The following is a 57,671-nucleotide window of genomic DNA, read 5'->3' as shown; positions in this document are numbered from 1 at the left end:
ATTAAATTTTAAAACTTACTATACCACAATCCATTTCAAAAACTTGACCTGAAAGAGACGCAGCCTTATCTGAGAGTAAAAACGTTGCCATGTCCGCTACTTCCTCTGGTTGCAAGTATTTTTTTAGTGGATGGCGCTCATTCATGTTCTCAACTAACCGTTCATTACGCAATAGCTTTGAGGCCAAATCCGTATCTGTTACGGTTGGCGCTATAGCATTAACTCGTATGGTTGGTGCGAGTTCTGCACCTAGTGATTTGGTTAAACCTTCAATTGCCGATTTTGAGGTTGCAACACTTGCATGAAATGGCATACCAAGTTTTGATGCTACAGTACTAAAAAATACCATTGCAGGTTTGTCGCCTTTTTTTAAAGCTGGTAAATACTTTTGAACTGCTTTTACAGCACCAAGAACATTAATTTCAAAATCGTTCTTAAAATCTTCAATGCTTAATCTGTTTATTGGCTTTAAATTTATACTGCCAGGACAGTACACCAAACCATCGGCTTTTTCTATTTCCGGTAATTCATCAGTAGTAATATCACATTTGTGATGCTCAAGATTTTCGTGTGATCGCTCTGGAGCAGTTCGGCTTAGGTTTATTACTTTATTAGAGGTGAGCAAAGACGAGACAATTGCCTTGCCTATGCCTTTGCTTCCTCCAACCACAATTATTGTTTTCATATTTTTAATTACGCTGCTGTTAGCGGACGACCTTTAAGGCGTTTTTCTATTTTCTGTTTTATTACTGTAAGGCGCTTCATTAAATCCATTAATTTGGCGTCTTTTTTTTGTTTATATATTTCATTTACGCCAAGTATAATTTCTTTAGCTTCTCTTGCGGCTAAAATTCTGTCGCTTGTATTTTTGAAAGAAAACTTTCTGTTCTCAAATTCAATTGCTTTTTCTAAAATATCCATAGCTAATTATTTATATAGTTTTGTAATTCTGCAATTTTTTCTGGTGAGTTAAACACGCCACCATAATATGTTGTTACTGTTGCTGAAGTATCATCTTTTACACCTCTTGATGATACGCATAGATGTTTAGCATCAATAATAACTGCAACATCTTCTGTTTCAAGTATGTTCTTTAATTCATTACCAATTTGTTGGGTTAAACGCTCTTGTACCTGAGGACGCTTTGCGTAGTATTGTACAATTCTGTTTAGTTTAGATAATCCAATTACTTTACCCGATGATTTATAAGCCACATGAGCTTTACCAATTATGGGTACAAAGTGATGTTCGCAGTTTGAATAAAAGGTAATGTCCTTTTCGACCAACATTTGGTTGTATTGGTATTTGTTGTCAAACAAAGCCACTTTTGGTTTGTTCTCTGGATCTAATCCTGAGAATATTTCTTCAATATACATTTTCGCAACACGGTCTGGCGTTCCTTTTAATGAATCATCCGTTAGGTCTAAACCTAACACGTCCATTATTTCGGAAAATAATATTGAGATACGTTGTTTCTTTTCATCATTAGACATTTCAAAAGCGTTTGGCTTCATTGGTGTCTCTAAACTTGTAAATAAGTGGTCATCACCTATGTCTTCTGTTGTAAAACCGTTTAGTTGATGTCCGTTTTTTTGGGAAATAGTTTCTGTTTTCATAGAATCTTTTTAATGTGCTGTCTTTAAGTACTCCAAGCTTAAATCAAAGCACGTGTTAACGTTTTGATATAGAGTTATTTGATATTGTTCTTTGACGCGAACATTTAAATCTGCCCTTGTCAAACGTTCTTTTTTTACTGTGTTTTGTTGCACGCCCCTGAACCCGTTCTCGCCACATTCTGAAACTACTTGGTTTCATTTCTCTTCGCATTAGGTCAATGACTTCTTGCTCTTTTAATCCAAATTGAAATGTAATTGCCTCAAAAGGTGTGCGGTCTTCCCAGGCCATTTCAATTATACGGTCTATGTCTCTCGCTTCTAACTTCATAATTGTGATGGCATTGCATACTGCATGTCATACTTTACCTTTTCATCCAAAAGCCTATCAAAAAACTTTTTATTTTCCTTGAATGTTTTGTTATTTCTGAAATGAACAAAACGTCCTTGAGCGTGTAAGCTAGAACCGTTAGTTTTATAAATAACTAACTGATAATAAGGTATAATCCAAGTGAAACTTTTTAATCCTTTTGTTATCCTAACCAGAATACCCTTGGGTCTTAATTCTATACTTCCATAATTAATATCTGAGACCGTATTCATCAGGCTTTGCATGTTAGGACTTACTTCATCAATAATCATTCGTTTGGAGCCTATACCTTTCATTTTCAATTTTTGTACCAAACTAAATGGTTGTCCTACTAGATCTGCTATGATCTGTTTATGGTCCGGGTTATGATGTGTTGTATTCAGTATCATATCTATGTAAATATACACAATGTTTAACCTTTTGGATGAATAGTTAAACAAAATTAACACAGAATTATGATTGTAAGAAAAAGGATACTAGATTGGCCAGTCTACTCGTTTTTTAACATACGGCTTCTGTCTTGTAGAGTATGTCGTTTTAAAATGCGAAAACTTTCTTTTACCACTTCTGGGTCTTCTTTCATGTTCCACAGTATCTCACTTGCACGTTTACGATTTTCCTTTATGTTCACTATTGGCTCAGGATAATCTACGCCAAGTTTAAAGCTGTAAAGTCCTTGTTCTAGCTCAGTCATTAGATAAGGTTCATGTATGAAAGGAGTATCTAAATGTGCTAATTCTGGCACCCATTTTTTAATAAAAACTGCATCAGGATCATGTTTAAGTCCGTTTAATGTAGGATTGTAAATTCTGAGATTATTGATGCCTGTTTCACCGGCTTGCATTTGTAATTGCGGAAAATGAATGCCAGGTTCAAAATCTAAAAACTGCTGTGACAAATGCTCTGACGCATTTTGCCATGGTTGCCATAATATATGGGTAAAGAAGGATACTAGCATTGCACGCATTCTAAAATTTACATACCCAGTTTCAACAAGACATCTCATGCTGGCATCTACCAATGGAAAGCCAGTCTGACCTTCTTTCCATGCTTTTTGGTATTCTTTTGAAATACTCTTTTTAAGTTTGTGATAGCCTTTGTTAACGCTCGCATTTTCCATGGTATGTTCCATCTCAAATTTTTGAATGAAATGCGCCTGCCATCTTAGTCGCGATAGAAAGGCACCAATGTGGCGCTTGTTGTCTGACTGTTGTTTTATATCCTGACCTTTTTGAAAGATCTGTCTAATAGATACATTTCCCCAAGAGATATAAGGTGAAAGCCTGCTACAACTGCTTCGTGATGCTTCAGGCTTTGAAATATTAGACATGTAGTCTTCATGCCTGCTCTCAAAAAATGAATTTGCATATTTCCAGGCCATTGTACTACCACCCTTTTGAAAAGGGGTATTAGTTGGTGTTTCTAAATCGGTTTCCGTCAGAACACTTTCGAACTGAGCTATAGCATCAAAAGACAAAAATTGGTTGGCATTGGGTTGAAAATCTGCCAGTGGTTGTTGCATGTAATTTTCCCAATTTTCAAACCAATTATCTCGGTTTACCAATCCACGTTCTACACCATTATTCTTACTTTCTTTCCATTGAATAAAATTATTTCTACAGTAGCGATTGAATTCTTTATCACGATTGTAGGTTACCAAAATACCTGTTTCGACATGTGAATAAATGGCATCAATTTTATAGATTTCTTGAATTAGATTAAACGTACTCTGTATATCATTTGTAACGGATAATACTTTTGTGTTGTGCTGTTTTAGTTGAGCATTAATATCTCTTAAAGACTCTTTAATGAAGTTAAAATGTCTTTCGCTGTAATGATTGTCATTAAGCAAAATATGCTCAAACACATAGAGTAGAAGCGTAGGTTTACCGTTTTTTAGGGCATTGGCAACTGCTTCATTATCCTGAAGTCTTAAATCGCGCTTAAACCAAACGACATTAATATGTTGTTTATCGATCATTTAAAGTTTTTCAATAAAGTTTTTTGCGTTATTAAAATGATTTTCTAGGGTTTCTTTTTTCATTCTGTCTAAGTTTCCTAAGAGCATACTGAGTCTCGGATTACTCGAGAAGAAATCGCGATGTTTATCCATAAAAGTCCAGAACAGGCCGTCCCAAGTGTTTTGCCAGTCGCCTTTTGAGTAGTTGCTCATCTTCATGATATAATTACTACTGCTTATGTAGGGTTTTGTTGACATTAAACCACCATCTGCGTATAAACTCATGCCATAGACGTTAGGTACCATTACCCAGTCGTAAGCATCTATAAACAGCTCCATAAACCATTTATACACTTCATCAGGATCAAACTCACACAATACCATGAAATTTCCCAGTATCATTAAACGCTCTATATGGTGCGCATAGCCTGTTTTTAGTACCTTTTTTATGACATCGTCAACTGGTTTAATTCCTGTTGTACCATCATAAAACGATGAAGGTATTTTTCTATTGAAATTCCAGAAATTTTTAGTCCGCTCTTCTGTACCTTTTACCTCATATACACCCCGTATAAATTCGCGCCAGCCTAGTATTTGTCTCACAAATCCTTCGGTAGAGTTGATTGGTACATTATTTTCTTTAGCATAAGCAATAGCTTTTTCAATCACTTCTGCTGGATTCAATAAACCAACATTAATGAGTGGTGACAGCAAACTGTGGTTAAGAAAATGTTCTTCTTTTACGATGGCATCTTCGTATGATCCGAAATCGTGAAAGCGCTTTATAAAGAATTGTTGTAGCCACTGTTCGGCCGATTCAAAGTCTATTGGATAATTTACAAAATCATTAAGTGCACCATAATGATCACTAAAATTTGCTCTTACATAGTTTTCTGCTTCTTTATGGTAATCACTTTTATCTGGAAACTGAATGTTTGGTGGTGTTTTGTCTTTGGGGTATTTCTTACGATTATCCGAGTCGTATGTCCATTTTCCACCTTCAGGTTCGTTAGAGAGCATTAAAATACCTCGGTCTTTTCTTTGGTCTTTGTAAAATGAGGTTTGAAAAAATTTTTTCTTAGTTGGTTTAAAAAATGAACTTAAGTCGTCTTTTGTATTTATAAAAAGAGGGTTCTCGTACCATTCAATTTGTATGTTCTGAGCACTTTTGTTGATATGCTTTTGTAACCAATTATCCGTTGGATCAATTATGTGTAGCTTTTCTAAGCCATCCTCAATTAACTTAGGAATCAACTTACGAACATCGCTATTTTCTGAAGTTGCTTCTACATAGTTTATAGTTTTTCCTTTGCCTTGAAGATAATCTACGTAAGCTTTCATCGATGCACGATGGAATGCAATTTTCTGTTTATGGAATTTATAGTGCTTAAAGAATAAAAATTCTTCAACAATATGTATGTCACAATCAATATCAAGAATGGGTGTGTTCTTAAAAAGTTGATGCGGAAATACAATTATATGTTCTTTCTTTTTCATGTTTAAAACAAGCTTGTTTGAAGCCAAAGTTTTCTGAACTTACCATTAGCATCGTAACGATCGGCTTGTAAGTCTACATTAAATTTTCGGTCTCTAGGGTCGTTACCTACACCAGCCACATACATCCAATTACCATAGTTGCTGTGCACATCATAATCGAGTAATAGAGACTCAAAGTACGATGCACCAATGCGCCAGTCGAGTTCTAATTCTTTGGCAAAATAACTTGCAACATTTTGACGACCACGATTGCTCATCCAGCCTGTTTCTTTTAATTCAATCATATTTGCATTGACAAAATCTGAATGGGTTTCGCCATTAATCCAACGATCTATTTGCACTTGACTGGTAAACCATTTGTAATCTTTTTGAAGAATACCTTCGAGTTTAAAGATTTGGTTGCCATGTTTTAAGGATATATACTTAAAGTAATCACGCCAAATAAGCTCAAAAACAAGCCAATAAGTGGATTGATTTTTAAAATATTCTCTTTCAAATTGCTTTACGTTCCAATAAATGGTTCTTGCTGATATGCTACCATTAGCCAACCAAGGTGAGAATTTAGAACTGTAATCTATACCAACAAGTCCGTTTCTTGTCTTTTTATAATACCCGAGTTTTTTAGTGTTGAAGAAGTAATCGTTCAATCGTTTCAGTGCTTCTGTTTGACCTCCTTTAAACGGGAAGGCAGAGCTTGGATGACTTTCAAAATCTTTAAAACCTAGATCTGTGATTGTTGGTATATTGGTGCTATTTTCTACCCTATTATCTATAGGTTGTTGAGCAACCACAGATTCTTCTTTGATATCTATATATTTTTCAAGTTTTTTTCGGAATACTGTAAAGACTTGTGGTGTACTAGCGATTTGGAAATTAATATCTTCTGGATGGAATAAAAACTGATTATAAAATGAACGCCAGTTGATTCCTTCAGTTTTAGATTTCACAGCATTGTCAATCTCAACCTCATCCTTAGTCCATTCTTTTTGAATATAAATGTCTGTTATTTTGTATTTATCACAAATTTGAGGAATGACGTTTTCCGGTATATCGTGGTATACCAAAAGGTCAATGTTCAATTGATCTAATTGCGCCTTTAAATTTTGTATTGTTTCTATTAAAAACTTGGCTCTAAACTTTTCGGTCTTTTTAAATCCGTAGGTATTGACTTCGAATTGACGCGGGTCAAAGCAATATAAGCCAATAACGCTGTCTCCATTTTTACAAGCTTCTGCCAAAACAGTATTATCTTCTGTTCTTAAGTCGTTTCTAAACCAAACCAGGTTATTTATTTCTGTCTTCTGCATTTTTCACTACAATATTTAACGTTTTCCCAGTCTTTTGCCCATTTTTTGCGCCATAGGAACGGGCGCTCGCAAACAGGACATATTTTTTCTGGTAAATGTTCTTTTTTTATTCTTTTGGGCATATTAAAATCAATTTGTCATATCGAACGCATGTGAGATATCTCAATATTTTGAGATTTCTCGTTCCTCATTCTTCGCTCTTTCGTAATGACATACCACTATTCTAATCTACTTATTTTGGTTCTACCAAAGCTTTTATCATTCCTTTAAAGACAAAAGCATGAAAAGGGAGAACCATATACCAGTATAACCTTCCCCAAACACCTTTTGGCCTGAATACGGCACGCTGAAACAATTTATCATTGACAATTTTAAACTCTAGCCACGCTTCTCCAGGTAGCTTCATTTCGGCAAATAACAAAAGCCGTTTTTCATTTTTGTCTGCAAACAGCACGCGCCAGAAATCTAATGGATCACCAGCCTCTAGATAAGTGTCATGCGTTCGACCTCGTCTTAAACCAACACCACCAAACAACTTATCTACATATCCTCTGAGTTTCCATAAGCCGTTAAAACTATACCATCCGTTGCGTCCTCCAATGCTCCAAATCTTGTTAAGAGTAAATTCTTCATCCTTAATTTTTCTAGAGCGTACATCTTTAAAACAGCCGTATTGAGGCAACTCGATATGCTTTGACAATTGGTCTTTAAAACGACCACTGCTTACAGCATCTTTCCAGCTGGATATAACACTGTTCTGCTCAATCCGCTGAAACGCAAGTTCTACAGCAGTTTTGTACGACATTGGTTCAATAGCTATATGTGTGTTTATGTCACTCGGTTTACCGATTACTTCAACCTTCATACTATCTACCAAGGCTTGAGCTAATTGAAAGGATGTCGAAGTAACAAAGTATAGCCAATAAGACGATAGCTTTGGTGTCAATACTGGTAAGGTGTAGATATAGCGCTTTAAACCGCGTACTTCTGCAAACTGTAGAAGCATTTCTTTGTAGGTTAAGACTTCTGGACCGAAAATGTCATACGATTTGTTGTAAAGTGCTTTTTTGCCTAGAGCACCTGTTAAATAGGTGAGTACATCCCTAATTCCTAATGGTTGCGTTTTGGTATTCAACCACTTTGGTGTAACCATGATGGGAAGCTTTTCAACAATATCCCTAATGATTTCAAAAGATGCACTCCCACTGCCTACAATAATTCCTGCTCTAAACGTTGTTAATCCGTATGTATTGGATTTAAGGGTTTCTTCTACCTGTAAACGCGATTTTAAATGTTTTGAAAGGGAATCATCATTGACAATACCACTTAGGTAAATTACTTGTTTACAATTAGTGACTTCAACTAGATTTTTGAAATTAAGAGCACATTGACGCTCTAAGTCCTCAAAATCATCCGCATCTGTTGCCATGGAATGTATGAGGTAATAGGCAGCATCTATGTCTTCAGGTATTTTTGCGTGTTCAGGTTTTAGAAAATCGACTTTGATGAAAGAACAAAGTGGGTGTTCTTCTATTTCATCCGGAATACGATTCATATCACGGACACAACAAATAAGTTCGTGCTTATCCTCTAATAGCTGGAGCGCTAGTCTTTTGGCTATATAGCCTGTTGTGCCTGTAATTAGTATTCGCATTAGTCATTAGGAATTGCAAATTGTGGTTTTGGGCGTTGGTATTCTAGGCGTTTCTTTAATTCTGGAACAGCGTATCCATCAAGTCCGTTAATTGTGGCTATTTTACCTTTTGACAAATTTATAAATCCATCTTTTTCAAGCAGTTCATCTGGAACATAGAGATTTTCAATTTTTCCGATAAGTAAAATGGTATTATTGACCTTAATTGGATATTCTTCTACATAACTCATAGCGATTTGAATAGGGCAACCCTTAACAAAGGGTGCAGAGAAGTTGTCTCTGTACTCTTCTTCTAAAGCCGTTACATCAAATTCTGAGATGGTAGAATGATATTTTGCTGATGTATGATGCGCATCCTCCAAAATTCCGTCATGAATGTGATTAAGGGTATACTTCCCTGTTGATTTAATATTCTCATAGGTGTTCCTTATAACTGATGTGGGTCTAAGGAAAAACGCTAACAAACCAGGATTAGAGCCCAAATGTGTAATAGAACTAAAAACGGCAACATTACTCACACCCTTTTTGTCTTTTGTTCCAATGAGGTTAGCAGACTTGTAGCCAGAACAACTATTAATTAAGTTGATGCGATACAAATGATGCATCTTACTAATATCTTCTAAGCTAAAATGTGCCATCCTACAAATTATGGAAATTATTGATTTTAATATTTTCCGCTTTTAAATCGAACATGAGATTATACAGTCCAAAAAACGTTCTGTTGATGTAAATAAAATGCTTAGAACCTCTATTGCCATTCATGTTACGTAATTCTGTACTTTTAGAATATTTCTGACCCATTTCACCTACTTTATTGAAGAATTCCGGATCCGAAAAATCGAATATTTCATTATGAAAAGGCTGCGTAAATAGGCTTAATAGTTCATAAAACATATCACTAAAAAATTCTACTTCCTCCTTACTATCGTCTTCGCGCAGAATTTCTAATTCGTACATTTTTTGTTTAAAGACTTCTGGATTCTCTAAGCTTTCCCTCTTGGCTAATTCAAAATAAGGTACATAAAATTCATCAGGAATAGCTTTCATACATCCAAAATCCAGAGCTATCAATTCACCTTCCTTTGAAATTAAGAAATTACCAGGATGAGGATCTGCATGTACTTTTTTCAAGTTATGGATTTGGTACATGTAAAAATCCCATAGCGCCTGTCCCAGCTTGTTTGACAAATCTTGATTGTCGTTGTGGGCAACAAACTCCGAAAGATGTTTACCTTCCATAAAATCCATTGTGATGATGCGCTCAGATGAGAATTCTTTGTAATACGTTGGGAACTTAATGTTCGGTATATGCCTGCATGCCTCTACGACGGCCTGGCTTTGCTCAATTTCTAACAAATAATTGGTTTCTTCTGTTAATTTATCCTCAACCTCTTTAAAGTATTTATCAGAATCTTTTCCTTTTATGTTAAACATTTTAATAGCCACAGGTTTAACCAGAGCTAAATCTGATGCGATACTTTCTGCAACTCCAGGATATTGGATTTTCACAGCAAATTTTTTCCCATCCTTTTCTGCAATATGGACTTGTCCTATACTTGCAGCGTTGACTGAAGTTGCATTAAAAGTATCAAATATGGCTTCTGGCTTATTGCCAAAATATTTTATAAATGTTTTTATAACCAATGGAGGAGATAAAGGCGGTACAGAAAATTGAGACAATGAAAATTTTTCCACATATGCTTGTGGTAAAATACTTTTTTCCATACTCAACATTTGCGCTACTTTAAGGGCGCTTCCCTTGAGCTTTTTCAGGCTGTCATAAATGTCCTCTGCGTTATTTTGATTTAAACGCTCTTTGGCTTCCTCTTTTGTAGTAACGATTTTATCACCGTAATATTTGAGGTAATTAACACCTACCTTAGCACCTGTTGTTACTAATTTTGACGCTCGGGATATTTTTGTAATTGGAATACTATCAATAGTTTTCATCTAGTTCATGTGCATTTTTTCCTTGTATAAAAATTTACCGAGGTCTATTAAGCTTTTAATTGGAGATGTATCTATAAGATCAAAACTTGCTCTCACAGATTTTTCTATAAACAAGTCTGTCTTTTCAAAAGAAGGTGAGGTATCATTTATCCAAAATTTCATCGTCAACAATAGTTGCAACCATGCAGTTTCCTTTAATCCTCTTTTTTGTATTCTTTCAAACTGGTCTTGCTTAAAATCGACAGTTTTGATATTCAGATGTTCAATGTAATTTGTAAATCTTTGTTTTAACTTACTTAAAGTTTTAATTGATTTAAGTTGGTCTTTATTTTCTTCAAGCACATGAACAACATAACTTCTGTTTGCTGTTAAAATCTCAAAAAAGGTATAATAAAAACTAAGTAGTTTATTTCTAGGATCAAATGTGAGGTAATCTTCACTCTTTTCTAGTACATCGTGAGCATTATCAAAAAATATTTTGAATACAGCTTGTTCTAATGTTTCAAAAGAACCAAAAAATTCATAAAATTTTTGTTCTTCAAAATTGTTGTGCTTTGCAAAAGCATAGACAGATTTAGGCTGTTCTCCATGAGACAGAACATAATCCATGTAGAAGCTTATAATGTCTGATTCTTTGATTGATTTTTTCTTTGCCATTGTATTTAATTTACAATGTAAAGATACGTAATGTTTAACTATTTATTATAAAGGTTAAACAAAGTTTAACAACATATTATTACTGGTAATATTTTTTTCGAAGCCAAAAAGCAACTCGAACCAATAAAATAAGTGCAGGGACTTCTACTAAAGGTCCAATTACACCTGCAAATGCTTGTCCAGAATTTAAACCAAAAACAGCGATTGCAACAGCAATGGCCAGCTCAAAATTATTGCCGGCTGCAGTGAAAGCAATTGATACGTTTTTATCATATGTTGCACCAACAGATTTGCTCACAAAAAAACCAATTATGAACATAAGGGTAAAATAGACAAGTAATGGTATGGCTATGGTTAATACATCCATAGGGATTTCTACAATTAGTTCACCTTTAAGCGAAAACATCACTACAATGGTGAATAACAAAGCAATTAATGTAAGTGGCGCTATTGATGGTATAAATTTGCTGTTATACCAGTTTTCACCTCTATATTTTACGAGTATTATTCTAGACAAAATCCCCAACAAGAACGGTATACCTAGGTAAATAGCAACACTTTCTGCAATTGTGGCAATAGAAATATCTACAATGGCGCCATCAAATCCAAAATATGGCGGTAATATTGTAATAAATAAGTAGGCATAAAAACTATAAGCAAACACCTGAAAAATACTGTTAAGCGCAACCAGACCAGCACCATATTCACTACTGCCTTCAGCGAGATCATTCCAAACCAATACCATGGCAATACACCTTGCTAGTCCTATAAGTATCAGTCCTACCATATATTCTGGATAGTCTCTGAGAAATATAATAGAAAGAACAAACATTAAAGCAGGTCCAATGATCCAGTTTAAGATCAGTGAAATGGATAAAACCTTTACATCTTTAAATACTTTTGGTAATAAGGTATAATTTACCTTGGCTAGTGGAGGGTACATCATCAAGATCAAACCGATAGCTATAGGAATATTTGTTGTCCCGCTACTGTAAGAATTAATGATCTCAGGAATTGATGGTATAAAATAACCAATGCCGACGCCAAGAGTCATAGCTAAGAAAATCCATAGTGTTAAGTAGCTGTCTAGAAAGCTTAACTTCTTTTTCATAGTGATATCTAGTTACATCCTGATTTTAGAAAATACATATTTCATTTCCGTGGCAATTTGAACGCTACGTTCTTCATAAGTTTCTAATTGATGTATTGTACCATCAGATATTTTTGGATCTTCATAGGTAATGGGTATGCGTTTTTCTGCGCCGGCTATAAAAGGACATCCTTCATCTGCTGAAGAACAGGTCATTATTGCAGCAAATCCATTTTCCGGATTAAATTCAGAATTTAAAGTTTTGGAAAACCCTATGATTGGGTGATAGTTCTCGCCATATTTTATGCTATAAATGGGATTGTTACTTTCTGAGAGCTTTTCAATTTTAAATCCTGAATTAGCCAAGGTTTCCACAACCATTGGAAATAATGCCGTAGTCTCTGTACCTGCGGAATAACAAAACAAATTAGCTGCGCCAAAATATGTACCGATAGTTTGTGCCCAAATTTGTGATAAATGACTTCGTCTAGAGTTATGTGTACAAACAAAATTTAGATTTACCGAAGTCGTTGTATCAACTTTTGACTGTATAAAGCTGATCAATGGTTGTAATACGGCTTTTCTTTCCATAGAAACTGAAGCCGTATCTAAACTGTCTATTTTTTCTTTTAATTTCGCAAATACCATCTATTGATTGAGCTTAAATTTAACAACAATTACCATCTGGTGAGCAACACGGTTCATCAGACAAATCACTTAGTTTAATTTTTTTCTTTTTTGTTTTTTCACCTGGTTTTTCTGCATATACCGTTATACTAAAAATACCAAGGTCACCAGACTTAAACTCATTTATTTCTTGTAAACTTAAATACTTGCTAAGAATGTCATCGGGAATAGTGATGGCCTTTTCTTTTTGAATTTTAATACTAGCGAACCCTGCATCCACTATATGCTGTATGTAATCCGTTTTTTGAATTGCACCAGCAACACAACCAGCATACATTTCTGCATCTTCTCTTAGTGCATCAGGTAGATTGCCAACTAAAACAATGTCTGAAATACTGAAATGGCCACCAGGCTTTAATACTCTAAAAATTTCACTAATTACTTTTTGCTTATCAGGAACGAGATTTAAAACACAATTGCTAACCACTACATCAGCTATATTGGCATTAACAGGCATATTATCTATATCACCTTCTCTAAACTCAACATTGTTATAACCAAGCTTGTCTGCATTGAGTCGAGCTTTCTCGATCATTATTGGTGTAAAATCAATACCAATTACTTTTCCTTCAGCACCAGTTTCGTGTCTTGCAACAAAACAGTCATTACCAGCACCAGAGCCCAGATCGATTACTGTATCACCTTTATTAATATGAGCAAATTGAGTTGGAAGTCCGCATCCTAAGCCTAAATCGGCATCACTCACATAGCCATCTGTATCTGAGTAATCATCCATCATGATATTGTATACTTTATTAGATGGTGTTGTTGCACCGCAGCACGAAGAAGCGTTTTCAACTTTTCCTTGTTTTGCAATTTTTGAATATTTTTCTTTTACGATGGCTTTTAATTCTTGTTCAGTTTTCATGTAAATAATATTTTGTTGGTTAACTTTAACGTTAACAGCAGTTTGTTTTTATGTTTTGGTTAAAAAAAGAAGAAAAGATCTCTTTCATTTCTTCCCATCGTTCCTCATTAATGCAATAACAGACGCTTGTACCTTCAATATTTCCCTTTATTAATCCTAAATTCTTTAATTCTTTTAGGTGTTGAGAGATGGTAGCTTGTGCCAGACCAATTTCATCTACTAAATCACCGCAAATGCAAGAGTTGGACTTAAATAATTGATGCAGAATGGCGACTCTAGCGGGATGAGCAAAGGCTTTTGCTAGTGATGCAATTTCATTTTGAACATCTGTAAATATTTCACTTTTAGTTAAACCCATAATTACTTTAATTTGTATATTGCAATATTACGATAAATAAACTTAAAAGTGATTATTTTATCTATTTATTTACTATAATTACAGATTTTCTTTTAGGGATTTATTAACATTTGAGGCAACGGTTTAATCGTAACTTTACACTACTATATAATTAACCTTAATACGGATTGAAATGAAAAAAATGATTCTAATGATGTTTGCGATAGTAATTGCATTATCATTGAACGCACAGATTGAAACACCTCAACCAAGTCCTTTTACAAAAATTGAACAAAAGGTCGGATTAACTGATGTAACTTTAGAGTATTCACGTCCTAGCATGAAAGGACGTAAAATATTTGGTGATTTAGTGCCATTTGGCAAGGTATGGAGAACAGGGGCTAACAAAAATACGATGATAACTTTTAGCGATGATGTTGTTATCGATGGTACAACTGTAAAAGCAGGTTCATACGCAATATTTGTGACGCCAAATCAAGGCTCTTGGAACGTAATGCTTTACAGTGATACGAATAATTGGGGAACACCTCAAAATTGGGATGATTCTAAAGTTGCAGTAAAAACAACTGTTGAAACGTATGAAATGCCAATGCAAGTAGAGTCTTTGACTATTGGTATTGATGATCTCACGAGTAGCTCTGCTCATATTGGTTTTGTATGGGAAAACACATATGCGGCAGTAAAATTTGAAGTACCTACTGATGCTAAGGTAAGTGCCTCAATTGATAAGGTTATGTCTGGCCCAGGTGCTGGAGATTATTACAGTGCTGCGGTTTATAATTTGACGGAAGGAAAAGATTTAAATAAAGCCAAGGAATGGATGGATAAAGCCATGTCAATGATTGAAACACCAGGATTTTGGCAATTGAGACAGCAGTCATTGTTGTATGCAAAATTAGGAGACAAAAAGAAAGCAATTGAAACTGCGAAAAAGTCTTTGGAAGGTGCAAAACAGGCTGGAAACGAAGATTATATTAAAATGAACAAGGAGTCATTAAAAGAATGGGGAGCAATGTAATAACAGCTTCTTAGCTAATAAAATAAACTAAACGCAACTTTAAAAGTTGCGTTTTTTTTATGCCTTTTTTATTGTTGTGTTCCTAGTGACGACTTGTAATAAATTGGCAATAAATATAACCACAAGGCATCCAATTAAATTCAACCACAAATAGGGTAGATTAATTACACCTTCGTTATCCATAAAATAAAGAATAATGATGATTACTTGTGTTATAAGAGCAGCAGTAAACACAGCTTGACCCTTTACGACCTTGAAAAAGAAGGCCAATAAAAAGATACCTAAAACATTCCCATAAAATATGGATCCAATAATATTTACAAGTTGAATTAGATTTTCCGCGAGGTTTGCAAAACATGCTATGATAATGGCAATAACACCCCAACCTAAGGTAAACCATTTTGTGACCTTGACCATATGGCTTTCCCCTTTGTCCTCTTTTAAATTTCGGCCATATAAATCAATGGAGGTAATTGTAGCCAAAGCATTAATCTCAGATGCAGTTGAGGACATTGCAGCGGACAAGATTACAGCTAATAACAAACCGATTAATCCTGTGGGCAAATGGTTTAGAATAAACCTAATGAACATGTAATCCCTATCATTTGTTAGTGTGTCCTTAGCGGCATCATTGTACATGCTATTTAGGGCTTGCAACTTTTCTTGATAATTCTGGCTTTCTTTGTTTGAAATAGACTCTAATTCTGCATATAATGTTTTATAATTTGAAGCATATTCTGGATCTATAGCGTTTTTGATTAAAAACTTGGATTTAGCACGATTTGATTTTTCTTTCTGATCTAAAATTGCGATTTCTGATTTGATTCGTGATTTATCAGATTGAGCCTTTCCAAACTTTAAGGATAAGTCTTTTTTCTTTTCAAATAAAATGCTTTGTTCCTCTTGAAGTTTTCTATACTCATTACCATAAGGTGATTCTAAAACCAACTGGGTAGATGAGTCAATAAAATTTAATGGAGCTGGATTAAATTGATAGAAAACAAAAACCATGACACCTACCAAGAGAATGAAAAATTGCATTGGCACCTTTAGCAAGCCATTAAATAAAAGCCCCATTTGCATTTCCTTCATAGACTTTCCGGAGAGGTAGCGTTGCACTTGACTTTGGTCTGTGCCAAAATAGGAAAGCATTAAAAATGTACCACCAATTAGCCCTGTCCAAACAGTATATCTATTCTCTAAATCAAACGAAAAATCTAAAACTTCCATCTTTCCGGTTGCGCCAGCAATATCAATGGCTTCTTTGAAAGATACGTCATCAGGGATTAAATCTATTACAACAAATAAAGCTGCAAACATTCCTGCGAAAATGACGAACATTTGTTGTTTTTGGGTTACCGTTACTGCTTTTGTTCCGCCGGATACCGTATAGATAATAACCAATACTCCAATTACTACATTAAGTGTTACGATATTCCATCCTAACAAAACAGAAAGAATAATTGCCGGCGCAAAAATGGTAATACCCGCAGCTAAACCACGCTGGATTAAGAATAAAATGGCAGTTAGGCTTCTTGTTTTAAGATCAAAACGATTTTCTAAAAACTCATAGGCAGTGTACACATTTAATCTATGGTATAGTGGAATAAAAACCATGCAAATGATAACCATTGCAATAGGAAGGCCAAAATAGAATTGAACAAACCCCATTCCATCCGAAAATGCTTGTCCTGTTGTGGATAAAAACGTAATGGCACTGGCTTGTGTAGCCATAACCGAGAGACCAATAGTCCACCACTTGGTAGTATTACCACCTCTAACATAATCCTGAACATTTTTACTGCCTCGAGTTTTCCATGTGCCATATCCTACAATTGTAAGTAAGGTTAAGGCTAAAACTGTCCAATCAATCCAATTTAGAGTCTGATGCATAGTTTAATTGAATGATGCAGTGATGAAGTAGAAAAGTATAATGTAGATAGCATTTGCTACTAAGACTAAAGTGTACATCTTTTTCCATTTCTGTTTAGGCTCAGGACCGTTTAGCATTTTATATTAGTTTTTAAGTTGTTTATTCTTTTCTTTACCTGCAGAGATTAAATTTGCGAATAATCTGTAAGCTCCAGGCACACCAGCAGGGAATTCCCTAAAAAAACTCAAACCTGTATATATGAAGTTGCCTTTACCATAAGATGCTACTAAAAGACTTCCTTTTTTTTCGGTTTCGCCGTCATCATTCATTGAAAGTAGTGGCGTGAATTCTTCTGACCATTCATTTGGAAAGTACAAACCACGTTCTTGCACCCAACCATTAAAATCTTTGGAAGTAATCTGATTTGGAAAATTTAAAATTGGATGATTTGATTCTAAGATTCGTACTTCAGCATTTTCATCGGTTACGCGATCTCTAGAAAGTTTTATATTGTATGGCGCAAGATTCTGAGTTTTTAGGCCTCTGTTTGTGTTATATTGTACAATCATGTTACCACCATTCTCTACATAATCGAATAAAAACTTTTGTTTAAATTCCAGCTCATCAATTATATTGTAGGCTCTTATACCAACAACAATTGCGTCAAAATCTGATAGATTCTCTGTAGAAATTTGTTCTGGTTTAATAAGTGTAACATTATAGCCAATTTGCCTTAAGCTTTCAGATACCACATCTCCTGCACCTTCTATATAGCCGATATTGTTACCACGCTTTTCAATATCTAACCTTACAACCTTACTTTCACTCGGCATTAAAATCGTTTGAAAGGGAATATGAGGATAGTCTATTTCTATTAGTTCACTGGTGTAAAAAACATCCCCTATAATAACCATTGGCCTAATAAGACCTTCACTTTGGTTTTTTGGAGGTACTACCGTAAAAACCACCTTTTGGATATCGCCTTTATTAGCAATTTCTATTTTTTGTTTTTGAGGATATATACTCCAATCATCTGGATGGGCCATTTCTACATAACCTTCAATGCTATTTTTGCCGGCTTTAACAATTACTTCAATATCTTTCTGTTGGTCATCCTCAAAAATGTAAACTTTGTTTGCCAAACTTACAGCTACTGAAGGTATAACTTCAAAGGGTCTGTATAGCTCACCTTTATCTGGCTTTGAATATCTATAAACAACGGGTTTTGTGAAGGAAATCGGCACATTATTTATTAGTAAATTAAAGGTAATTTCAATACCACGTGGGGTTTCAGGTAATCCTATTAATTCCTGATTTTCAACGTTGTACATGCCAATGCCATTCTTTCTATTTAACCAATATGGTGTGGTATATTCTATTTTTGTTGGAATAACAATATCCTCAAGAAAATTAAGTTTTTGATTGCCAGACAAATTAACTCCTTTTGAGATACCGTCTGGTAGTGAAGATATTTGATACGAAACCAATTCAATTTCAGCATTGCTTCTGTTGAGTGCCTCAATTCGAAGTCCTACTACTGAGCTAGGCGAGGCTTGTGGTACCGTTGCAGATCCTTCTAGATATAACCCAGCACAAGCCTCTATGATTTGTTTGATTTCATTGGTCTTTATAGTTTTCCAGTGGTTATCCTCTAAATTTTGAATTAGTTTGTAAGCTTCGGTTAGTTGATCTAGATGAGAAGATGGATTGATGAAATTAAAATTGTCTTCTACCTTTTTTAAGATAGCTCCAATGGCTTTACCTCCTTTTATACGATTCCAAGAGACATCGATACCTGCAAAAACATCGTTGTTTCCTTCTAATGGTTCCCCTTTCAGAAATTCGATATATTCCTGTTGGCTGCCGCGTTGTGAAAGTCTCCCAAAACCTTGACATAAATGCTGGCTACTGGCTAAGGCAGCAACTTCATTATTTGATAATCCCTTTGTCGGATAATATACACCTACATCAAAGTTGAGCATATTTGATTTGTCCGCCTTCTCAAAATTTTCTTGACTGCCGTAGAACCACCACGAAGTATTAAAAAATAAGCGTTTAGGTTGCCATGGTTCGGTATACTCAAATTGGGACGTGTATTTGGTTTTATCGTTGGAGAGATCAAAAGCTTCCATACTAAGCATTGCTGATGCCGTATGATGACCGTGGGTTCTTCCAGGTGTTCTGTGATCAAAACGATTGATAACAATATCTGGTTTAAACGTTCTTATTGCCCAAACGACATCTGCCAATACTTTATCTTTATCCCAAATTTTTAGTGTTTCATCCGGATGTTTTGAATAGCCAAAGTCATTGGCTCTAGTAAACAATTGTTCACCACCATCAACACCTCTTGCGGCCAATAATTCTTGTGTTCTTATAACTCCTAAGAGTTCACGCAGTTCCGGGCCAATTAAATTTTGTCCGCCATCACCACGTGTAAGAGAAAGATATGCAGTCCTTGCCTTAACATGATTAGACATGTACGAAATAAGGCGTGTATTTTCATCATCTGGATGTGCTGCAATGTATAAGACGGAACCAAGGACATTAAGTTTTTGTACAGCATCGTATATCTCTGACGCATTTAGTTTTTTTGGTTGTTGTGCTTGTATTGAAACTATTGTATTTATGGCGAGCCATAGACAAATTGCAAATTGCCTCATGTTTTTACTAGTTAGTTATGTCTCAAAGTTATAAAAGTTAATAGGCGATAGTTGCCATTTTAGATTTATTTAACGGTCATTAGCTTATGTTTCATTCAATCTTTACAATGTTTCAAAGCCACTTTTTGCGCTTAAAGTAATAAAGCATGGCCAGAAAAAGTAAGATCATTATTCCCCATAGGATAAAATAGCTGTATTTATAGTGCAATTCTGGTATATGGTCAAAATTCATTCCGTATATACCAGCGATAAATGTTAACGGAATAAAAATGGTTGCAATGATTGTTAGTACCTTCATTACTTCATTCATTTTATTGCTAATGGTGGTCATATACATGTCCATTAAACTCCAGATCATTTCACGATATATATCTATATTTTCAGATACTTGTATTAAGTGGTCGTAAATATCTCTATAATAGGTGATTGTACGTTTATAAATTAATGGATGATCACCCTTTTCAATACGATTTATAATTTCTCGCAGAGGGAAAATGGCACGTCTAACTTTTAGTATTTCACGTTTTAATTGTTGTACCTCAATATTTATATCTTCTCGGGCATAACCTGTAAACAGTTCGGTTTCCAAATCTTCGATTTTGTTTCCTAGGGTTTCGATAATGCCGAAATAGTTATCTACAACAGCATCTACAAGGGCGTAAAGAAGATAATCTGATTTCATTCCTCTAATACGACCGTTATTTAATCGCAAGCGTTCACGAATAGTTCCAAATACATCACCTTCAGATTCTTGGAATGTGAGCACGTAGTTTTTTCCTAGGACAAAGCTTACCTGCTCTATGACTATGTTTTCTTCCTTGTTATAATATAGCATTTTTAAGACAACAAACAGGTAATCGTCGTATTCGTCAATTTTTGGTCGTTGTGAGGTATTTACAATATCCTCTAAAACTAATGGATGTAAGTTGTATTGCTTGCCAATGTCTTCAATTTTGTCAGTATGTTTTAAGCCATCGACATTTATCCATGTTACCGAATCTGTTTCTTTATAGTTAACAGCGTCTTCAATATTGAGTAAAATAGACTCTTCTATATGTTCTTTCGTATAGTCAAAACATTCGACATGAAAATCCTTATCGGACTTTTTCCCTGTGTAGATTAGTGTGCCGGGAACTTGACCAATATGTTTTTTAGATTCTTGGGTGCGTTTTTTCCTCGTTCGTTTAATCATATTCTATAGAATACTGCTATCGTCTAAGGCATCTTTCTCCATTAAAGTTACAGCTTTTTGGAGAATCAAGTTATTAGGGTAGGTGACTAAATCACCGTTATCCTCTCTAAGTATTAGTTGAAAAGCTCTAATGTCTTCTATAATGGCCTCTACAGGGTAATCCTTGTCGTGTATTTTTATTTTATCACCAACTTTGTATGGAAATGAAAAGAACATTATTACGCCAGAAGTTATGTTGCTTAAAATGGACCAAATAGCAAATAAAGCAATACCGATAACAGCAAATACAGAAGAAAACAGCAGTGTTATGTCACTGGTCTCGGCACCAAATATAAAAGCCTCCAACAATAAGGCAATGAATACAAGGGTAACGGTTACGTAACGCCCAATTAATATAGCCCTTGCTTCTGAGGTGCCACTTTTTTTACCGATTTTTTTAACAGCAATTATTATTAAAGCTCTTACTACAAATAATATAAGCAGTAGTAATACCGAATATATTATTTCCGACTTATAAGAATTAAAAATCATTTTAAACCTAATTTGAATGAAACAAATATAAGCCTAATTCTATTTAAGTTTCAAGGTTTGTCTTAAGTCGTTATCTGCATTTTTATTTTTCCTCCAGTAAGCAGACTTTATCGTTTTTAGCCTTGTTGCTTTTGTTGTTAGCGTTTTTGCACTAGCTCCAAAACCACTTGTCCACATTTCTTCCCAACCCATTATTTCATAAGGAAAAACGTTACTAAAATTAATCTGGAGACTTCTGTTTAAACTTGGGTAGGAAAGAATATATACGCCATCTTTTAGTGCGGCATATGCATCATAGGCTTTAATCTCTTCATGTCTTAATCGTGTATATTCTAAAGATGGAATAATTTTTATGTCTCCAGTTGGAAGACTGTTTGGGTTAATCCTTAGTTTTGTAAATAGCTCATTTTCAGTCCAGGTTTTGTCTAATTTGAAACGCTGATCTGCCTCGTTTTGAAAGTAGGAATGGGATGTGATTTCAAAGCTCTCTCTATTGTTTAGTTGTGTATAGACTTGACCACACCATTCTTGTATTGAAGCTGATATTTTGATGGCATGTTGATTATTTGAAACAGGATAAAACGTACTTTGCATTATAGAATAAGGATAAATACCTGTATTAAAGTTCTTGGTTGTGTTTAATTTCAGCACAGGAATATTAGATGTTTTATAATTGTCCGCTTTAACTTGAACTTCGGGAAGAAAATCTTCGGTTACAAAAACCATTACTGCCTTACCTTCTCGGATTTCACCGTAGCGTGCTTGTTCCAGTTTGTATGAAGTTATTTCAGCCTCGCCATTGTACCAATAATCCTTAAACGCTTCCGATAATTCCACTTTTTTAGTCGTTGATTTTTCAACAACATCATTCAAGGCAATTTCTTTTAAAGTATTCGATTCATTCTGTTGGCAGGATAGCATAAAGATAAAGGCCAACATTAAAAACACATTTGGGAAATTCTTCATTTTCTTTTTGTGCAAAGTTACGGCCCTAGCTAGTGCTAACAATGCTATTTAACGTTTCATAAAGTAAATGAGTAGGCAATCCCACCACGTTATTGTAGGATCCCTCAATCTTGGTAATTGCAACAGAACCAATCCATTCTTGGATACCGTAAGCACCGGCTTTATCAAAGGGTTTGAAGTTGTTTATATAAAACCAAATTTCTTCGTCACTTAGTGTTCTAAAAGTTACTTTGGTGATTGTATTAACAAGTATTTGATCATATTTTTGAGTGAAACATATCGAGGTGATAACATCATGTGTTTTATTACTCAATGATTTAATCATATCGAATGCATGTTGTTCATCTATTGGTTTTTCAATAGGTTTGTTTTCTAACCAAACTATCGTGTCACTTGTAATAAGTATTTCTTTTTCCTTGAGCGCTTCTGTAAAGGGCTCAGCTTTTAATTTTGCCAGATAATCGGTTATTTCTGTTCCTTTTAAAGTATCAGGATAAACTTCTTCTACAGGATGTTGTCTAATTTCAAAATCAATACCCATTGCTCTTAAGAACGCATGCCTACGAGGTGATCCTGAAGCAAGGATAATGGTGTGGTCTTTAAGTTTCTCCCTAAGCATTTTATTTCAAAACAAATTGATAAAGTACAACTGACAACATGCCCGTGAGCATTATAAGTTTGAGTATTGAGCTAATATGGCGGTACTGTTTTTTGTTTTCGGCATTGAATAATTTTATACTGACATAAATAAGAGGTCCCAAAACGAGTATCAAAAAATAACCGACCATAAGTTGCTGTTTGTAAAGGTATGTTGCTAAGTAATAAACAATTGCAAATATTGGCACTAATGAAACAAAGAAAGCCACTTTATTTGCTCGTTCCCTTCCTACTAGAACAGGAAGTGTTTCGATCCCAGCATTATAATCACCATCAATATCTTCTATATCTTTAACAAGTTCTCTTACAAGATTAATAATGAAAGCAAAGATGGCATAATCCCTAACAATTTCTAGAAATGTTTGTTGCGCTGTTTTATTTACTTCAGACATAACAGGTAAAAGTTCAAAAATACCAACAATCATAACGCACAATGCAACGACCAAGGAGACAATGATATTACCAACTAATGCAATTTGTTTTAAGGCGGTAGAATATAAATAGAGTAAAATAGATGCGATAACAAATATGGCAAAGAAGCCAGATTTACCAATACTGTTTGATAAATAGAACCCAAGCCCAATACCAATAACATTTAAAATGATGAACAAATTGTAAGCTGTCTTTTCATTGATGGTCTTATTTATAATCAGTTTGTCTGGTTTGTTGATTTTATCCGTGACAGTATCATTAATATCATTAATTACATAACCTGCGGCGGCAATACAAATAGTAGCTAGTACCAATAAAGCAAATTGAAAATTGTTTAGTGCGGTAAAAACACCATATGTATTTTTGAATGGGATTAAAAGTGCATATTTCAATAAACATTGCACACCGATAATCATTAATAAGTTTTTCCAACGAACAAGTTGAAGAAAGTGAGTCATTTTCTTAGTTAGCGAGATAATATTTGGTTAATGAGGTAGTAGGCGAAATAGGCAACACCCATAAAAACGAATAAGCTAATTATTGTGGTTCGTATAAATAATTTACGTTCTTGACGTCTTATTTTATCCTTTATTTTTTGCTTGTCTTGTTTACTAAGGTCCTTGTGCAGAAAATGCATTTCGTAATGCAGATGAGCTTCTAAATCTAGTTTTTCCTTATAAACAGAAAACGGCGTATTTGTCCTTTGGTTAAAGGTGGCTTGGTTGTTTCCAAAACCTATATAACCAAATCCAGTACTATGTCTTCTGCTTCTGCGTCCCATTTATCTAATCGTATTTTGCATCAAAACTTTTGTTCCATTTTCCGTGAACTTTTAGCACTTGCTCAATAACATCCCTAACGGCTCCTTTACCGCCGTTTTTGTGTGAAATGTATTTACATATCGCTTTGATCTCTGGCACAGCATCTTGAGGACAACACGGTAAGCCAACAAGTTTCATAACAGGGAAGTCTGGGATATCGTCTCCCATATATAAGACTGATTCGGCTTTTATATTATAAATATCAAGATATTCATCAAGTTTTTCAATCTTGTTATGCGCCCCTAGATAGATATCCGTAATGCCTAAACCTTTAAGACGTTGTCTTACACCTTTATTGGTACCGCCAGAGATTACACAAACATTAAAACCAGCATCGACAGCAGTTTTTAGAGCAAAACCATCTTTGATATTCATTTGCCTTAATAATTCGCCGTTTGTTGTTACAGTAATTGTGCCATCAGTCAGCACGCCGTCTACATCAAATATGAAAGTGCTAATATGCTCTAAATACTCTTTATAACTTTTATCGTTGTCCATGTGTTTTTTTTATGGATTTTGTCAGCAACTCATAGATTGCTTTGTGTTCTTGGTTTTCAATTAGTTTTAAATGTCGCTTAATGGTTTTTTTGTCATTTCGTTTTGCAGGACCTGTCTGTGCCATATACGGCGACATTGTTTGAACTTTACGTGCTGTCTCTAATATTAATGGTTTCAATATATCAAAATTAATGCTTTTAGCATCGCTAATCTCATGAGCAATTCTGTATAGTTGATTTACAAAATTATTGACATAAACAGCAGATAGGTGTAGAGTCTGTCTTTGCTCTGTACTTATTTTGTAAGTAGTACAACCCATGGCATCTCCTAATGTTTTTAACGTAGTGTAACTATTTTTATCTAATGCCTCAATGCATATGGGTACCTCCTTAAAGTTTACATCAGCATCTTTTGTAAAGGTCTGTAATGGATAAAATACACCTCTTATATGTTTTTTATCGAGATGGTGAATTGAAACGCTACCAGAGGTATGCACTACCAATCTATTGTCAAAAGGTAGGGCAGAGGAGATTTCATCAATACTGTCATCGCTTATGGCTAATATATATATATCTGCTTTATTAAGTTTATCTAAACGATCAATGGTCTTAACTTCATTTTTATAACTGCTAATCTTATCTAATGATCTATTGTACCACTGATTAACAATGATAGCATCGGATTCTGAAAATGCTTTATACAAATGCATGGCAAGATTTCCCGCTCCTAATAACGTTACTGATATCATAGTGTAAAAATACTAAGATTTACAATTCTTGTTTACGCATTTAGAACAAATGAAATAACTTTAACCTTTAATTCTTAAAACAAATCAATCTATTATGAAACTATTTAGAGAATTTAAGGAATTTGCAGTTAAGGGCAATATGATGGATATGGCCATAGGTATTATAATCGGCGCTTCTTTTAACAAAGTGATTGACGTGTTGGCAAAGGAGGTGTTGTTGCCTCCATTATCATTGCTGTCAGACGGAGTAAATTTCCAAGATAAGAAACTTATTTTAAGAGATGCAATTGTAGATGCAACAGGAGCAATAACTACATCTGAGGTATCCATAGCCTATGGTCATTTAATAGAAACTATTTTAGATTTCCTAATCATAGGATTCACTGTTTTTATCGTTGTGAAATTTATGAATCGATTAAGACGTAGAGCTCAAGACACAAAGGATGAAACAGTAGTTACACCTAAGGATATTGAGTTGCTTTCAGACTTGAAAGAACTTATGCAAGAACAAAATCAGCTTCTTAAAACAACTAAATAAATCACGACTTTTGTTAGATTATTTTAACACATTTTGATGGTATAATTGTCTTACATAAATCGGTAAAAAGCTTTATCTTTGCACGTGCTTAAAAACAAGCCCAAAGCTATGCAAAAGAAGATATTTAATTTCCTTTTTTCAACACGACTTACAGCAGTTTTATTTATAGTTTTTGCCGTTGCAATGGCAGCAGGTACAATTCTAGATAGAAACATGGATACTTCGCCAACACCTTACACCAGACAATTAATTTACAATGCTTGGTGGTTCGAGGCAATAATGGTGTTTTTTGTTATCAATTTTATCGGAAATATTTTCAGATATAAGCTTCTTAGAAAGGAAAAATGGGCGACACTAGTCTTGCATTTATCATGGATATTTATTCTAGTCGGCGCCTTTGTAACACGATATATTGGTTACGAAGGAATGATGTCTATTAGGGAAGGTGCTACCGAAAGTGAATTTTTATCTCAAAAAACATATATCAAAGGACGTATTGTTGGTGATTTTGTAATAAATGGACAATTACAGCAACGCAATATCGAGGAAGAAGTAGATTTTTCGCCCAGACTGGCTAATGATTTTGAACAAACCTACGATTATGGCGGTACCCAAGTAAAAATAAAGCTAAAAGAGTTTATAAATGGAGCCGAGAAGGACATATTGCCAGCAAATACTGGAGAACGCTACTTAAAAATTGTCGAGGCAGGAGGAGGTCAACCACACAACCATTTTTTAAAGGATGGCGACATAACTAATCTTCATAACGTTTTAATATCCTTAAATAACTATCAAGAAGGTGCTATTAATATTTCCGAAACTGATGAAGGGCTTTTTATCAATTCACCTTACGATGGAGAATATATGACTATGGCTACTATGAGCCAGGGAAAACTGTTTAAAGATAGTCTACAACCGTTGAGGTTACGCTCTAGATATATCATTGGCAATATGCAAATGGTATTTCCAAAACCAATTATAGAAGGTAAGTTTGGTGTTGTTAAGAAATCAGAAATACTTAAGAATGATGCAGATGGTTTAATACTTAGTGTAACTGCCAAAGGAGAAACAAGGGAAGTAGGTTTGATTGGAGGCCAAGGCAATTATAACGGATTTGAAGAATTTCAAGTTGGAGGCTTGGAGATGGCCTTACAATATGGTTCTAAAGTATTGCAATTACCTTTTGAGGTTAAATTAAATGACTTTATAGCAGAAAAGTATCCTGGAACAGAAAAGGCTTATTCTTCTTACGAAAGTAAGGTGACTGTATTAGACAAAGAAAAAGGAGATTTTGATTATCACATTTACATGAACAATATCTTAGATCATAGAGGCTATCGATTTTTCCAAGCGAGTTTTGATCCTGACGAGAAAGGAACCATATTATCAGTAAATCATGACCAGTGGGGAACATACCTCACTTATATAGGTTATTTATTACTTTATTTTGGACTGCTAGCCATTATGTTTGCTAGACATACAAGATTTGATGATCTCAGACAAAAGCTTCAAAAATTGAAAATTAAGAAAGCTAAATTATTGGCAGTACTATTGGTGCTATTCAGCATTTCAGGTTTTGCACAACAACATTCTCAAGATGATGGTCATGATCATTCATCAGGAATTAGACCAACGAAAGCACAAATTGATTCTATACTTGCAGCAAACATAACACCAAAAGAGCACGCGGATAAATTTGCAAAAATGGTCATCCAGGACTATAGTGGTAGAATGATGCCAATGCATACGTATGCCTCTGAGATGCTCAGAAAACTGAGCAAAAAAGAAACTTACGGCGATTTTACCGCTACACAGATTTTTCTTTCTATCCAAGAGAGCCCATTGCTTTGGTATAACGTTCCGATAATATATCTCAAGCCTCGGAAAGCAGACTCTATTAGGACAATTATTGGAGTTGACTACGACAAAAAGTATGTAAGTCTTCTTGATTTTTTTAGCTCAGATGGTCGCAATAAGCTCGGGCCATATGTAGAAGAGGCGTACAAAGCGCAAGTGCCTAATGGCTTTCAAAAGGAGGTAAAAGAAGCTTATGGTAGATTAGGTTTGTTATCTGACGCCATTGAAGGTAGATCGATTAAAATATTTCCTGTTCCCGAAGATGAAAACAATACTTGGATTTCATCATTAGAATTTAGAGAAGGAAATTTCAGGGAAAAAATAAAGGACAGTTTGTATGGAAATTTCATCAATAATGGTTTTAGCGCTTATTTGGTTACACTTAATAATGCGAAGCAAACCGGTGATTTTTCTCGAGCTGAAGAGCTGTTGAGTGGCATTAAGAAAACGCAACAAAAGTACGGAGCCGATGTAATGCTATCCAACGAGAAGATTGAAGCGGAAATCATGTATAACAAGTACGATATCTTTAAGCGATTATTTAGCTGGTATATGTATGCAAGTACGCTTCTGTTTATACTAATTATTGTCCAAATATTTAAATACCGCAGTAAGTTGCTCGATGTCGCTGTTAAAGGCTTGATTGGAGTAATACTATTCTTATTTTTATTACATATTGCTGGATTAGCTACGCGCTGGTATCTTTCAGGACACGCTCCATGGAGTGATGCCTATGAATCCATGATATATGTTGCTTGGTCAGTAATGTTATTTGGTCTTTTATTTGGTCGAAAAAGTAATTTAACTATTGCATCATCTGCCTTTGTGTGCTCAATGATTCTTATGGTGGCACATTGGAATTGGATGGATCCTGCAATAGCAAACCTACAACCTGTTTTAAAAGGGTATTGGTTAATGATACATGTATCTGTTATTGTAGCGAGTTATGGACCATTTGCCATTGGAATGATTTTGGGCGTAGTGGCGCTACTGCTTATGATTCTAACGAACAAAGAGAATAAGTCCAGAATGGATATAAATATTAAAGAATTAACTATAATTAACGAGTTGGCCCTAACAGTCGGACTTGTAATGCTAACTATAGGCAATTTTCTTGGTGGTATGTGGGCTAATGAAAGTTGGGGACGTTATTGGGGATGGGACCCAAAGGAAACTTGGGCCTTGATAAGTATTATGATTTATGCCTTTGTAATTCATATGCGGCTAATACCAGGATTAAGAGGTAGGTGGTTATATAACCTAATGTCCGTTCTGGCATTTGGAAGTATCTTAATGACTTATTTTGGTGTTAATTTTTATCTGTCGGGTTTACATGCCTATGCAAGTGGTGATCAAATATTGAGTTTTCAGTTTATAGCAATCACACTCGTTGTGATTGCAATATTAGCATATGTTGCTCACCGTAAGTATAAGGTTTATTACAAGTAAGTGTCAGAAATTATAAAGTATTTTTCAGAAATAAAGCGTATTTTTTATAAATTAAGCCTTTTAAACAATGAATTTCTTCAAAAAATTAGGAACTGCAAATCTATTAATGCTCATTTTATGTGCAGTCATAATTGTTGTTGCTGAATACCTATTCCTAAGTGGAGACCAGATGCACGGGTTGTTTGTTGGTCTTTGGGCACCTACATTGCTTGGAGTAATGATATATCTAAAACTCGTAAGGGATGGAAGGGAATGACATAGTTTTTTGGTTCTCTGTCTTAGTTATTTTGCTAGTCGTACTTTGGGCACTTTTAATGATTAGGGCTTATAATAAGGTAGAAAAAGATAACTAACCTTTATTTCTCTAATGAGATATATGCTAATTAGTCGAAAATTAGCTTAATTGACTGTTAGAAACTATCTGCCATGCAGTGTCCTCAATACAAATAGATATGAAACTAACATTACGTTTAGCAGCAGTTTATAACCTGCTTTGGGGAGCTTGGGTCGTACTATTTCCTGATCATTTCTTTGATTTGGTTGGTATGGAACCATTAAATCATCCCATGGTTTGGCAAGGTATGGGAATGGTAATTGGAGTTTATGGACTTGGTTATTGGTGGGCATCCTTCAATCCCATGAGACATTGGCCAATTGTGACGGTTGGTTTTTTAGGAAAACTATTTGGACCTTTGGGCTTTCTTTTCAACTACTTAAATGGTGTTGTACCGTTTGAATTTATTTACACCTTAATAACAAATGACTTTATATGGTGGATCCCTTTTTATTTAATCCTGAAAAAGGTCTATACAGAATATAAGTGGAAACTAACATGATAAAGTTTCTAAGAGTTATACTGGTATTGTTTTATCTTGTTGCAGGCATTAATCACTTCATTAATCCAGATTTTTATTTGGGATTAATTCCTGAATATTTGCCGTATCATGTGCTGATAAATTTTATTAGTGGAATTCTCGAAATTACATTTGCCATAGGTGTGACAATACCTCAAACCCGATTATTGGCTGTGAAAAGTATAGTTGTATTATTGATTTTGTTTATTCCATCCCACATCTATTTTATAAAAATTGGATCTTGTATAGAATCTGGACTTTGCGTTTCGCCTTGGATAGCTTGGGTTAGGTTGGTATTAATACATCCATTACTCATATATTGGGCTTGGGTGGTCAGAAAATAAAAATGACATGTCTCTAGATTTGGCAAGATTAATTATTGATTTTGGATTCATGATCCTTATATGGGCAGTACAATTAGTCATTTATCCAAGCTTTGGTTTTTATAATGAAACAAACCTCATTCAATGGCATAAAAAATATACCAAAAGAGTTACTGTAATAGTACTACCTTTAATGACTGCACAACTTATTCTTGCGCTAATTCAAGTTTTTCAAAAACTGAACTGGTATAGCATCGTAAGTATTTTAATAATTGGTGTTCTTTGGTTAATTACCTTTAAAGTATTTGTGCCTCTGCACATGAGTATTGATTTGGAAAAACCTGAAAAAAATGTTTGTTCTAAACTGGTCAATAAAAATTGGGTGAGAACATTCCTATGGAGCTCATTATTTATCATTTCATTAGTTTATTACCTCTTCTTTCAAAAATAATGTGGATATTTATCGCATTATGATTGCATAAATTCACTTCTCAAATTCAAAAGAATTACCAATTTAAGGTATACTAAGCATTAAATATATTTTGCGTGGTCAGTCAATATTCATAATTTTCATCTAATGCAATCTAACAAACTCTCAATCAAACAATTATTATACTATATCAAAATTGCTGTTTCTGGCAAGGAACAGGATTTTACCTCTGGAAGTATAAGAAAAGCAGTCTTTATGTTGTCTATTCCTATGATTCTTGAAATGCTAATGGAATCTATTTTTGCTATTGTAGATATATTTTACGTTTCTCAGGTTAGTGTAAATGCAGTGGCGACAATAGGGCTTACCGAATCTGTTATTACATTGGTATATGCTGTTGCCATTGGATTAAGTATGGCAGCCACGGCAATAGTTGCGCGGCGTATTGGTGAAAAAGATAATAAAGGTGCATCTAAGGCCGCTGTTCAAGTAATATTTTTAGGTATAATAGTTGCTGCCTTTATTAGTGTGATTGGTATTCTCTTTCCTAAGGATATTTTGAGCTTGATGGGAGGTGAACCAGATCTAATTGCAGAAGGCTATGGTTACACTCAAATTCTTCTTGGAGGAAACGTTACCATAATGTTACTTTTCCTTATCAATGCAATTTTCAGGGGTGCTGGAGATGCTTCGGTTGCGATGTGGGCTCTAGTAGTATCTAATGGTATTAATATTATTTTAGATCCTTTATTTATTTTTGGTTTGGGACCTGTACCATCGTTTGGCGTAAAAGGAGCAGCAATTGCTACCACAATAGGAAGAGGTACTGCGGTAATATTTCAAATATTGGTCCTTTTCTATGGATGGAGCAGAATTAAAGTAAGATTTAAAGACATTGTGTTTAGACTCTCAGTAATGTTTAATCTAGTAAAGGTTTCTTTGGGAGGGATAGGCCAATTTTTAATTGGAACATCGAGTTGGGTATTTTTAATGCGAATTATGAGTGAATTTGGTAGTGAGGTCCTTGCTGGTTATACCATAGCGATTCGTGTAGTGATGTTTACGCTAATGCCAGCGTGGGGAATGAGTAATGCCGCAGCTACTTTAGTTGGACAAAATTTGGGCGCTCAAAAACCAGAAAGAGCAGAAAAATCAGTTTGGAAGACAGGCGAATATGCTGCTGTATTTATGGGTTTGGTATCTGTTTTTTACTTGTTGTTTGCACCCGAAATAATTGGTTTGTTTACGTCAGAAATAGAGGTAATAACTAATGGAGCGTTGTGTTTAAGAGTTATTGCGGCAGGTTATATCTTCTATGGTTATGGAATGGTAATAATTAACGCATTTAATGGGGCAGGAGATACCAAGACACCAACTTACATAAATTTTTTCTGCTTCTGGTTGTTTCAATTGCCACTTGCTTATATGCTCGCCATTACGATTGATCTTGGACCTTTGGGTGTGTTTTTAGCCATAACTCTAGCAGAGATTTTGATAACTATTTCCGGAATAATACTATTTAAAAAAGGAAAGTGGAAATCTGTTAGCGTATAAAGAAAAAACCTCTCGACTGAGAGGTTTTTTCTTTCTTTTTCATAAGTTTTTTCTAAGCTTCAGATGCAGCTCTCGATGCTACTGCAGCACCATATACCACAAGACCAAAACCTATTTTGTTAACAGCATCACCTATGTTGTAAACAACATTCATAGCTTGTTGTGCTGCTCCGATATCTGATACAAGTTGTGCACCAAATAATCCACCTTCTGTACCTAAGATGTAACCTACAGGATAGATAGCCCATCCAACTAGTACAAACCAGCATAATGTTTTGTGAGCAGCTAATACTGCCCCTCCTGCTTGTTCTGCCAATTTCTTAGCTTCACCAAACCAGATAATATATACTATTATGAAATATGCTATACCTGATATTAGACCCCATACCCACTGCATAGTTGGGTCTCCGATTGCTATTGCCTCTCCGAAGTAACCTGTTACAAGCATCACAACTGACCAGAATATCAATTTCCACATTAAGGATTTTTTCGCTCCAGCAACTTTAAGAATCAAATAGAATTCTACACACATTAGTGGAACTGTAAGAACCCAATCTACATATCTAAAGAATGTTGGAGATTCAGCAACTGTTGCCCAATAGTCTCTCATGTACCAATAGTGCACCGCTGCAATGAACGTAATTAATCCTGATACCAGGATAGAAGTTTTCCACTTTCTATCAAAGCTATTCATTGATAAAAAGAAAAAGGCCGAAGCCGCCATCATTGCCATACATCCTACAAAGAATGTAAAACCAACGTAATCATCTGTAGCAATCTTGCTTACATCAGCTAATAAAATGGTTAGTAATTTCATGTTATAATAATTTTGTTTAAGCAAATTTACTATAAGTTGAACAATAAATGTTTAAAATTTTCATAAAAAAATTAAACATTTTGAAATTTAAATACCTTTGTAACGTGAAATATTCAATTTTTGCCCTTGTTTTAACTGTTTTCCTGCTTTGGTTAACGCTTCGAATAAACGAAACCTTCGAAGCCATCTTTGCATATGTCTCAATACTTACTGTTGGTATTTTTCACGGTTCCAACGATATATCTTTAATACGATACATTAAGAGAGGTTCTACTACAAACATTATTAAATATTTGGTATTTTATGTGTTATTGGTCCTTTTCACATGTTTAATTTTTATAAAATTCCCTTTGGTTGCACTAATTGTATTTGTTGCGTTTAGTTGTTATCATTTTGGGGAGCAACATTTTCATGCGCAACTTTTATTGCAAACTATAAAGAGCCAAATTCTTTATGTAGCTTATGGTATCCTAATATTTGGACTATTATTTTATTTCAACCAAGACGATACTAGCCAAGTTATTTATGAACTTACACAAGTGAATTTATCCGAAGTCACATATCAAGCATTTCTAATTTTAGGTATAGTTTTAACGGCTGTTTTTGGGTTTTTAAATAGGAAAAACTTTAAAGTTGAAGTTGAATTTTTTAAAGAAATTTTTCTTCTAGTGCTATTTGCACTTTTATTTAAGTTAGCTTCATTGCTCTGGGCATTTGCAATTTACTTTATAGTCTGGCATTCTATGCCCTCACTAAGAGATCAAATTGAATCGCTCCATGGACAAATAAATTCAAGAACTATAATTAAATATATTAAGTCTTCATTAATCTATTGGCTTATTTCGGTTATTGGTTTGGTAATTGTGTATTATATTTCTCAAGGATTGGAGCTTCAGTTCATAACCTTATTTTTCGCCTTTTTAGCAGCTATCACAATTCCACATGTCATTGTGATGTTTTTTCTCAATAAGAAATAATATCTTTACTTTTTCAGTCACTACAATTACGCGCTACCATGAAAAAATATGGTTTAAATACAATATGTACCCACGTTGGTGAAATAAAGGACAAACAATTTAAAGGTGCTGTCTCCCCAATATTTTTAAGCTCTTCTTATGAATTTTTAGATGTAGATGTTAAACGATATCCAAGATACTTTAATACACCAAACCAAGAGTATCTCGCAAAAAAAATAGCCGCTCTAGAACACGCTGAAGAAGCTATTATTTTTGGTTCAGGAATGGCCGCTATAAGTACTATGTTTTTAGCCTTCCTACAAAAAGGAGATCATTTAGTAGTGCAGAACACACTTTATGGTGGTACCGTAAATTTTATAAAGGAGGAGTTTCCTAAATATGGTATTGAATTTACTTTCACGGAAGGTTATGATGTAAGAGATTTTGAAAACGCCATGCAGTCCAACACGAAATTAATTCATATTGAAACACCTTCTAATCCTTTGATGACAATCACAAACATGAAAGCCATATCTAATTTGGCAAAATCAAAAGGCGTAGTAACTTCAATGGACAACACATTTGCCTCACCGGTTAATCAAAATCCTTTAGATTACGGCATTGATATGGTTATGCATTCAGCGACTAAGTATTTTGGAGGTCATAGTGATATTTGTGCAGGAGCCGTAGCGAGTTCATCAGAAAATATTGAGCGTATTTGGAACGTTGCCAAAAATCTTGGAGGCAGTCTTAGCGACATGACGGTTTGGATGCTAGAAAGAAGTATGAAAACCCTTGGATTACGAGTAAAGGCACAAACAAAAAATGCTATGAAACTAGCAAAATGGCTTCAGAACCATCCAAAGATTTCTAAAGTATATTACCCTGGATTAAAATCACATCCTGAGCATAAATTGGCCAAATCGCAAATGAGAGGATTTGGCGCAATGTTATCTTTTGAGCTGACTGAAAATCTAGATTCATATAAATTTCAAAAACAACTTAAGCTTATAAAATCTTCAATGAGCTTGGCAGGAATTGAAAGTACGGTTATTTCACCACATTTAACGTCCCATGCCTTATTAACACAAGATGAACGTGATAAAGTTGGAATTAGTGATCATCTTATTCGATTTTCTGTTGGTATTGAAAATGTAAAGGATATAAAACAAGATATAGAACAAGCTATCAATACGATATAGACTTTTATAATTTGCGTGAGTCTGTTTTTATGCTTATCCCAAGTATTAATCTATTGAGGTTGTTATCCCTGATATGTTGCTTTAAATAGCCAAGCTGAATTTGTGAGTTTTTAGCAACATTAACACCAAGCCCAGCATAGAAACGATTTTCATGAAAAACTTGGTCTTGAAAATTAACGAATGGTTCTTCGGACATAACTAAACTTAGGGTCTCGTCTACGGTAAAGGTAAATTTAATTCGATATCTAAATCGGTTTTGTAATTCATTCCTATTCCTAAAATCTAGAAAACGGTGCTCAAATCGTACTCTATGCGCTATTTTAAGATTTCTATGCTTATGTGATATGGTGTACTGCTCAAGCAACCTGTTTTCATGAACATTAGGCTGGTTGTCAAATTCAAACACAGTATCTATATCAAGATAGGCATAACCTAACCCTAAGCTTTGGTTATTTTTAAAGTGATACTCAGTTCTAAGTGATATAAAGGCCAGGTTGTAGTTTGAAGATGCTTCATAAAACCTAAGTTCTCCATAAGGATGAATACTAAATCTTTCATTTAACCTATGACTACTTCCATAAGTGTACCAAGATCCCAAATAATCTTCCGAAAGGTTTTGTCCTTTACTAGTAAATAGTATAGTTAAGGCAAAGAGGGCAAATAAAATATATTTCATTTTTTGAAATATCATAAAAGAGCCCATTTCTGGGCTCTTTCTTATCATGGAATTATTATACATGGTCACCTAAGTGATGGTGTTCATCAATCAGTGGACCGCCTTCTATAATTTCATTTGACGCTTCACTAGCAAATTTCTCAAAATTCAAGTGGAACGAATGTGCCAATTGAATTGCTTTACTAATGTAAGCACCTTTTTGTAGCCAAGTATTCATTGGATCTAACATTTCTGTTGGCACGTTAGGTATGTATTTTGGCATATTTAGTCCAAAAATAGGATGTTGCTCGTAATCGACATTATCTAATTCTCCATTAAGAATAGCAGTAATCATAGCTCTTGTATATTTAAGCTTGATACGAGAACCAACACCATAAGGGCCACCACTCCAACCAGTGTTCAGTAACCAGACATTAACTCCAGCTTCTTGCATTTTCTTACTTAGCATTTCTGCATACTTTGTTGGGTGTAATGGCATAAATGGCTCACCAAAACAAGCCGAGAAAGATGGGACAGGTTCAGTAATACCTGCTTCTGTACCAGCCACTTTTGCTGTGTAACCAGAAATAAAATGATATGCTGCCTGACCTGGAGTTAATTTAGATACAGGAGGTAATACGCCAAAAGCATCACAAGTTAAGAAGAAGATGTTCTTAGGATTGTCTGCATAAGATGGTTGTTGAATGTTATCTATATGGTAAATAGGATAGCTTACACGTGTGTTTTGGGTAATGCTACTATCCATGTAATCTACTTCTCCATTATCTTTAAAAATGACATTTTCCAAAATAGCACCAGGTTTAATAGCTCTATAGATGTCTGGCTCTTTCTCTTCAGTTAAATCAATAACTTTTGCATAACAACCACCTTCAAAATTAAAGATTCTGTTTTCGGCTGTCCAACCATGCTCGTCATCACCTATTAATTTTCTGTCTGGATCTGCAGATAATGTTGTCTTACCTGTACCAGATAATCCAAAGAATATAGCTGTTTCACCGTCTTCACCAACGTTTGCTGAACAGTGCATAGGTAATACGTTTTTATCAACAGGTAAAATCATATTCAACGCGGAGAAAATACCTTTTTTCATCTCGCCTGTGTAAGCAGAACCCCCAACAAGAGCAATTTTTTTAGTGAAATTAAGTATTGAGAAATTACCTTGTCTTAAACCATATTTAGCAGGCTCTGGGCATTCGTAACCAGGAGCACAAAGTACTAACCATTCTTCTTCAAAATTTTCTAATTCTTCTGGAGTTGGTCTTAAGAACATGTTATAAATAAACATATTAGACCAAGGGTATTCGGTTATTGTTCTTACACCCATTCTATACTTAGGGTCAGCACATACAAATCCGTCGCGAGCAAAAATTTCCTTGCCGCTTAGGTATTTTTCTATTTCTCCCTGAAGGTAATCAAAGTTCTCAGGAGAAATTCCCTTATTAGTTTTTCCCCACCATACCCGATCTTTGGTATAATCATCTTTAACCAAGAATCTATCTTGAGGTGAACGTCCAGTGAATTTTCCGGTATTAATAGCTAAAGTGCCATTTGCAGTTTCTCTTCCCATTCCTTTTTCAACAGTAATGGCTTGTAATTCTTCAGACGATAAATTCCAATGAACTTTAGAATCTATGATGCCGTACTTGTTAAGGTCTCTAGTTTTCATCTTTTGATCTTTTAATAATGTTTCCATGAGTTAATAATTTACTTAAATTCTTTTAAAATGGCCAGATTAATGGCACTAATATTAATGTTGTTATTAGGAATAGTAGGAGCAAGGGTGACCCTACTCTTACATAATCTATAAACTTGTAACCACCTGATGTCATTACCATTGCATTAGTGGTTGTACCTACTGGTGTTAAAAAAGCTGTTGAAGCGCTGATAGCTACAGCAATCATAAAAGGTGCTGCAGATAAGCCTAAGGTGTTCGCGGCGATAATTACTATTGGGGCCATAAGAACTGCGGTTGCAGAATTGTTGATTACCTGACTAAATCCTGTAGTTAACAAAAATACACCTGCCAATAATGCTACAGGATGTAAATTACCTAGGGAATTAACGAGCCCCTGTGCAATTAAATTTGCAGTACCTGTTTTTTGTAAGGCAATGCCCATTGGTATCATGGCAGCAATCATAACAACACTTATCCAGCTAATACCTTTGTAGGCTTTTGTAATAGGAACACAGCCCATGATTAAAATTATACCTGCTGAAATTAATGCAGCAACAGCACCAGGGACAAGGTTAAAAACCAATAAAACAATCATTAAAGCCAAGGCAAATAAGGCTATGTAAGACTTGAATGTAAGATTTGTTACTGTTTTGGACATTCCTTCAGGACTGCCACATATCACTAAGTTTTCGTAATGCACCTTTAGTTGCTCAATATCACTCCAAATACCTCTAATTAAAAAAGCATCTCCAGCTTTTACAGTAACTTCTCTCTCGGTAAATGGTTTATTGTTGCGCGATGCTGCCATAAGTTGCACACCAAAACGCTTAAAGAAGCGTCCTATTCTTATTTTTCTTCCTACTAGCACTGACTTTGGTGTTACAAGTACTTCCGCCATTCCAACCTCTTGGTTTATGAGATTATTTCTAAGCTCATCGGCAACAGGCTCTAACGGTAGAAGCCCTAATCTAAATTTTATCATTAAAGCATTTATAGCTTGCGTATCGCCTTTTACTGTTATGATATCGTGGTACTTAAATTCGGTTTCATTATCTGGAAATTCAATAAAAGGTTCATTGCCTTTAAGTCTATTTGGGTGTCTTCGTTTTATTCTTAAAATTGAAACACTATGATTATCTTCAAAATTCCAGTCACCAATTTTAGTACCTAATAAAGGCGATACGGACCTAACACGTAATCTATAATAGTCGTCATCTACCTTGTAGGCTTCAATCCATTTATGAAGTGTAGAGCTTATATCCACTGGTTTATTATTTGTTTTATTGCTGGGCAGTAATCGATGTCCTATAAATTTAAAATATAGCAGTCCTAATAATAAAAGCGGAAGTCCGATAAGACCAAATTCGAAGAATCCAAAACCCTCTAGACCACTTTCTAGCATGGTATTGTTAACGATAATGTTGGGTGGCGTACCTGTTAATGTTAAAAGCCCTCCAGTGTTGGAACCGAATGCTACAGGCATTAACATTTTTGAAGGGAGTGTACCTATACTCCATGCCGAAGAGATTGTAACAGGCATTAAAGTAGCCACGGTACCTGTATTACTCACAACTCCTGAAAGTAATCCTGATCCTAATGTGGTAATTAATAAAAGTTTTGTTGAACTTTTACCTGCGAGTTTAATAAACTTTTCTCCAGCCATTGCAGTCCATCCTGTCTGCGATAGACCTTCACCAATAATAAATAATGCGGCAATCATAATTACCGTTGGGTTACTGAAACCACTTAATGTTTCATCAAGGTTAAGAATCCCGAAAATATATAGGCTTAACATGGAAAGCAAGGCAATAATATCTGGTGTAAATTTGCCCCAAATAAAAAGGGCTATAGTGATGATTAAAATTGTAAGCATTAAGCTCATTGGCGTACTATCTCTAATTTCATGGTAAAGTTAAAGGCAATAGGGGCCATTAATTATGACGAATGTCATGCTTTGAGATTATTGCGAACTTTTCAATTTCATTTAAAAGATTGCTCCTAAAAACGAAAGATTTTAAATCGATAACGTTTGCGAAGTGCTAAGTGTCCGGTTATCTAACTACTTTTTAATATTTTTGATAACACAGAAAAATTAAAATTAGATGAAATTAGACATTTTGGCCATTGGTGCACATCCAGATGATGTTGAATTAGGGTGTGGGGCAACGCTTTCTAAAGAAGTTTCCAATGGTAAAAAAGTGGGAATTATTGATTTAACACGTGGAGAGTTAGGAACCAGGGGAACTGCAGAAACAAGAGATGCAGAAGCATTTAACGCGGCAAAAATACTGGGTGTACAAAGTAGAATTAATATGCAGTTTGCAGATGGTTTTTTCGCTAATGATAAAACCCATCAATTAGAGCTGATAAGAATGATTCGTTTTTATAGGCCAGAGCTTGTTCTTTGTAACGCCATTGAAGATAGACATATAGATCATGCTAAAGCTAGCGATTTGGTGAGTGATGCTTGTTTCTTGAGTGGACTTAGAAAAATTGAGACTTATTATAAAGGCAATAACGCTCAAGAGGCCTGGCGCCCAAAGGCTGTTTATCATTATATACAATGGCGGGATTTAATACCAGATATCGTTGTAGACGTAACCAATTTTATGGCTGCTAAAATGGAGGCTGTATTGGCTTATAAAACGCAGTTCTATGATCCTGAAAGTAAGGAACCAGAGACGCCAATATCTAGCAAAAACTTTACGGATAGTATTAAATATAGAGCAAGAAACCTTGGTAGATTGGTAGGAGTGGAGCATGGAGAGGGATTTACAGTAGAACGTTATCCTGCAGTAGATTCGCTTTTTGATCTAAAATAAGTAAGAAAAACACTTTGTAGAAAATTGTAAATAAATTACATTTGCAGTCCTAATTAAAATGGTGGTTGTAGCTCAGTTGGTTAGAGCGCCTGATTGTGGTTCAGGAGGTCGTCGGTTCGAGACCGATCTTCCACCCAAAAAGACCAAGCCTTTCATAAACGAAGGGCTTTTTTTGTGCCTAAATAATAAAGCCAATTCTTTTTGAATAAGCTTTACATTTTTATCTGTTTAATTATGGCCTTGTGACTTTGTCTACTACGATTCGTTCATCTCGATTAGCAATTTCCCAAGCTGTGTAAAATACTAGTCGCGTTCTGTTCTCCAATAAATCATACTCTATCTTATCTGGTGTGTCACTTGGCTGGTGATAATCATCGTGAGTTCCGTTAAAATAGAAAATTACGGGTATATTATTCTTGGCAAAATTATAGTGATCTGATCTGTAATAATATCTATTAGGGTCGTTTTCGTCATTGTAAGTATAGTCTAATTCTATATTAGCGTATTTTTTGTTGACGGCTTCGGATAGATTGTGCAAATCTGTACTAAGCTTATCGCTGCCAATTAAATAAACATAATTTCGACTCCCCTCTTTTCGTTTGGGATCTGTGCGCCCTATCATATCTATATTTAAATTAACAACTGTATTTTCTAAAGGAAAAATAGGATTAATATCAGTATAATATCTTGAGCCTAAAAGTCCTTTTTCTTCTCCAGTAACATGTAAAAATAAAATGGAACGTTTTGGCCCTTTACCCGCATCTTTTGCAATTTTAAATGCTTCTGCAATTTCTAGTATAGCAACAGTTCCTGATCCATCGTCATCGGCGCCATTATAAACTTTATCATCTTTTACACCCTCATGATCCAAATGTGCAGAAATAACCAAAATTTCATTCGGTTTTTCAGAACCTTCGATAAAGGCAACAACATTTTCAGAGTCTACGCTTAATGAATTATTTGTAACATTTAACTTAATATTCGATTGCAATGCTTTTGGTGTACTGTTGTTTTCTATATCTGGTAAAATAGCAGATGCCACATTTTCGCTAATCATTATCATATACATACCATTTTCTTCACTTTTTAGTGCTAATCTTCCGGCTGTACGAGATTCAGATTGACGTTTGAAATATCTTGAGTATCTAGAGAACAAATTATCGTCTAGATATAATAGTCCTTTTGCACCATTTTCTATTGCTGCATCTCTTTTGCTTGAGAGGGATTGGCGACCATTGGTCCACTTTGTATTTTCTTTAGTACCAGATGTTATATAGTTTCCATCAGCATCTTTAGGTTCACCCGCTTTTGCCAAAACTACTTTTCCTTTTACATCTATTTTTTCATAATCAGAATAATTGTCGGCGTGAATTCCATATCCAACATAAATAATTTCATTAATTGATTCAATCATCGATTCTGAAACCGATAACGCAACCATGTCATCAAAGTTTTCAAATTCCTTACCGTTTACAGTCAAATTTGCTTCCCCAACTTTTTGCTTTTCGAGAGGGACTTCTTGGAAGTAGTCATCGCCTTTACATGGCGAAGGAATTTTCATTTCCTGATATTGTGCCTTTAAGTACTCTACAGCAAGTTTTTGACCTTTTTCACCTGTCTCTCTACCTTCAAATTCATCAGATGCATATTTGTATAACATCTCTCTTAATTCGTCTGATGTAATTGAAGAAGCGTATTTAGCGGGATTGCTTATCTCATTTGCAATGATTTCTGAATTAACAGATTGAGATTGTGCGGTTTTAGTGGATGTGCCGCAGGTAGTGAATAAAAAGCCAACACATAGTAAAAGAAAAAACTTTTTCATTTAAGTACAATTATTTTAATTAATGAAGCCTAAATTACGAAAATTAGGTCCCTTGACTTAGCAGGTCAAAATCCTTTTAACAAACTTTAACTCAAATTATCTCTGGATTCAATTTTTTTTCAGAGTTGGCCAAATACCATGCAGTTGCAAATATTAATTTGGTTCTTTTGGTTAATAAAGGGTAATTAATTTTATCTGCTGTATCCGTAGGTTTAGTGTAATCCTCATGCTCACCATTGAAGAAAAATATAACAGGAATTCCATTAACTGCAAAATTATAATGGTCTGATCTGTAATAATATCGATTTATATCTTTTTCATCATTAAACGTATAGTCCAACTCTAAATTAGTAAATGTTGAATTGGCCTTTTGTGCTATATAGTGAAGTTCTGTACTTATCCTGTCTGCACCAATTAAATAGACATAGTTTTTGCTATCAGAATGGATTTTATCAACTCTTCCAATCATATCTATATTTAAGGTCGCAATGGTGTTTTCTAGTGGAAAAATAGGATTTCTAACATAATATCTTGAGCCATGTAAACCAATTTCTTCTGCTGTAACATGCAAAAACACAATACTACGTTTCGGTCTAAAACCATCTTTAACTGCTAGATTAAAAGCCTCAGCCATTTCTAAAACAGCAGCTGTACCTGAACCATTGTCATCTGCACCATTATATATTTCCCCATCAATTACACCTTCATGATCGGAGTGTGCTGCGATATAAATGTATTCATCAGGGAATTCTGAACCTTCGATAAAGGCAATTACATTTTGAGAATCATTTTCAATATCTTCTGGTAGCGCTCCTTTTGGTACAGTTTGAAAATAATCAGGATGAGTAATTGGAGCACTTATATCTTGAGATATGTAAAATGACCTCAGGTAATCACAAGCCTCGAAATGCCCCTTTTCACCAGTTTTACGCCCTAAAAACTTGTCATCTGAGAAATTGACAACATGCGCCTCTAATTCACTTTCAGAAATGGTTTTAAGATATTTTTGAACAATTTCCTTGTCCTCAAAAGTGATACCATTCTTTAAATTCTCGATTTTGTCGCTGTGCCTAATTGTTGCACATGAGCCAACTAATACTAGAAGCGAGGCGTACAAAAATTTCATAGGTAAGGTTGTGATTTGCCCAAATGTAAATCAAAAAATTGAGAAAATTTAAACAGACTAATTAAAGACTCAAAAATCTTCATCTATTTCTATTTCTTCAAGTATTTCTTTTGAGTCCTCAAGGTTTTCTTCGGCTCTTTGTTCAAGTTGTTCTGTATCTCCTATTTCGGGTTTGTTAAAAACACTTTTATATATGGTTAGCCCTAATGAAATTATAACCAAAATAAAAATGTACTGAATACTCTTAGGTTTAGTGTTCTGTTTTCTGGAAATAAATAAAATTACTAATCCACATAAAAATGCGACAATTATGGGAATTATGGCTAGGTTAGATAACGGTGTTACCGCCAGAATAGTGGCTAAAATTGCAGTAATAAATCCTAAAACAATAAAAACTCGTTTCATATTTTAATATTTTAAGCCAGTTGCCGATTCTATTTTTAACTCACCATTGCCAACAGGAATTTTAAATTTTGCATAAACGGGAATTTTATTCTGGTCTGCTGTAAGCCAGATCAAATTAGAATTGTTCCCTTGTAATACATCACTACCTTTAACAGCTATTGCTAATTTATAGCACTCCTTTCTACCAATGTTTGTGTTAATACTTTCTTTTGAAACATATCTTATAGTAACTATCGTTTCTTCATTGTCAAATAATACTGTAAAATCTTGCTGATCGCCAGGACTTGCCTTATGTATATCCAAATTTCTTATACTATAAAGTGTGGCTACAAGATCTTTGGTATTTGGGCTTACGTTAACTGTTTTTTTTGTTTCCCAGATAGTGCCATCTTTTCTCTTTTTTTTCCGAAGGCTTTGAACGGTTTTGGATTTATGGCTGTATTTGTATTGCATAAATTTGTAATAGCCTCCTTCGCTGATATCTCTTTTATATAAGTAAGGTGTTAGCGTTTTTGGATTTACATAACTTTCATAGAGGTCTCTTATTTTAAAAAAGTTATCCCATTTTTTGTATGTTGCAGCCGTACATTTTAGTCTAAGTAATGAACTCTTGGATGTTTTTACCTCACTTGTTTCCATTTTAACTTGTGCAATATTGGTTAAAATGCCTGACATATTGTAGGTGGCAGTGTAAACAAGTTTTTCGCCAATTGGTATAGTATTATTTTGAGCAAAGCCAATTGAGCAAAACACCATAAGAAGTATGACAAGATGATTTTTCATGGATATCAATTTCTGTAATAACGTATAAGTAATCATTTATTGTGCCGAAAATACGATGCTTTGATAAATGTTTCTAATTTTATTTATAAACTCATTAGCTCTTGCAAAAAACATAATAAAAATCTTTGCCTACATAAAAAAGGGTTTTATATTTGCGTTCGCTAATGGAGAAATGGCAGAGTGGTCGAATGCACCGGTCTTGAAAACCGGCGAGGGTCACACCTCCGGGGGTTCGAATCCCTCTTTCTCCGCAAAAGAAAGGCTTTACTTGAATAGTAAAGCCTTTATTTTTTTAAACACTCAAGTCTGTTTTTCGATTTTTCAAAGATTTAATAAAGGGTTGTTTTAAAAGTATTTGATCTGTTGCAGCTTTTATAGCATTAGCAAGTGCACCACCTGCAGGTGGAAGACCTGGCTCACCTAATCCTGTTGGCGACAAATCATTTTCAACAAAAAACGTCTCTACTATTGGTGTATCTTTTATACTAATGAGACGATACGAATCGAAATTAAGATTTTGAGGTTTACCATTCTTAAAATTAAAATCACCATACATTGCATGACCTATACCGTCTAATACACCACCTTCTATTTGGTTTTTTGCTCCTGTAGGATTAATAACTATCCCGCAATCTACAGCAACAGTTACTTTTTCAATAACTGGACGGCTATTATCCAAAGAGATTTCAACTACTTCAGCCACATGTGTATTATGGCTATAGTAGGCAGCGAAACCTTGGTATTTGTTTCTCCCAGGATTACCCCAATTGCCCTTTTCGGCTGCCAATTTTATGGTGTCCGTCATTCGTTTGGCTGAATACTCTATAGACTTATCTTCCCCATCTTTGACATTCTTTAAAAGATCTAATCTTAATTGAACAGGGTCTTTACCAACAGCATCTGCTAATTCATCAAAAAAACTTTGTTCAGCAAACCCTAGGAAATTTGTATACGGTGCACGCCAAGCACCTGTTGTTATTTTACTTTGGAAATTTGCAGTATCAACCTGATAGTTCTCTATGGCTCCAGCTGGAAAAAAGTTAGGTATTAATCCATACATATTACTGTTAACGGCAGCTTCTTTTAAATGATAACCAGTAATCTCTCCATCCTTTATGGAGGCAGCGATTTTATATTTTATAGCGGGTCGGTAGACTCCTGTTGCCATATCATCCTCTCTTGTCGAGATTAACTTAACAGGTTGTTTTACCTTATCTGCAATTTCTGCTACTTCATAAACGAAATCACCATAGAGGCGCCTACCAAATCCTCCACCCATTCTCGTCATATCTATATGGATGTCATCAAGTTTTCGATTTAGTAAGGATGCTACAACCTTTGCTGCTGCTTCTGGTGTTTGGATTGGGCCTACTAGATGTACTTTTTCAGCAGTTATATCAGCGAAAAAGTTCATAGGTTCCATACAAGTATGAGGTAGAAATGGCGACTCGTAAACACGTTCAATAACTTTATCTGCATTTGCAAAAGCTTGTTTTACATTACCATCGGACCTTCTTGTATCAAATTTGTTCCCGTTAAGCAGATCATTTAATACTTCATCGTGAACATCTGAACTTTCTTCATTAAAACTATCCTTCCAAACAGCTTTTATTGCTTTTTTCCCTTTAATAGCATCCCATGTAGTTTTAGCTAAAACAACTACTTTATCTGATTCACTTAACCGAACAGTCCAATGCGAAGAGGGGTCAAAATTATCTTGATTTAAGTAGTTTCTGGCTTTTTCACCAATTGTTATCACATCGACCACACCAGATAAAGCTTTAGCCTCAGAAGCATCAAACGATTCTAAAACCTGTCCAAACGCAGGGGGTCTCAGTACTGTTGCATAAAGCATACCGTCAACAACATAATCTGAACCAAACAAAGGCTTACCTGTGATAATTTTGTCCATGTCCACATTGATAGCATCTTTTCCAATTATCTTATAGTCTCTAGGAGATTTTAGTGTTACATTTTCTGGTATTTCTAACTGAGCCGCTTCATTTACAACATCGCCATAACCAAGTTTTTCGCCACTGGCGTTTATTATGATTCCATCCTTGGCACTACATGTACTTGCCTCTACACCCCATTTTACTGCCGCAGCATTAACTAACATTTGTTTTGCTGTGGCTCCCGTTTGTCTGAGCGCATCCCAACCAAATCTTATTGATTGACTTCCGCCAGCTACTTGCCTTACAAAGTTTTTGGTATCTAATGCACCCTGTTCTACACTTACGTGACTCCATGGAACATCTAATTCTTCGGCAATGATCATAGGCATGGATGTTTTTACCCCTTGACCAATTTCAGGATTAGGCGAAAAAATGGTTACATAACCATTATCGGCAATTTTTATAAACGCATTAAAATCATTAAAATTTAATTTTGAAATATCTACAGGAGGCTTAACGGCGTCTTTACAAGAGTTGAAAAAATTGAATCCAATTAATAGTCCTCCACTGGCTAATGCAGAAGTTCGAATAAAATTTCGTCTGCTAAATGTTAATTTGTTTTGATTTTCCATAATATTTTAGCTTAAGACATTTTCTTTGCAGCCAAAGCGACCGCTTTTTCTATTCGATTGTAACTAGCACATCTGCACAAATTACCATTCATAGCATTTCTAATTTCATCCTTATTAGGATTAGGATTTTGTTTCAAAAAGGACGTGGCGGTCATGATTTGGCCAGTTTGGCAATAACCGCATTGCGGTACGTCTAATTCCTTCCATGCCTCTTGTACAGGATGTAATTTGTCTGTTTCAAGGCCTTCAATAGTTGTTATTTCAGAACCTTCAAGTCTTGAGGCTGGTAACAAGCAACTGCGTGTTGCAATGCCATTGATATGCACGGTACATGTTCCACAAAGGCCAATACCGCATCCATATTTAGTTCCAACTAAATTAAGTTCATCTCTAAGTACCCATAATAATGGCACATCATCATCGGAGTTAACATTGTAAACTTTTCCGTTTACCTTTAAATTATAGTTTGCCATAGGAAGTGAAGTTTAGCTAAAGTTAAGCAATAATAGAATAGATTTTAACTTTCTTCCTAAAATATTAACAATAAGTTACTTGGGAGTATAAAACTTTTGTTTAAATTCTTTCAAATTAAAAACCTCAGTATTGGTAAGTTCATATTTATTTCGGAAATCTTCTAAACAGGATTCTTTAACTACAAAAAAAAGACTAGAAGTGCTATCTGTTTAGGGAGTGGTAAGTCGTCTTATTAGTTCATGAAATGCTTTGTTTTTGTAAATTTCAAGAGAACCTATATCGTCCAAAATAATGGTATTTTTCTCTTTATTTTGAAATTTTATCATTTGACACCTTATTTGTTTTTGTCTAAAATATTATAATCCTCCGGTGTATCCACATCGAAAAGATTTACTGTTGATTTTAAGATTAAAACAGGATATTCATCAGAATTTAAGAGCATTTTTGCACCTTTATCTCCACTTACCCTTAATAGATCTTTAAAAAACTTTTTAGGGAAAAGCGCAGGTACTCCATTGTGTTTAATGTATTCTGACGCGATTATTTTGTTTGGGTTTTTAGCACCAAGTTCCATCATTTCATTAAAATAACTTGAGCTTACAAAAGGTTGATCACCAAGCGCTATTAATATAGAATCAAAGTCTAAAAGACGTCTTACGCCTTTCTTGATACTTGAACTCAATCCAGTTTCAAATTCATCATTCACAACCACTTGAATGGTTTTAGGTAAGCCAATTTTTATTTCTTCTGCATAAGCACCTATTACAACAATTACAGCGTTCGCTTTAGAAGTTAAACTGTTATTGACAACCGTACCAAGCATTGTTGTCTCTCCAAATTTTAATAGTTGCTTTGGAGAGCCCATTCTATTCGATTTTCCAGCGGCAAGAACAAGTATTGCAGTACCCAATTGGTATTATTGTTTAATTATACTTTGCTATCTCTCTTAGAGAATAAGCTTCTTTATCTCTAAAAACCGACAAAATTTCAGACACTATGGATAAACCAATTTCTTCTGGTGTAATAGCGCCAATATTCAAGCCGGCTGGGCTGTAGATAGATTCAAAAAAGTCTAAGTCTATATTCGATGCGTAGTTTAATAAATCATTTTTTAATTGTTCCCGTCTTTTTGCTGAACCTAAAACACCCAAATAACGAATTTTTTCTTGATGCAATCGCAACAAATACTTTAGGTCTAAGGCATAATTATGATTCATTAATACAACGGCGGTATATTCATCAATATTTTTTTCGAGTAATTCTGGTTCTTGATATTTAACGAACTTTGCACCAGGAAAATCCTTCAGTTCTTTTGGGTTTTTCGCTGAGGTAATAATGGTTACTTCCCACCCTAAAAGGCTTGCTGTCTCGCACAATTTTGCGGCATCGTGCTCTGCGCCAATAATCATAAGTCTAAATAAAGGATTTAAGTTTTGTGAAAAAATTTGTAGATCATCTTGATGATGAATTTCTGAATCGTTGTATAATTTGAAACTCCTATTTTCAAAATGAATTGTACTTCCAAAATGGCCTGTTATTTCATCTCCAATTTCATAATACGAATCTATTTTAAATACAGCACGTTTTTTTAGAACACCTTCAAAGTAGTTTAAGAATGCATCTGAAATACGAATAGGTTCAATTAAAATATGCAAGATGCCTTCACAACCTAACCGATATCTACCATCATAAGAAATCACTTTGGGGCTACCATCACTAAATACAGATGATGCGCGTCTTTTAATTTCATTTTCAACACAGCCGCCACTCACGGCACCTGTCATACTGCCATTTTCACAAATAAGCATTCTTACTCCAGGCTTTCTATATGAAGAGCCTTCCAAATGTACAACGGTTGCTAATACGCATTTAATTCCTAATTGGTCATTAATGCGTGCTTTTTGAAAAATATTTGCCAATTCGTGTGTCATCGTAACCTGTTAACATTTAGAAAGTTAATTTATGAAAAAGAAATGGCAAATTAGTATTCAATATAGCATGAATTGCCATTTAGTGTTTTATCAATTACTAAAGTGAGCAAAATCATTTCAGTACTACCATAATATCCCTAGTTTTAAATAATTATTTCAAACAATTACAAAATGAAAGTTCTTGTTTATAGTGCAAAAGCTTTTGAAATTCCCTACCTAGAGAAAGCCAATGGTAATAGACATCAAATAAAATTTATTGAGGATTTATTGAATTCTAAATCTGCAGTTCAAGCAATTGGCTACGATGCAATATCTATTTTCTCTGCAGATGAAGCCTGTTTTATTACTATAGAGAAACTTAAAGAGTTTGGTGTTAAGTACATTGCATTACGTTCTGTGGGGCATGACAATGTTAATTTAAAAGCTGCATCTAGATTAGGTATAAAGGTAGCTAACGTGCCAGCTTATTCCCCATATGCTATTGCAGAGCATGCCATCAGCTTATTGTTAGCTTTAAATAGAAGATTGATAGAATCTAATAATAGAGTTAAAGCTTATAACTTTAATTTAGACAATTTAGTTGGCATAGACCTCAATAACAAAACAGTAGGCATTATAGGTACTGGTAGAATAGGCTCCGTAACGGCAAAGATTTTTAATGGTTTTGGGTGCAAATTAATAGGTTATGATATTGATGAGGATCAACGTTTGGTTGAAGACTATGACCTCCGGTATACTTCGTTGACCGAGCTTTGTGAACTGTCAGATATTATTAGTATTCATGTACCATTAAATTCAGACACATATTATTTGATAGATGAAGACCTTATTTCGTTAATGAAGCCAAATGTGATTATCATTAACACAGCCAGAGGAGCTGTAATTAAAACTGAAGATATAATTGAAGCGCTGAAGAAAGGTAATATAGGTGCACTTGGTATAGATGTATTTGAAAACGAAAGAGGTATCTTTTTTAAAGACCGATCTAACGAGATACCGGACGATGTAATGCTTATGCAACTTAATGCCTATCCGAATGTTCTTATTACTGGGCATCATGCCTATTTAACTCATGAGGCTTTAACCAATATCGCAGAGACTACCATTTACAATTTAAACCAGTGGGAAAAACAAATGACATCTGAAAATGAGCTAATCAAAAACTGAAATGATTAACTTCCAATTTGTTGTTGACTTTATATTAAATTTTACTCAGATTCGGCCATTTCCAAAAAGTGTTGTATAATATCTGCAGTAGATACAATACCTACAACCTTATTGTCTTCTAAAACTGGTATAGCTCTAAATCTACCCTCTTTTAAAACGGATGCAACATCTTTAATTGTGGCTTTTGTATTAACCGAATATGGATTTGGAGACATTATATCTTTTACTTTCAAGGTTTTATACACCTCATGGTTGTCGCTGAGCCCAGCACCAGAAATATGGTACATAAAATCTACAAGGCTAACCATGCCTACAAGTTTGTTGTTTTCAACAACTGGTATGTGGTGGTGAAAGTCTTTTTTTTCATAAATATGTTTAACATCTATGAGGAACTGGTCTGGAGTAATACACACCACATTTTTGGTCATAATTTCTTTGATATTGCGGGTTTTCATGGCTGTGATTTTAATTTATTACACTTTAAAAGTAGTACTTATATAATTCATTTTAAATGATTTTAATCATTTTAGAGGTGTGGCTTAATCGATACATTTAAGAAAGCATATATCAGAATTATAATCATGAAAACTAAGACAATTATAGAGTTGCTAACCTTGAGTTCAAGCTTGTATGTTATGGCAAGAGATGCACATCTTTTAGACAAGCTTAGTGATATGTCAGAGAAAGGTAAAGAAAATTTAAACAAGTTCATGGCAGAGCGCAAACTTGATGAAAATGGCAATGAAATGGAGTTTTTTGAACATATAATTGCTAAGACCCAAGAACTAAAAGATCAACTAAACGAAAAGATTGAAAAACAAGTAGTTGCCTTCTATAAAAAAATAAATGTAGCTCACCTAGATGAGATTAAGTCACTAAATGAAAAACTCGAAGATCTGGATGCTACAGTGGCGTTACTTGAAGCGCGTATTAATCATTTGGAAAAAGAATAGCATGAGTATTTTTTCTGGATTAGGTAAAAATTTTAAATCACTTTCTAGATATAATGAGATCCTTAAAGTGTTACTCAAATATGGTTTTGAGGATTTGGTTCAGTATCTCGAAGAAAGCAATAAGTATGCGCTATTGCGTAAACTTGTCCCAAAAGCCTCACGTAAACATGCTATGGCCTACAGTAAATGGGCAAAAATGAGATTGGTTTGTGAAGAGCTTGGACCAACATTTGTAAAGTTCGGTCAGATTCTAAGTAATCGCCCAGACCTAGTTCCAATAGAGTTAACTTATGAATTAGAAAAGCTTCAGGATTGTGTGCCTCCAATGTCCGAAGAGGAGGCTAGAAGAGTTGTAGAAACCGAGTTAGATGACGATGTGAATAATCTCTTTGCATGGTTTGATCCAAAGCCATTTGCATCAGCATCCATGGCACAGGTGCATAAAGTAACCTTACATTCTGGTAAAAGAGTTGCCCTTAAAATTCAGCGATCAGGAATTCATGATATTATTCAAGAAGATATTAAGGTGATGTATAAAATTGCAGATGTCCTCGAACGTCGTATGCCATCGCTCAGGAGTTTTGATCCAGTTGGATTAGTTCGCAATTTTGAAGATTCAATTACAAAAGAAATTGATTTTATTAACGAGTCTATCAATGTGCAGCGTTTTTACAATAATTTAGAGGCAGATACTTCTTTAGACCAATTTGCACATGCGCCAAAAGTATACCAAGAGTTTACAACATCAAAAGTTTTAGCTTTAGAATATATTTCTGGAATAAAAATTCACGAAATCCAAAAATTAAAAGACAAAGAATTTGACCCTAAAATTCTGGCCAACAGATTGTCTGTAAGTTATTTTAAACAGATTTTTGAATATGGTTTCTTCCATGCAGATCCTCACCCTGGTAATCTTTTTGTGTTACCTAACGGACATATTTGCTATTTGGATTTTGGAATGATGGGTAGTATGCTCCCAAGAGATATAGCTACTTTTGGTAGACTTTTTTTAGCAATTACAGAAAAAGATGTTAAGCGTATTATTCAAGCTTTGCAACAATTGTCAAATAATGCACCAATTGAAGACTTGCGCAGGCTTGAATATGATATTAATGAATTTGTAGAAAAATACTACGTTCGTGAAACCCACGAAAACGAACTTAGTACGATCTTACTTGAATTAAAAGATATAATAATGGAGCACGGTCTCAAGGTACCCACTTATTTTTTCTTATTTGCACGTTCACTTGTTACATTAGAAGGTGTCATTAATAAGCTACACCCGGAATTAGAACAATTTGAAATTGTTAAACCCTATCTGCGTAAAAGTGCCGCAAAGATTTATAATCCAATTTTAATGGGTAAGAAAGTGGCAAATTCAGTTGTCGAATTTGCAAACTATTTGGAAGAGTTTCCCGCAGATTTAAAAAATGCAATCCGTAAAATAAATTCAGGGGAAGTAAAGGTAGAGTTAAAGCACAAAGGAATAGACCCCATGATACATACCTTGCAACGCATAACCAAACAACTCATAGCTGCATTTATTATGGTAACTCTAATAGTAGGTGCTTCACTTTTTATAATTTTTGAAATCACTCCTTTATGGAAAGGAATCTCTGTACTTGGTATGACAAGTTTTGCTCTTGCTGTTATGTTAGGCGCAGGAATGGTGCTAAATATCAGTAAGGGAGACTACGATATCTAAAAAAAGCACAGTTTTTATACTGTGCTTTCTTTGTCTTAGACGGGTTTAGCAAATGCTTTCTTAAAATGATCAAAAGCTTCTGAAATTTCGTTTTGGAAATGTTCAAATTGAGTTACTTCTTTTTTGGTTCCATATTTCCCTTTAAAATGTTCAATAAAAGAATTAAAATCCTGCTTGCCTTTTTCAAATGTTTCTTTTGCTTTGACCTTTTCAGTGCTGTATTTCTGTTCTAAGATTTCTAGTTGAATTTTAAATTTTTCGATTTCAATGAGTGCTAAACCATAAATATGATTTAATGTTTCGTTAGTTCTTATTTTACTTTCAATTTCATGCAATTTGGCGAGTAATTCCTTTTTCTGTTTCTTATAGGCATCTAATGATTCAGCTTTGCCTAAAGCCAATTGCACCCGTAATTGATCAAACATGGTATTAACTTCTTCAATTCTTTCCTTTATACCTTTGATTTTGTATTCGCTATCGTGAATAAAAAGATTGAATTTCTTTTTTATATCTTCATATTTATCCTTTGCATCTGCTTTGCCTAACGCTGCTTGAACTTGAAATTCCTCAAGCTCAACTGCTGTCTTTCTAAGTGCATTAATTACTTTATCTACAAAGTTAATTTCTTCATTCGTTTTCATTTTACTAAGTATTTGTGATGATTTTAAAGGTCTATATTTTGGGAAAAAATTACAATGATGCTTATCAGTTTATTAGCCTATGGTAATAATGAAGAGTACTTTTTTTATTCCATAGTTATTAAAAATAAATAGGTGGCAGCCTTATTAAATAGTAGAAAGCAAGTGACCGTAGTCATTTTAAGAACCTCTAATATGCAATACTTTTGAGTCATATGCCAAAGCATGAAAGGTTTGCAAAATATAAAATCACGTATTTTAAAATTCCTTATTGAAACAGGTGATATTGCCACGTTTACCTCTCGATTTTTTAGCGAGGTGGCTAAACGACCTTTTGAAGTGAAAGAACTGTTGCGACAGTGCTATCAAATGGGTAATAAATCGTTATTATTAGTGGGAATTACTGGGTTTATAATAGGCTTGGTTTTAACACTTCAAACAAGACCAACGTTGATGGAGTTTGGAGCTGAATCCTGGATGCCCTCTATGGTCGGAATATCCATTGTACGGGAAATAGGTCCAATTATAACGGCATTGGTTTGTGCAGGTAGAATAGGATCTGGCATTGGCGCAGAATTAGGTTCAATGCGCGTTACTGAGCAGATTGATGCAATGGAAGTCTCTGGTACAAATCCGTTTAAGTATTTGGTAGTTACCAGAGTGCTTGCCGTTACTTTAATGTTGCCATTATTGGTACTTTTTGGAGATGCAATTGCGCTATTTGGTTCTTATTTGGTAGAAAACTTAAAAGGGGATGTGTCATTTATGTTGTATTTTAATAAGGTATTTGATGCTCTTGAGTTTGGCGATATTATTCCAGCCACAATCAAATCTTTCTTTTTTGGACTAGCCATCGGAATCGTAGGTTGTTATAAAGGCTATAATTGTAAAAAAGGAACTGAAGGTGTTGGTAAGGCAGCAAACTCTGCGGTGGTTTTAACCTCACTTTTGCTCTTTGTAATTGATTTTATAGCGGTATTTGTAACCGATATTTTTTATGATTTATGAGAAAAGATTTACAAATATCAAATCAAGAAATTGTACTTCATATCAAAGATTTAAAAAAGAGCTTTGGAGATAATCATGTGCTTAAAGGATTTAATATGAACTTATATCAGGGCGAAAACCTTGTTATTATGGGTAAATCTGGATCTGGTAAATCTGTAATGATAAAATGTCTTGTTGGTTTGCTAGAAGCTGATAGTGGTTTAATTCGGGTTATGAATAAAGACATAACAGGACTAGATCAGAGGGCATTGGATATTTTGCGCGCAGATATCGGATTTTTATTTCAAGGTAGTGCACTTTATGATTCTATGACTGTAAGAGAGAATCTAGAGTTCCCTTTAAGAAGGCATAAGGATAAGTTTGATGACAACATAGATACGGAAGCATTAGTTTCTGAGGCATTAGAAAATGTTGGTTTATTAAATGCAATAGATTTAATGCCCTCCGAATTGTCTGGTGGTATGAAGCGCAGAATAGCATTAGCCAGAACGCTTATTTTACGACCAAAGATAATTCTATACGATGAGCCAACGAGTGGCTTGGACCCAATCACGGCTAAAGAGATAATTTTATTAATGCAAGACATACAGAAAAAGTATAAAACATCATCACTTATAATAACACATGATGTTGATTGTGCAAGGGCAATTTCAGATAGAATGATATTGCTTATTGATGGTATAGATTATGCAACAGGCACATTTGAGGAACTGGCGTCTAACGAAGACCCAAAAATAAAAGCATTTTTTAAACATTAGTTATGAAACGTACAAACACACAAAAGGTAAAACTTGGGTTATTTGTAATATTTGGAACCATCATTTTTGTTGTGGCTGTATATCTAATTGGTCAGCGACAAAATATGTTTGATAAAACATATACAATAAGCTCATATTTTCAGAATGTTAATGGACTTCAGCGAGGTAATAATGTCAGGTATTCCGGAATAAATATTGGCACTGTTAGAGATATAAATATGTTAAACGACTCTACCATTAGGGTTGATATGAATATTCAAGAAGGCATTATTGCCCATATAAAGAAGAATGCTATTGCCACTATTGGCTCGGACGGCCTAGTAGGCAACATGATTGTTAATATTGTTCCGGGTAGGGGAGAATCTGAGTTAATTAATGACGGTGACATTATTGAGTCTTTCAGCAAAATTGGAGCTGACGATATTCTAAGCACATTAAGCGTTGGTTCTGAAAATGCCGCCATATTAACAGCAGATTTATTAGATGTCACTTCTGCCATGCTCAATGGCAAAGGTACTGTTGGTTTATTGCTAAATGATACTGTGATGGCGCAAGATTTGAAATCTTCAGTAAAGAACCTTAAAACAGCTAGTTATCATGCGTCACAAACAATCGATGAGCTCAAAGATATCATTGCATCACTAAAAACTAATGATGATAGTGTTTTGGGTATGATTATGAATGACACTATTTCTGGAGAAAGACTTAAAAATGTAGTTGTTAATTTAGAAAACTCGAGCTTAGAAATAGAAAAAGTCATTGCACAGACAAATGAATTAATCGCAGAAACCAAAGAAAGTCAAGGGGCTTACAATTATTTAGTTAAGGACACATCTCTTGTAAATGGTCTAAAATCTACATTAAAGAATATCGATGAAGGCACTGCAAAGTTCAATGAAAACATGGAGGCGCTTAAGCATAACTTTTTATTCAGAGGTTATTTCAAAAAATTGGAACGAGAACAAAAAAAAGAGGCAAAGCAGTTAGCAAATTAAGATACATTTTTAGCAGGTTGTCCGTATCTTTGCAAAAAATAACGAGCGATGTCTATTATAGAAAAATTAAATTGGCGTTATGCCACTAAAAAATTTGATTCCTCAAGACAATTATCAGATAATCAAATTAATACACTAAAGGAAGCTTTTAACCTTACGGCTTTATCTTATGGTCTCCAGACGTTAAAGATGGTGATTGTTAGTAATAAGGAGATTAGAGAAAATTTAGTTTCTGTAGCTTATGGTCAGCGACAAGTAGTAGATGCATCACACTTACTGGTCTTATGTATCCAAAGTGAAATTGATGCACATGATGTCGAAGAACATTATCAAACAATTAAATCTATTCGTAATACACCAGACGAGATATTAGATCCTTTCAAGAAACAGCTTAAATCAACAATTGAATCTATGCCCGAATCTAAAAAGTTAGATTGGGCTTCTAAACAAGCCTATATTGCCTTAGGTAATCTAATGACGGTTTGTGCAGTTGAAGAAATTGATAGTTGCCCTATGGAGGGCTTTATTCCTGAAAAATTGGATAAGGTCTTGAATTTGCAAGAATATGGTCTAAGATCTGTGCTATTATTGCCAGTAGGATACCGCTCAAAAGATGATATGTTCGCAACACTCAAAAAGGTCAGAAAACCAATTGCAAATACCATTTTGGAATTATAAAAACTTCATCGCAAAACCATAAGTATTAACTTATATTTGCCTGAGACTTAATTAAACAACGTGTCCACATTATGCCAGGATTTGAATTATTTAGTGATTTAGAACGCAAAGAAGTAAGTGATGTCTTAGATAATG

General features: G+C 34.6%; 60 protein-coding genes and 2 tRNA genes (1 of these 62 running past the window's edge). 21 read left to right on the top strand and 41 right to left on the bottom strand.

What is annotated here, in order from left to right; translation table 11 throughout:
- Position 1: 1 nt before the first annotated feature.
- From LBU54_RS04760 to LBU54_RS04680, 17 genes are all read right to left on the bottom strand, one after another.
- Positions 2–685, bottom strand: a complete 684-nt coding sequence (locus tag LBU54_RS04760) for an SDR family NAD(P)-dependent oxidoreductase (protein WP_224526586.1) — start codon at positions 683–685, stop codon at positions 2–4.
- Positions 686–693: 8 nt separating this feature from the next.
- Entirely contained in the window at positions 694–921 is a 228-nt protein-coding gene (locus LBU54_RS04755; protein ID WP_224526583.1) for a hypothetical protein, read from the bottom strand.
- 2 nt (positions 922–923) lie between these two features.
- Positions 924–1,616 carry a GTP cyclohydrolase I FolE gene (gene folE / locus LBU54_RS04750; RefSeq protein ID WP_224526580.1) on the bottom strand — a complete coding sequence of 231 codons (693 nt, stop codon included), beginning with the start codon at positions 1,614–1,616 and terminating at the stop codon, positions 924–926.
- A 55-nt stretch (positions 1,617–1,671) separates the two neighbouring features.
- Positions 1,672–1,944, bottom strand: a complete 273-nt coding sequence (locus LBU54_RS04745; protein WP_224526578.1) for a TIGR03643 family protein — start codon at positions 1,942–1,944, stop codon at positions 1,672–1,674.
- On the bottom strand, positions 1,941–2,372 hold the full coding sequence (locus tag LBU54_RS04740) for a hypothetical protein (RefSeq protein WP_224526577.1): 432 nt from the start codon (positions 2,370–2,372) through the stop codon (positions 1,941–1,943). The genes LBU54_RS04745 and LBU54_RS04740 overlap by 4 nt, the downstream gene beginning before the upstream one ends.
- Positions 2,373–2,473: 101 nt before the next feature.
- Entirely contained in the window at positions 2,474–3,964 is a 1,491-nt protein-coding gene (locus LBU54_RS04735; protein WP_224526575.1) for a cryptochrome/deoxyribodipyrimidine photo-lyase family protein, read from the bottom strand.
- Complete coding sequence (locus LBU54_RS04730) at positions 3,965–5,440, bottom strand: cryptochrome/photolyase family protein (RefSeq protein WP_224526572.1); 1,476 nt, start codon at positions 5,438–5,440, stop codon at positions 3,965–3,967.
- Positions 5,441–5,442: 2 nt separating this feature from the next.
- The gene (locus LBU54_RS04725; RefSeq protein WP_224526570.1) at positions 5,443–6,747 is read right to left on the bottom strand and encodes a DASH family cryptochrome; all 1,305 of its coding nucleotides are present in this window, start codon (positions 6,745–6,747) and stop codon (positions 5,443–5,445) included.
- Positions 6,729–6,857 carry a DUF2256 domain-containing protein gene (locus LBU54_RS04720; protein ID WP_224527061.1) on the bottom strand — a complete coding sequence of 43 codons (129 nt, stop codon included), beginning with the start codon at positions 6,855–6,857 and terminating at the stop codon, positions 6,729–6,731. The genes LBU54_RS04725 and LBU54_RS04720 overlap by 19 nt, the downstream gene beginning before the upstream one ends.
- 122 nt (positions 6,858–6,979) lie before the next feature.
- Positions 6,980–8,401 (bottom strand): SDR family oxidoreductase, encoded by a 1,422-nt coding sequence (locus LBU54_RS04715; RefSeq protein ID WP_224526569.1) that lies wholly within the window; start codon positions 8,399–8,401, stop codon positions 6,980–6,982.
- Positions 8,401–9,039, bottom strand: a complete 639-nt coding sequence (locus tag LBU54_RS04710) for a flavin reductase family protein (protein WP_224526566.1) — start codon at positions 9,037–9,039, stop codon at positions 8,401–8,403. Before LBU54_RS04710 ends, LBU54_RS04715 begins: the two co-directional genes overlap by 1 nt.
- Before the next feature lies 1 nt (position 9,040).
- Entirely contained in the window at positions 9,041–10,351 is a 1,311-nt protein-coding gene (locus LBU54_RS04705; protein WP_224526564.1) for an ABC1 kinase family protein, read from the bottom strand.
- Complete coding sequence (locus tag LBU54_RS04700; RefSeq protein WP_224526561.1) at positions 10,352–11,008, bottom strand: TetR family transcriptional regulator C-terminal domain-containing protein; 657 nt, start codon at positions 11,006–11,008, stop codon at positions 10,352–10,354.
- Positions 11,009–11,087: 79 nt separating this feature from the next.
- Positions 11,088–12,119 carry an ACR3 family arsenite efflux transporter gene (gene arsB, locus LBU54_RS04695; protein WP_224526558.1) on the bottom strand — a complete coding sequence of 344 codons (1,032 nt, stop codon included), beginning with the start codon at positions 12,117–12,119 and terminating at the stop codon, positions 11,088–11,090.
- 12 nt (positions 12,120–12,131) lie between these two features.
- The gene (locus tag LBU54_RS04690; RefSeq protein WP_224526555.1) at positions 12,132–12,746 is read right to left on the bottom strand and encodes an arsenate-mycothiol transferase ArsC; all 615 of its coding nucleotides are present in this window, start codon (positions 12,744–12,746) and stop codon (positions 12,132–12,134) included.
- Positions 12,747–12,765: 19 nt separating this feature from the next.
- Complete coding sequence (locus LBU54_RS04685) at positions 12,766–13,653, bottom strand: arsenite methyltransferase (protein ID WP_224526552.1); 888 nt, start codon at positions 13,651–13,653, stop codon at positions 12,766–12,768.
- A gap of 31 nt (positions 13,654–13,684) precedes the next feature.
- Positions 13,685–14,011: an ArsR/SmtB family transcription factor gene (locus LBU54_RS04680; protein ID WP_224526550.1), complete on the bottom strand. Its 327-nt coding sequence runs from the start codon at positions 14,009–14,011 to the stop codon at positions 13,685–13,687.
- A 172-nt stretch (positions 14,012–14,183) separates the two neighbouring features.
- Between LBU54_RS04680 and LBU54_RS04675 the strand changes: the two genes are divergently transcribed.
- Positions 14,184–15,029: a DUF2911 domain-containing protein gene (locus tag LBU54_RS04675; protein ID WP_224526546.1), complete on the top strand. Its 846-nt coding sequence runs from the start codon at positions 14,184–14,186 to the stop codon at positions 15,027–15,029.
- 57 nt (positions 15,030–15,086) lie between these two features.
- Here LBU54_RS04675 and LBU54_RS04670 read toward each other — a convergent pair whose 3' ends face one another.
- The 10 genes from LBU54_RS04670 to LBU54_RS04625 form a co-directional block, all read right to left on the bottom strand.
- Complete coding sequence (locus LBU54_RS04670) at positions 15,087–16,922, bottom strand: sodium:solute symporter (protein ID WP_224526542.1); 1,836 nt, start codon at positions 16,920–16,922, stop codon at positions 15,087–15,089.
- 123 nt (positions 16,923–17,045) lie between these two features.
- Positions 17,046–19,565: a PIG-L family deacetylase gene (locus tag LBU54_RS04665; RefSeq protein WP_224526539.1), complete on the bottom strand. Its 2,520-nt coding sequence runs from the start codon at positions 19,563–19,565 to the stop codon at positions 17,046–17,048.
- A gap of 112 nt (positions 19,566–19,677) precedes the next feature.
- The gene (gene corA, locus LBU54_RS04660; protein ID WP_224526536.1) at positions 19,678–20,757 is read right to left on the bottom strand and encodes a magnesium/cobalt transporter CorA; all 1,080 of its coding nucleotides are present in this window, start codon (positions 20,755–20,757) and stop codon (positions 19,678–19,680) included.
- 3 nt (positions 20,758–20,760) lie between these two features.
- Positions 20,761–21,288 carry a mechanosensitive ion channel domain-containing protein gene (locus LBU54_RS04655; protein WP_224526534.1) on the bottom strand — a complete coding sequence of 176 codons (528 nt, stop codon included), beginning with the start codon at positions 21,286–21,288 and terminating at the stop codon, positions 20,761–20,763.
- Between the two features lie 39 nt (positions 21,289–21,327).
- Complete coding sequence (locus tag LBU54_RS04650) at positions 21,328–22,254, bottom strand: septum formation inhibitor Maf (protein ID WP_224526530.1); 927 nt, start codon at positions 22,252–22,254, stop codon at positions 21,328–21,330.
- 25 nt (positions 22,255–22,279) lie between these two features.
- Positions 22,280–22,873 carry a Maf family nucleotide pyrophosphatase gene (locus LBU54_RS04645; RefSeq protein WP_224526528.1) on the bottom strand — a complete coding sequence of 198 codons (594 nt, stop codon included), beginning with the start codon at positions 22,871–22,873 and terminating at the stop codon, positions 22,280–22,282.
- Position 22,874: 1 nt separating this feature from the next.
- Positions 22,875–23,801 (bottom strand): geranylgeranylglycerol-phosphate geranylgeranyltransferase, encoded by a 927-nt coding sequence (locus LBU54_RS04640; RefSeq protein WP_224526526.1) that lies wholly within the window; start codon positions 23,799–23,801, stop codon positions 22,875–22,877.
- 8 nt (positions 23,802–23,809) lie between these two features.
- Positions 23,810–24,124, bottom strand: coding sequence for a hypothetical protein (locus LBU54_RS04635; protein ID WP_224526524.1), 315 nt, complete (start codon positions 24,122–24,124; stop codon positions 23,810–23,812).
- A gap of 4 nt (positions 24,125–24,128) precedes the next feature.
- Entirely contained in the window at positions 24,129–24,662 is a 534-nt protein-coding gene (locus tag LBU54_RS04630; protein ID WP_224526522.1) for a KdsC family phosphatase, read from the bottom strand.
- A complete protein-coding gene (locus LBU54_RS04625) occupies positions 24,649–25,410 on the bottom strand; it encodes a Rossmann-like and DUF2520 domain-containing protein (RefSeq protein WP_224526520.1) in 762 nt (253 codons plus the stop codon). Before LBU54_RS04625 ends, LBU54_RS04630 begins: the two co-directional genes overlap by 14 nt.
- Before the next feature lie 94 nt (positions 25,411–25,504).
- Between LBU54_RS04625 and mscL the strand changes: the two genes are divergently transcribed.
- The 7 genes from mscL to LBU54_RS04590 all read left to right on the top strand — a co-directional run bounded on the left by mscL (position 25,505) and on the right by LBU54_RS04590 (position 32,415).
- Complete coding sequence (gene mscL / locus LBU54_RS04620; protein ID WP_224526518.1) at positions 25,505–25,948, top strand: large conductance mechanosensitive channel protein MscL; 444 nt, start codon at positions 25,505–25,507, stop codon at positions 25,946–25,948.
- A gap of 108 nt (positions 25,949–26,056) precedes the next feature.
- Positions 26,057–29,254, top strand: a complete 3,198-nt coding sequence (ccsA, locus tag LBU54_RS04615) for a cytochrome c biogenesis protein CcsA (protein WP_224526516.1) — start codon at positions 26,057–26,059, stop codon at positions 29,252–29,254.
- A gap of 106 nt (positions 29,255–29,360) precedes the next feature.
- Positions 29,361–29,510 (top strand): hypothetical protein, encoded by a 150-nt coding sequence (locus LBU54_RS04610; RefSeq protein WP_224526514.1) that lies wholly within the window; start codon positions 29,361–29,363, stop codon positions 29,508–29,510.
- 196 nt (positions 29,511–29,706) lie between these two features.
- Entirely contained in the window at positions 29,707–30,090 is a 384-nt protein-coding gene (locus LBU54_RS04605; protein ID WP_224526512.1) for an alkyl hydroperoxide reductase, read from the top strand.
- A complete protein-coding gene (locus LBU54_RS04600) occupies positions 30,087–30,452 on the top strand; it encodes a DoxX family protein (protein WP_224526510.1) in 366 nt (121 codons plus the stop codon). Before LBU54_RS04605 ends, LBU54_RS04600 begins: the two co-directional genes overlap by 4 nt.
- A 7-nt stretch (positions 30,453–30,459) precedes the next feature.
- A complete protein-coding gene (locus LBU54_RS04595; protein WP_224526507.1) occupies positions 30,460–30,882 on the top strand; it encodes a hypothetical protein in 423 nt (140 codons plus the stop codon).
- Between the two features lie 126 nt (positions 30,883–31,008).
- Positions 31,009–32,415, top strand: coding sequence for an MATE family efflux transporter (locus LBU54_RS04590; RefSeq protein ID WP_224526503.1), 1,407 nt, complete (start codon positions 31,009–31,011; stop codon positions 32,413–32,415).
- A 52-nt stretch (positions 32,416–32,467) separates the two neighbouring features.
- Here the strand turns inward: LBU54_RS04590 and LBU54_RS04585 are convergent, their stop codons facing one another.
- Positions 32,468–33,232 carry a bacteriorhodopsin-like gene (locus tag LBU54_RS04585; protein ID WP_224526501.1) on the bottom strand — a complete coding sequence of 255 codons (765 nt, stop codon included), beginning with the start codon at positions 33,230–33,232 and terminating at the stop codon, positions 32,468–32,470.
- 104 nt (positions 33,233–33,336) lie between these two features.
- Between LBU54_RS04585 and LBU54_RS04580 the strand changes: the two genes are divergently transcribed.
- Positions 33,337–34,209, top strand: a complete 873-nt coding sequence (locus LBU54_RS04580) for a Brp/Blh family beta-carotene 15,15'-dioxygenase (RefSeq protein WP_224526499.1) — start codon at positions 33,337–33,339, stop codon at positions 34,207–34,209.
- 38 nt (positions 34,210–34,247) lie between these two features.
- Entirely contained in the window at positions 34,248–35,390 is a 1,143-nt protein-coding gene (locus LBU54_RS04575) for a trans-sulfuration enzyme family protein (protein ID WP_224526497.1), read from the top strand.
- Between the two features lie 4 nt (positions 35,391–35,394).
- Here LBU54_RS04575 and LBU54_RS04570 read toward each other — a convergent pair whose 3' ends face one another.
- From LBU54_RS04570 to LBU54_RS04560, 3 genes are read right to left on the bottom strand one after another with little or no spacing between them, the layout of a single operon-like run.
- Complete coding sequence (locus LBU54_RS04570; RefSeq protein ID WP_224526495.1) at positions 35,395–36,066, bottom strand: DUF2490 domain-containing protein; 672 nt, start codon at positions 36,064–36,066, stop codon at positions 35,395–35,397.
- A 55-nt stretch (positions 36,067–36,121) separates the two neighbouring features.
- Positions 36,122–37,732 (bottom strand): phosphoenolpyruvate carboxykinase (ATP), encoded by a 1,611-nt coding sequence (pckA, locus tag LBU54_RS04565; RefSeq protein WP_262899724.1) that lies wholly within the window; start codon positions 37,730–37,732, stop codon positions 36,122–36,124.
- Between the two features lie 52 nt (positions 37,733–37,784).
- Positions 37,785–39,614 (bottom strand): SLC13 family permease, encoded by a 1,830-nt coding sequence (locus tag LBU54_RS04560; RefSeq protein ID WP_224526491.1) that lies wholly within the window; start codon positions 39,612–39,614, stop codon positions 37,785–37,787.
- 229 nt (positions 39,615–39,843) lie between these two features.
- Here LBU54_RS04560 and bshB1 point away from each other — a divergent pair, with 229 nt between their 5' ends.
- Positions 39,844–40,563, top strand: a complete 720-nt coding sequence (gene bshB1, locus LBU54_RS04555; RefSeq protein ID WP_224526489.1) for a bacillithiol biosynthesis deacetylase BshB1 — start codon at positions 39,844–39,846, stop codon at positions 40,561–40,563.
- Positions 40,564–40,623: 60 nt separating this feature from the next.
- Positions 40,624–40,699: transfer RNA gene (locus tag LBU54_RS04550), tRNA-His, on the top strand.
- A gap of 96 nt (positions 40,700–40,795) precedes the next feature.
- Here LBU54_RS04550 and LBU54_RS04545 read toward each other — a convergent pair.
- The 4 genes from LBU54_RS04545 to LBU54_RS04530 form a co-directional block, all read right to left on the bottom strand.
- Positions 40,796–42,388, bottom strand: a complete 1,593-nt coding sequence (locus tag LBU54_RS04545; RefSeq protein WP_224526487.1) for a M28 family peptidase — start codon at positions 42,386–42,388, stop codon at positions 40,796–40,798.
- Between the two features lie 91 nt (positions 42,389–42,479).
- Positions 42,480–43,514, bottom strand: a complete 1,035-nt coding sequence (locus tag LBU54_RS04540; RefSeq protein WP_224526484.1) for a M28 family metallopeptidase — start codon at positions 43,512–43,514, stop codon at positions 42,480–42,482.
- Between the two features lie 69 nt (positions 43,515–43,583).
- On the bottom strand, positions 43,584–43,919 hold the full coding sequence (locus tag LBU54_RS04535) for an FUSC family protein (protein WP_224526482.1): 336 nt from the start codon (positions 43,917–43,919) through the stop codon (positions 43,584–43,586).
- Positions 43,920–43,922: 3 nt separating this feature from the next.
- Positions 43,923–44,702 carry a DUF3108 domain-containing protein gene (locus LBU54_RS04530; RefSeq protein WP_224526479.1) on the bottom strand — a complete coding sequence of 260 codons (780 nt, stop codon included), beginning with the start codon at positions 44,700–44,702 and terminating at the stop codon, positions 43,923–43,925.
- Between the two features lie 166 nt (positions 44,703–44,868).
- On the opposite strand from LBU54_RS04530, the gene LBU54_RS04525 reads away from it, so the two are divergent.
- A tRNA-Ser gene (locus tag LBU54_RS04525) sits at positions 44,869–44,953 on the top strand.
- Between the two features lie 41 nt (positions 44,954–44,994).
- On the opposite strand, the gene LBU54_RS04520 is transcribed toward LBU54_RS04525, so the two are convergent.
- The 4 genes from LBU54_RS04520 to LBU54_RS04505 all read right to left on the bottom strand — a co-directional run bounded on the left by LBU54_RS04520 (position 44,995) and on the right by LBU54_RS04505 (position 49,634).
- The gene (locus LBU54_RS04520; RefSeq protein WP_224526476.1) at positions 44,995–47,229 is read right to left on the bottom strand and encodes a xanthine dehydrogenase family protein molybdopterin-binding subunit; all 2,235 of its coding nucleotides are present in this window, start codon (positions 47,227–47,229) and stop codon (positions 44,995–44,997) included.
- Between the two features lie 11 nt (positions 47,230–47,240).
- Positions 47,241–47,702, bottom strand: a complete 462-nt coding sequence (locus LBU54_RS04515) for a (2Fe-2S)-binding protein (RefSeq protein ID WP_224526474.1) — start codon at positions 47,700–47,702, stop codon at positions 47,241–47,243.
- A 335-nt stretch (positions 47,703–48,037) separates the two neighbouring features.
- A complete protein-coding gene (locus tag LBU54_RS04510) occupies positions 48,038–48,613 on the bottom strand; it encodes a nucleotidyltransferase family protein (protein WP_224526471.1) in 576 nt (191 codons plus the stop codon).
- A gap of 13 nt (positions 48,614–48,626) precedes the next feature.
- A complete protein-coding gene (locus LBU54_RS04505; protein ID WP_224526468.1) occupies positions 48,627–49,634 on the bottom strand; it encodes an XdhC family protein in 1,008 nt (335 codons plus the stop codon).
- 171 nt (positions 49,635–49,805) lie between these two features.
- On the opposite strand from LBU54_RS04505, the gene LBU54_RS04500 reads away from it, so the two are divergent.
- Positions 49,806–50,801 carry a 2-hydroxyacid dehydrogenase gene (locus LBU54_RS04500; protein ID WP_224526465.1) on the top strand — a complete coding sequence of 332 codons (996 nt, stop codon included), beginning with the start codon at positions 49,806–49,808 and terminating at the stop codon, positions 50,799–50,801.
- Between the two features lie 41 nt (positions 50,802–50,842).
- On the opposite strand, the gene LBU54_RS04495 is transcribed toward LBU54_RS04500, so the two are convergent.
- Positions 50,843–51,256 (bottom strand): CBS domain-containing protein, encoded by a 414-nt coding sequence (locus tag LBU54_RS04495; protein WP_224526462.1) that lies wholly within the window; start codon positions 51,254–51,256, stop codon positions 50,843–50,845.
- A 126-nt stretch (positions 51,257–51,382) separates the two neighbouring features.
- Here LBU54_RS04495 and LBU54_RS04490 point away from each other — a divergent pair, with 126 nt between their 5' ends.
- On the top strand, positions 51,383–51,754 hold the full coding sequence (locus tag LBU54_RS04490) for a hypothetical protein (protein WP_224526459.1): 372 nt from the start codon (positions 51,383–51,385) through the stop codon (positions 51,752–51,754).
- A 1-nt stretch (position 51,755) separates the two neighbouring features.
- A complete protein-coding gene (locus LBU54_RS04485) occupies positions 51,756–53,459 on the top strand; it encodes an ABC1 kinase family protein (protein ID WP_224526456.1) in 1,704 nt (567 codons plus the stop codon).
- Positions 53,460–53,494: 35 nt separating this feature from the next.
- Here LBU54_RS04485 and LBU54_RS04480 read toward each other — a convergent pair whose 3' ends face one another.
- Complete coding sequence (locus tag LBU54_RS04480) at positions 53,495–54,100, bottom strand: hypothetical protein (RefSeq protein ID WP_224526453.1); 606 nt, start codon at positions 54,098–54,100, stop codon at positions 53,495–53,497.
- Positions 54,101–54,322: 222 nt separating this feature from the next.
- On the opposite strand from LBU54_RS04480, the gene LBU54_RS04475 reads away from it, so the two are divergent.
- The 5 genes from LBU54_RS04475 to LBU54_RS04455 all read left to right on the top strand — a co-directional run.
- Positions 54,323–55,105 carry an MlaE family ABC transporter permease gene (locus LBU54_RS04475; protein ID WP_224526450.1) on the top strand — a complete coding sequence of 261 codons (783 nt, stop codon included), beginning with the start codon at positions 54,323–54,325 and terminating at the stop codon, positions 55,103–55,105.
- Positions 55,102–55,863, top strand: coding sequence for an ABC transporter ATP-binding protein (locus LBU54_RS04470; protein ID WP_224526447.1), 762 nt, complete (start codon positions 55,102–55,104; stop codon positions 55,861–55,863). Before LBU54_RS04475 ends, LBU54_RS04470 begins: the two co-directional genes overlap by 4 nt.
- A gap of 2 nt (positions 55,864–55,865) precedes the next feature.
- On the top strand, positions 55,866–56,858 hold the full coding sequence (locus LBU54_RS04465; protein ID WP_224526444.1) for an MlaD family protein: 993 nt from the start codon (positions 55,866–55,868) through the stop codon (positions 56,856–56,858).
- A gap of 48 nt (positions 56,859–56,906) precedes the next feature.
- Positions 56,907–57,536: an NAD(P)H-dependent oxidoreductase gene (locus tag LBU54_RS04460; RefSeq protein ID WP_224526441.1), complete on the top strand. Its 630-nt coding sequence runs from the start codon at positions 56,907–56,909 to the stop codon at positions 57,534–57,536.
- 71 nt (positions 57,537–57,607) lie between these two features.
- Positions 57,608–57,671: the 5' end (the start) of a DegT/DnrJ/EryC1/StrS family aminotransferase gene (locus tag LBU54_RS04455; RefSeq protein ID WP_224526439.1), read on the top strand. 1,133 nt of this gene lie beyond the right edge of the window; only the first 64 of its 1,197 coding nucleotides appear in the window; the start codon lies at positions 57,608–57,610; the stop codon falls past the right edge of the window.

This window comes from Winogradskyella alexanderae (assembly GCF_020166335.1).
Lineage (GTDB): Bacteria > Bacteroidota > Bacteroidia > Flavobacteriales > Flavobacteriaceae > Winogradskyella > Winogradskyella alexanderae.
Note: the sequence above shows the minus strand (reverse complement) of the source record. Positions and strands in the feature narration are given on the sequence as shown.

What these genes read in the sequence shown, in the direction of transcription:
- LBU54_RS04760 (WP_224526586.1), bottom strand. Translation starts at nt 685, where the DNA reads ATGAAAACAATAATTGTGGTTGGAGGAAGCAAAGGCATAGGCAAGGCA.
- LBU54_RS04755 (WP_224526583.1), bottom strand. Translation starts at nt 921, where the DNA reads ATGGATATTTTAGAAAAAGCAATTGAATTTGAGAACAGAAAGTTTTCT.
- folE (WP_224526580.1), bottom strand. Translation starts at nt 1,616, where the DNA reads ATGAAAACAGAAACTATTTCCCAAAAAAACGGACATCAACTAAACGGT.
- LBU54_RS04745 (WP_224526578.1), bottom strand. Translation starts at nt 1,944, where the DNA reads ATGAAGTTAGAAGCGAGAGACATAGACCGTATAATTGAAATGGCCTGG.
- LBU54_RS04740 (WP_224526577.1), bottom strand. Translation starts at nt 2,372, where the DNA reads ATGATACTGAATACAACACATCATAACCCGGACCATAAACAGATCATA.
- LBU54_RS04735 (WP_224526575.1), bottom strand. Translation starts at nt 3,964, where the DNA reads ATGATCGATAAACAACATATTAATGTCGTTTGGTTTAAGCGCGATTTA.
- LBU54_RS04730 (WP_224526572.1), bottom strand. Translation starts at nt 5,440, where the DNA reads ATGAAAAAGAAAGAACATATAATTGTATTTCCGCATCAACTTTTTAAG.
- LBU54_RS04725 (WP_224526570.1), bottom strand. Translation starts at nt 6,747, where the DNA reads ATGCAGAAGACAGAAATAAATAACCTGGTTTGGTTTAGAAACGACTTA.
- LBU54_RS04715 (WP_224526569.1), bottom strand. Translation starts at nt 8,401, where the DNA reads ATGCGAATACTAATTACAGGCACAACAGGCTATATAGCCAAAAGACTA.
- LBU54_RS04710 (WP_224526566.1), bottom strand. Translation starts at nt 9,039, where the DNA reads ATGGCACATTTTAGCTTAGAAGATATTAGTAAGATGCATCATTTGTAT.
- LBU54_RS04705 (WP_224526564.1), bottom strand. Translation starts at nt 10,351, where the DNA reads ATGAAAACTATTGATAGTATTCCAATTACAAAAATATCCCGAGCGTCA.
- LBU54_RS04700 (WP_224526561.1), bottom strand. Translation starts at nt 11,008, where the DNA reads ATGGCAAAGAAAAAATCAATCAAAGAATCAGACATTATAAGCTTCTAC.
- arsB (WP_224526558.1), bottom strand. Translation starts at nt 12,119, where the DNA reads ATGAAAAAGAAGTTAAGCTTTCTAGACAGCTACTTAACACTATGGATT.
- LBU54_RS04690 (WP_224526555.1), bottom strand. Translation starts at nt 12,746, where the DNA reads ATGGTATTTGCGAAATTAAAAGAAAAAATAGACAGTTTAGATACGGCT.
- LBU54_RS04685 (WP_224526552.1), bottom strand. Translation starts at nt 13,653, where the DNA reads ATGAAAACTGAACAAGAATTAAAAGCCATCGTAAAAGAAAAATATTCA.
- LBU54_RS04680 (WP_224526550.1), bottom strand. Translation starts at nt 14,011, where the DNA reads ATGGGTTTAACTAAAAGTGAAATATTTACAGATGTTCAAAATGAAATT.
- LBU54_RS04675 (WP_224526546.1), top strand. Translation starts at nt 14,184, where the DNA reads ATGAAAAAAATGATTCTAATGATGTTTGCGATAGTAATTGCATTATCA.
- LBU54_RS04670 (WP_224526542.1), bottom strand. Translation starts at nt 16,922, where the DNA reads ATGCATCAGACTCTAAATTGGATTGATTGGACAGTTTTAGCCTTAACC.
- LBU54_RS04665 (WP_224526539.1), bottom strand. Translation starts at nt 19,565, where the DNA reads ATGAGGCAATTTGCAATTTGTCTATGGCTCGCCATAAATACAATAGTT.
- corA (WP_224526536.1), bottom strand. Translation starts at nt 20,757, where the DNA reads ATGATTAAACGAACGAGGAAAAAACGCACCCAAGAATCTAAAAAACAT.
- LBU54_RS04655 (WP_224526534.1), bottom strand. Translation starts at nt 21,288, where the DNA reads ATGATTTTTAATTCTTATAAGTCGGAAATAATATATTCGGTATTACTA.
- LBU54_RS04650 (WP_224526530.1), bottom strand. Translation starts at nt 22,254, where the DNA reads ATGAAGAATTTCCCAAATGTGTTTTTAATGTTGGCCTTTATCTTTATG.
- LBU54_RS04645 (WP_224526528.1), bottom strand. Translation starts at nt 22,873, where the DNA reads ATGCTTAGGGAGAAACTTAAAGACCACACCATTATCCTTGCTTCAGGA.
- LBU54_RS04640 (WP_224526526.1), bottom strand. Translation starts at nt 23,801, where the DNA reads ATGACTCACTTTCTTCAACTTGTTCGTTGGAAAAACTTATTAATGATT.
- LBU54_RS04635 (WP_224526524.1), bottom strand. Translation starts at nt 24,124, where the DNA reads ATGGGACGCAGAAGCAGAAGACATAGTACTGGATTTGGTTATATAGGT.
- LBU54_RS04630 (WP_224526522.1), bottom strand. Translation starts at nt 24,662, where the DNA reads ATGGACAACGATAAAAGTTATAAAGAGTATTTAGAGCATATTAGCACT.
- LBU54_RS04625 (WP_224526520.1), bottom strand. Translation starts at nt 25,410, where the DNA reads ATGATATCAGTAACGTTATTAGGAGCGGGAAATCTTGCCATGCATTTG.
- mscL (WP_224526518.1), top strand. Translation starts at nt 25,505, where the DNA reads ATGAAACTATTTAGAGAATTTAAGGAATTTGCAGTTAAGGGCAATATG.
- ccsA (WP_224526516.1), top strand. Translation starts at nt 26,057, where the DNA reads ATGCAAAAGAAGATATTTAATTTCCTTTTTTCAACACGACTTACAGCA.
- LBU54_RS04610 (WP_224526514.1), top strand. Translation starts at nt 29,361, where the DNA reads ATGCTCATTTTATGTGCAGTCATAATTGTTGTTGCTGAATACCTATTC.
- LBU54_RS04605 (WP_224526512.1), top strand. Translation starts at nt 29,707, where the DNA reads ATGAAACTAACATTACGTTTAGCAGCAGTTTATAACCTGCTTTGGGGA.
- LBU54_RS04600 (WP_224526510.1), top strand. Translation starts at nt 30,087, where the DNA reads ATGATAAAGTTTCTAAGAGTTATACTGGTATTGTTTTATCTTGTTGCA.
- LBU54_RS04595 (WP_224526507.1), top strand. Translation starts at nt 30,460, where the DNA reads ATGTCTCTAGATTTGGCAAGATTAATTATTGATTTTGGATTCATGATC.
- LBU54_RS04590 (WP_224526503.1), top strand. Translation starts at nt 31,009, where the DNA reads ATGCAATCTAACAAACTCTCAATCAAACAATTATTATACTATATCAAA.
- LBU54_RS04585 (WP_224526501.1), bottom strand. Translation starts at nt 33,232, where the DNA reads ATGAAATTACTAACCATTTTATTAGCTGATGTAAGCAAGATTGCTACA.
- LBU54_RS04575 (WP_224526497.1), top strand. Translation starts at nt 34,248, where the DNA reads ATGAAAAAATATGGTTTAAATACAATATGTACCCACGTTGGTGAAATA.
- LBU54_RS04570 (WP_224526495.1), bottom strand. Translation starts at nt 36,066, where the DNA reads ATGAAATATATTTTATTTGCCCTCTTTGCCTTAACTATACTATTTACT.
- pckA (WP_262899724.1), bottom strand. Translation starts at nt 37,732, where the DNA reads ATGAAAACTAGAGACCTTAACAAGTACGGCATCATAGATTCTAAAGTT.
- LBU54_RS04560 (WP_224526491.1), bottom strand. Translation starts at nt 39,614, where the DNA reads ATGCTTACAATTTTAATCATCACTATAGCCCTTTTTATTTGGGGCAAA.
- bshB1 (WP_224526489.1), top strand. Translation starts at nt 39,844, where the DNA reads ATGAAATTAGACATTTTGGCCATTGGTGCACATCCAGATGATGTTGAA.
- LBU54_RS04545 (WP_224526487.1), bottom strand. Translation starts at nt 42,388, where the DNA reads ATGAAAAAGTTTTTTCTTTTACTATGTGTTGGCTTTTTATTCACTACC.
- LBU54_RS04540 (WP_224526484.1), bottom strand. Translation starts at nt 43,514, where the DNA reads ATGAAATTTTTGTACGCCTCGCTTCTAGTATTAGTTGGCTCATGTGCA.
- LBU54_RS04535 (WP_224526482.1), bottom strand. Translation starts at nt 43,919, where the DNA reads ATGAAACGAGTTTTTATTGTTTTAGGATTTATTACTGCAATTTTAGCC.
- LBU54_RS04530 (WP_224526479.1), bottom strand. Translation starts at nt 44,702, where the DNA reads ATGAAAAATCATCTTGTCATACTTCTTATGGTGTTTTGCTCAATTGGC.
- LBU54_RS04520 (WP_224526476.1), bottom strand. Translation starts at nt 47,229, where the DNA reads ATGGAAAATCAAAACAAATTAACATTTAGCAGACGAAATTTTATTCGA.
- LBU54_RS04515 (WP_224526474.1), bottom strand. Translation starts at nt 47,702, where the DNA reads ATGGCAAACTATAATTTAAAGGTAAACGGAAAAGTTTACAATGTTAAC.
- LBU54_RS04505 (WP_224526468.1), bottom strand. Translation starts at nt 49,634, where the DNA reads ATGACACACGAATTGGCAAATATTTTTCAAAAAGCACGCATTAATGAC.
- LBU54_RS04500 (WP_224526465.1), top strand. Translation starts at nt 49,806, where the DNA reads ATGAAAGTTCTTGTTTATAGTGCAAAAGCTTTTGAAATTCCCTACCTA.
- LBU54_RS04495 (WP_224526462.1), bottom strand. Translation starts at nt 51,256, where the DNA reads ATGAAAACCCGCAATATCAAAGAAATTATGACCAAAAATGTGGTGTGT.
- LBU54_RS04490 (WP_224526459.1), top strand. Translation starts at nt 51,383, where the DNA reads ATGAAAACTAAGACAATTATAGAGTTGCTAACCTTGAGTTCAAGCTTG.
- LBU54_RS04485 (WP_224526456.1), top strand. Translation starts at nt 51,756, where the DNA reads ATGAGTATTTTTTCTGGATTAGGTAAAAATTTTAAATCACTTTCTAGA.
- LBU54_RS04480 (WP_224526453.1), bottom strand. Translation starts at nt 54,100, where the DNA reads ATGAAAACGAATGAAGAAATTAACTTTGTAGATAAAGTAATTAATGCA.
- LBU54_RS04475 (WP_224526450.1), top strand. Translation starts at nt 54,323, where the DNA reads ATGAAAGGTTTGCAAAATATAAAATCACGTATTTTAAAATTCCTTATT.
- LBU54_RS04470 (WP_224526447.1), top strand. Translation starts at nt 55,102, where the DNA reads ATGAGAAAAGATTTACAAATATCAAATCAAGAAATTGTACTTCATATC.
- LBU54_RS04465 (WP_224526444.1), top strand. Translation starts at nt 55,866, where the DNA reads ATGAAACGTACAAACACACAAAAGGTAAAACTTGGGTTATTTGTAATA.
- LBU54_RS04460 (WP_224526441.1), top strand. Translation starts at nt 56,907, where the DNA reads ATGTCTATTATAGAAAAATTAAATTGGCGTTATGCCACTAAAAAATTT.